The following is a 47,871-nucleotide window of genomic DNA, read 5'->3' as shown; positions in this document are numbered from 1 at the left end:
CCAGGATCGTGTCGCTGATCCGATCGGCGATCTTGTCGGGGTGGCCCTCGGTGACGGACTCCGAGGTGAACAGACGACGGGACATGACACTCCAGGGGCAGGGGCCGTGGAAGCTGGTGGCCGGGGCGGATCAGGCTGCTGCGGCGGTGCGGGCGTGGCGGCTCGCCGGGCGGGCGAGGCCCAGCCGGGCGCGCAGGGTGGGCGCCGGTGCGGCGCGCAGTTCGGTGGCGGCGTCCGCGGCGGGGGCGGCGCCCAGTTCCCGGGGCAGGCGCAGGGACGGGTCGTCGGGGGCGGCGACGTCGGCGACGAGACCGTCGGCCGCGGTGCCGGCGAGCAGGGCGTGGGCGTCGGCGCCGGGTGGCAGCGCGCACAGCACCTTGGTGAGCGGGGCGCTGTGCCTCAGGTCCCGTACGGCGTCGGGGCCGTGGCCGGTGCCGAGCAGCACGAGGTCGGCGTGGCGGGCCAGCGCCGGGTCGGTGACGGCGACGACCGGGTGGCCCTGGGGCGGGCGGGCGACGTTCAGCGGGCCGGCGACGTCGAAGTGGCGGCCCTTGTGGTCGAGGCGGTGGATGCCGTCGAGCCGCCAGTACAGGCCGTCGGCGCGGTCGTGCACGAAGGCGTCGTCGTCGAAGCTGTCCCACAGGCCGCGGGCCACGTCGATCAGTTCCGCGGTGCGGCCGTCGGCGTCGGCGGGGCCGGCCAGCCAGCCGGTGCGGCCGTGGGCGAGGTGGTCGAGGGAGGCGGTGATGCGGGCCACGTGGTAGGGGGCCTGGTCGGCGGGGAGCGGGGTGACGATCAGGCCGATCCGGTCGGTGGCGGCGGCGACGGCCGCGGCCAGGGTCGTCGCCTCGAACCGGGCCCGGGTGCCGTCGGCGGCGGCACCGTCGTCGAGGACGACGGCGTGGAACCCGGCGGTCTCGGCGGCCCGTACGAGGCGCAGCACGTCCGCGAGGGAGGGCGGGGCGGTGGGGCCGTGGGCGGGGATCCGGCCGATGAGGAGCGGGGCGGTCATGCGGCGGCACCTGCCTCGGTGGTGGTCGTGGACGGTTCGATGCCGAGGTTCTCGCGCAGCGTGCCGCCCTCGTAGGAGGTGCGGTACAGGCCCCGGCGCTGGAGTTCGGGGATCACGTGGTCGACGAAGTCGTCGGCGGAGCCCGGCAGATACGGGAAGTCGATGTTGAAGCCGTCCGCGCCGCGCCCGGTGAACCAGCTCTCCATGTGGTCGGCGAGCTGCTCCGGGGTGCCGGCGACGATGTCGCCCATGAGGCGCAGTGCCAGCTGCCGGATGCTGAGGTTCTCGCGGCGGGCGAGGCCGACGAGGCGTTCGGTCGTCGACTGGGACTGGTTGGTGTACGGGATGTCGGGGACGGGTCCGTCGATCGGGTACGCGCTCAGGTCGACGTCGCCGAGGAAGTCCTGGAGGGTGCGCAGGGCCACGTGGTCGTGGGTGAGGTCCTGGAGTTCCGCCAGGCGTTGTTGCGCCTCGGCCTCGGTGGCGGCGACGATCGGTGCGAGGGTCGGCCAGACCAGGACCTTCTCGGGGTCGCGGCCGTGTCCGGCGACGCGCTTCTTGAGGTCGGCGTAGAAGTCCTGGGCGTCGGAGAGGGTGTTGTGCCGGGTGAAGATCACCTCGGCGTGGCGGGCGGCGAACTCGCGGCCCACCGGGGAGGAGCCGGCCTGGATGATCACCGGGCGGCCCTGCGGCGGGCGCTGAAGGCCCAGCGCGCCGGGCACGTCGAAGTGCTCGCCGCGGTGGCCGATGGGCCGCTCACCGGAGTCCCACAGCCGCTTGACGACGTCGATGAACTCCTCGGCGCGGGCGTAGCGCAGGCCGTGTTCCAGGTGCTCGGGGAAGCCGAAGTTGACGGATTCCCAGGGGGCGGCGGAGGTGACGACGTTCCAGCCGGCCCGGCCGCCGCTGAGGTGGTCCAGGGAGGCGAACCGGCGGGCGACGTGGGCGGGTTCGTTGTAGGTGGTGGTGGCGGTCGCGCACAGGCCGATGTGCTCGGTGGCGGCGGCGTACGCGGCGAGCAGGGTCAGCGGTTCGAAGTGCTCGGTGCGCGAGGTGCGGCACAGCGAGTCCAGGCGGGTGCCCCACACGGCGACGATGTCGGCGATGAACACCGCGTCGAACAGGCCGCGTTCCAGGGTCTGGGCGTTGCGGCGGTGGAAGGCGAGGTCGAGCTGGGCGTCCGCCTGGGTGCCCGGGTGGCGCCAGGCGGCCACGTGGCCGCCGGGCCCGTCGATGATGCCGGCCAGGGTGATGCGCCGGCGCGGGGTGGTCATGGTGGGTGCTCTCCTCGGGTCAGTTCGTGAGCGCGGACGCCAGGATCCGGGCGAGGCTGCGGACGTTGTCGCCGGTCAGCATGGTCACGTGGTTGCCGGGGACGACCCGGATGGCGAGGTCGTCGACGTGGTCCTCCCAGCCGAGGCCGGGGCGGTGGTGGAAGCGGTCGCTCTCGTCGTAGGAGGCGCCCTTGCCGAAGCCGGTGTCGCCGGCCCGCAGCACCACGACCGGGCCCGGGTAGGGGCGGGGGCGGTAGCGCTGTACGGCCTCGACGCTGATCCGCATCAGCTCCACCGGGTCGCCGCCGCCGTCGCCGCGCATCCAGTCGGCGATCTGCGCGAGTTCGGCGAGGTAGGCGGCGGCACCGTCGGGCTCGGCGGTGGGGTCGGCGGCGGCATCGGCGTCGCCGGTGGTCCCGCGGACGGCGGGGGTTTCCCGGTCCGCGGGCACCTCGGTGTTCTCGGCGGTCTGGGCGGTCTCGGTGTTCTCGGCGGTCTCGGTGTTCTCGGAGGCGTGGGGCGCGTCGGCGGCGGACGGCGCCTGCGGCGCCCGGCCCTCGGCGACCTCCCTGAGCTGCCGGGCGAAGGAGCCCTCCGCCTCGGCGTCGGTCAGCTCGCCGTCGGGGGCGCCCGCGTCGACCATCACCACCAGCGGCGGCCGGCCGCCGTCGGCGGTGATCAGCCGGGCCATCTCGTAGGCGAGGACGCCTCCGCCGGAGAACCCGCCGAGCACGATGCGCTCCCCCTGCTCCAGGGCGGGGCGCAGCGCCTGCACGTACCGCTCGGCGAGGTCCTCGGTGGACAGGTACGACGGCTCCGGGTCGTCGGTGCGGGGGTCGCGGATGCCGACCAGGGCGTGCGGCCCGGTGTACTCGCGGGCGAGCTGGGCGTAGCAGGCGACCTGGCCGCCGGGCGGGTGGACGAGGTAGAGGGTGCCGGCGCCGGGCCGGTCGGCGGGCCGCAGCGGGACGAGGACGGAGGCGGTGCCGTCCGGGGTGTCCTCGGGGGCCGGTGCGGCCAGCAGGGCGGCCAGTTGCCCGGCGCGGGGGTGGGCGAGCAGGTCGTCCAGGCGCAGGGTCCGGCCGGTGCGGGCGGCCAGCTCCCGCAGCAGGCGCACGGCGAGCAGGGAGTGGCCGCCCGCGTCGAAGAAGTGGGTGCCGGGGGCGACGTCGTCGGTGGCGAACACCGCCCGCCAGGCCTGTTTGACCAGATCGGCCTCGGGGCCCTCGGGCCAGGCCGCGTCAGCGTCGCCGGTGCCGTCCGGTTCGGGCGCCTCGGCCATCCGCACCGGCGGTTCGTCGTCGAGCGCGGCGAGCACGTCGGTCACGGTCGCCGGGCCGCCCGCCAGGTCGGGCAGTTCGCGCAGCAGCCGGGCGCACTGGCCGACCAGCCGTGCCGCGTCCTCGTCGGCGATGCGGGCGCGGTCGTGGACGGCGGCCAGGACCAGGCTGCCGTCGACGTCCCGGTAGGCGAGCAGGGTGACCGGGAACGCGGTCTGCGAACCGGCCGCGTCGGGCAGTTCGACGCTGATGCCCTGCGCGGCGAGCGCGGTGCTCAGGTCGTCGGAGCCGCGCGGGTAGTTCTCGAAGACGATGAGGCTCTCGACGAGCTTCTCGTCGGCGCGGCGTCCGCTCCACTGGTGGATCTGCCCGGTGGACACCCACTCGTAGGCGGCCATGTCCAGGGCCTGGTCGCGCAGTTCGGTCAGCAGCCGGGTCACGGCCGCCTCCGGGTCGACCCGGATGGTCATGGGCAGCGAGTTCATCAGCAGGCCGGGCAGCCGCTCGACGGACTCCAGGGGGATCCCGCGGCCGGAGACGGTGACGCCGAAGCCGACCGGGGCGGGCCCGGAGGTGACACCGGCCCGGTACAGCAGCAGCGCCCACACCGCCTGGAGCGCGGTGGACTCGGTGGCCGCGCGGGACGCCGCCCAGGACCGCAGCCGGTCGGCCTGTGCGGCGGCGATGCGGACCTCCGCCCGGCCGGAACCGGTCAGGCCGGTCGCCGGGCCGGGGATCGCGGGCCGCACCAGCGGGGTGGCGTCGGGGACCGCCGAGGACCAGAACTCGCGGGCGGGCGCGGTGTCCTGGGCGGCCAGCCAGCGCGCGTAGTCGCGGATGTCGGGGCGCCGTTCGCCGCCGGGCAGCAGACCGCCGGAGAGGTAGGCGCGGTAGAACTCCTGGAGCAGGACGGACACGCTCCAGCCGTCCAGCAGCACGTGGTGGAAGGTGAGCAGGACCCGCGCGGACGCCGGGCCGCCGTCCCCGGGCTCCGGTTCGTCGAGGACGTTGACCCGCAGCAGGCCGGGGCTGCGCAGGTCGAAGCCGCGCAGCCGGTCCCGTTCCCGCAGGTCGTCGAAGTCCACCGAGCCGGCCGGGTGCCGCACCACCTCGGCGGGGACGTGGTCGTGCAGCACCAGGCAGGGTTCGGCGTCCCAGTCGAAGGCGGCGCGCAGCACGGTCTCCCGGTCGAACACCGACTGCCAGGCCGCGGTGAACCGGTCGGTGTCCAGGGGGCCGTGCCAGCGCCAGAACAGCTGCTCGACGTAGCGGCCGGTGCCGCGGTGGGCGAGCGCGTCCAGGAGCAGGCCGTGCTGCTGCGGGGTGACCGGCACGGTGACCGGCCGGCCGTCCGCCACCGCGGGGCGTGCCGGCGCGGGCAGGGCGGCCGGGCGGGGGCGGGGCGCGGGGGCGCCGGTGCCCGGGGCGGGGATCTCGGCGGGCGCGACGGCGGCCGGGTCGGCGCCCGCGAGGGTGGCCAGCACCCACGCCATCTGGGCGGCGAGCGCGTCCACCCCGGCCTCGTCGACGCCGTCGGCGGGGCTCGGCACCCAGGTCAGGCCCATGCGCAGCCGGCCGCCGTGGACGATGCCGTAGACCTCGATGCCGTAGACCCGCTCGCAGCGGGCGGAGTGCTCGCGCGGGATCGGGCGCTGGGACATGGTGAACCCGCCGGACGGGCTCAACTGGTCGGCCTGCCCGTAGTAGTTGAAGCAGACCAGGGCGGGCGGCAGTTCGCGCAGCAGCTCGCGCAGGGCGGCGTCCGGAGAGAACTCCCGGCAGGCGCCGAAGCCGACTCCGCCGTCGGGTACGGCGGTCAGGTCGGCGCCGACGGCGGCGAGGTAGTCCTCGGGCGGCAGCGCCCGGTCGGCGCCGAGCACCAGGGGGTGGATGGAGGTGAACCAGCCGACGGTGCGGAACAGGTCGTCGCGGCCGTGCCGGCCGTGGGTCTCCACGTCGAAGGTGACCGTGCGGGTGCCCCGCCAGCGGGCCAGGGCCTGCGCGAACGCGCCGGTCATGACCTGGTGCACCTCCAGGCCGAGGCGGGCGGGGAGCGGGCCGATGAGCCGGGCGGTCGCCTCGGGGTCGAGGGAGAACTCGACGCGGCGGATGTGCTCCTCGTTCGGTGCGGGCGTGGTCAGCAGCAGGGTGTGCGCGGAGGCGCGGGCGGCGGCGACGCCGCGCCAGTGGTCGGCCTCGCCGTCGCGGGCCGCGACGGCGGGCAGCGAGGCCACCCAGTCCTCGTAGCGGCAGGCCTCGGCGGGCAGCGCCGGCAGGACGCCGCCGGCCAGGGCGGTCAGGGCGTGCTCCAGGTCCTCCAGCAGGATGCGCCAGGAGACGCCGTCGACGACCAGGTGGTGGACGGCGATCAGCAGGTGCGCGGGCGCGGCCGGCGAGCGCCGGTCGTGCACCAGCACGGCCCGTACGTGGACGCCCTCGAGCGGGTCGAGGCTGCGCTCGGTGTCCTCCAGGGCGCGGTCGAGGTCGGCCTCGTCGGCGATGTCCCGCTCCCACAGGACTTCCTGCGGCGGGTACGCGGCGAAGGGCTCGGCGGCGACCATCAGACGGCCGGTGGCATCGGGAGCGCCGGGGGCGTCGGAGGCGTCGGGGTCGGGGGCGAACCGCGCGGACAGCGCCGGGTGCGCGGCGACCACGGCCTGGAGGGCCAGGCGCAGGGTCGTGGGGTCGACGGCGCGGCTCAGTTCCAACAGCACCGACTGGTTCCACTGGTGCAGGTCGGTCCTGATGTGCCGGAAGAACCAGGCCTGGACCGGGGCGAGCGGGGTGGCCCGCCCGGCGGGCACGGGGGGCGGCGCCGGCCGTTCGGCCCCGGAGCCGGCCTGCCCGGCCTGTTCCGCGCCGCCGCCGAGGTGGGCGGCGAGGTCGGCGAGGACGGGGTGGCGGTAGATGTCGCGCAGGGCCAGGGCGAACCCCTCGCGGCGCAGCCGCGACACCATCTGCATGGCGAGGATGGAGTCGCCGCCCGCCTCGAAGAACTGCGCGTCGTCGGCGGCCTCGCCGAGGAGATCGGCCCACACCGTCCGCACGGCCTGAAGGGTCCCGGCGGAGGGCGCGGCGGGGGCGGAGGGCGCGGCGGGGGCCGGCTCGGCAGCCGGCGCGGAGGCGGACTCCACGGCACGCTCCCCTGCGGGCTCGGCGGCGGGCTCGGGGACGGACGCGGGTGCGGACACAGGGACGGGCGGGGACGGCTGTCCGACCGAGTGCCCGGCCGCCTGACCGGCCGCTTGTCCAGTCGGCTGACCGGTCGGCTGTACGGTCGGCCGTGCGGGTGTGTCCGGTACGGCCGCCGGGGCGGGCGGGGCCGGCTCGGCGGAGGTCAGCGCCGCCAGGGCGCGGCGGTCGGTCTTGCCGTTGGGCAGCAGCGGGATGTGCGGCACCGGGTGGAAGTGCGCCGGGATCATGTGGGAGGGCAGCCGGGAGCCCAGGGCCGCGCGCAGGCCGGCGGCCGGGGTGTCCGTCACCACGTGGGCGACGATCTGGAGGCTGCCGCGGGCGTGCCGGGCCACCTGGACGGCGGCGTCCCGCACGCCGGGCAGCGCCACGAGCGCGGCGCGCACCTCGCCGAGTTCGACCCGGTTGCCGTTGATCTTCACCTGGTCGTCGAGGCGGCCCAGGTGGGTGAGCGTGCCGCCGGGCAGCAGCCGGACCAGGTCGCCGGTGCGGTAGACGGTGTCGGTGCGGTCGCCGAGCCGGAGCGTGCGGTAGCGCTCGGCGGTGCGCTCGGGGTCGCCGACGTAGCCGTCGGAGACCGTGCCGCCGCCGATCCACAGCTCGCCGGGGGCACCCGGGGGCAGCGGCCGCAGGTCGTCGTCGAGGACGTAACAGCGGATGTTGTCGAAGGGCACGCCGATCGGCACCTCGGCCCGCCGGGTCCAGTACGCCTCGTCGCCGCGGCTCCAGGAGAACACCGTCGAGTACGACGTCTCGGTCGGCCCGTAGGCGTTGTGCAGCCGTGCCGGGTGGGCGGCCTCGAAGGCGGCGCGCAGCTCGTTGGGCAGCGACTCGCCGGTCGACACCACCGTCCGCAGGGTGCGGTTGGTGCCGAACGCCTCGGCCTCCAGCAGCAGCCGCAGCTGGGACGGCACGGCGTGCAGCAGGGTCACCCCGTGCCGGTCCAGGGTCTCGGCGAGCAGGTCGGGGTCGCGCTCGGCGTCCGGCGGGGCGACGACCAGGCGGGCGCCGGCCACCAGGGCGACGAGCATCTCGTGGGCGCTGACGTCGAAGGTGAAGGGCGCCTTGAGCAGCACGGCGTCCTCGGGGCCGAGGCCGAAGTGCCGGATGGCGGCCAGGACGTCGGTGACCAGGGCGCGGTGGCTGAGCTGCACGCCCTTGGGCAGGCCGGTGGAGCCGGAGGTGTACAGCACGTGCAGGGCGTCGGCGCCGCCGGGGCCGGGCTGCGCGGACCGGCCGCCGGGCACCGCCAGGCCGGCGAGGTGAACCTGCCGGGGGCCGGGCGGGCAGGCCTCGGCCGTCGTGGGGTCGACCACGGCGAGCCGCATGCCGCTGCTGTCGGCGATGTGCCGGCGGCGCGCCTCCGGGTGGGCGGCGTCCAGCGGCACGTAGGCGGCGCCGGTGCGCAGCACGGCGAGCATCGCGGCGACCGCGTCGGCGCTGCGCGGCAGCAGGATGCCGACCCGGTCCCCGGCCCGTACGCCCGCCCGTTCCAGTCCGGCGGCGAAGGCGTCGATACGGGTGTCCAGTTCGCGGTAGCTCCAGCGCACGTCGCCGAACTCCACGGCGGTGGCGTCGCCGCGGTCGGCGGCGCGCTCGCGCAGCAGGGTGTCGATGTCCGTGTCGGGGACGGGGTGGTCGGTGGCGTTGAGGAAGTCCAGGGTGGCGCGGGCGCGCGGCCCGAGGCCGTCCAGCTCGCCGACGGGCCGCTCCGGATCGGCGACCAGCTGGGCGGCGAGGGTGGCGACGTGCTCGGTGAACGCCTCGGCCGTGGCCGCCTCGACCCGGGCCGCGTCGTACTTGAGCCGGCCGTGCAGCCGGCCCTCGCCCTCGTAGAGCTCGAGGGTGAGCAGGCCGAGGCCGGGGGTGTGCACGTCCTGGCGCCAGTGGGCGCGCAGTGCGCCCTCGCGCAGCACGACGCCGTCGGTGGCTGCGGCGGTGGCGTCGGCCCAGCTGTGCAGCACGAACGTGCAGTTGAACACCGACGGGTCGGTGCCGTCGGGGGCGAGCCGCGCGATCCGCGGGAACGGCAGCGCGGCGTGGTCGACGGCGCGGGCCAGTTCCCGCTGGACGGCGGTGACGTAGCCCGCCGAGGTGAGGCCGGCGGCGTGGTCCGGGGCGCGGACGAGGAGGGTGCGCACGAAGTAGCCGACGGTGCGGTCGAAGCGGGGGTCGGTGCGGGCGCCGAGCGGGACGCCGACGGTGGGCGCGTCCTGACGGCCGTAGGTGGCCAGGGCCTTGAGGTAGGCGGCCAGCAGCACGGCGGCGGCGCCGGCGCGGTGGGTGCGGGAGAAGTCGCGGACGCGGTCCCACAGGCCGGCGTCGAGCTCCAGCGGGACGGCCGCCTCGCGGGGCGGGACGCCGGGGCCGTCGCCGCCGGGGACGTCGAGCGGGAAGTCGACGGTGAGGTCGGCTCCGGCGAGCCGCTCCCGCCAGTACGTCTCGGCGGCCTCGGCGGCGGTGGCGGCCTCGGCGGCGCGGTCGGCGACGTAGGCGTCGAAGGCGGCCTGCGGGGCGGGGCCGGGTACGTCGCCGTGGTCGTAGGCGGCGAGGAGGTCGGCGAGGAGGATGCCGGTGGACTCGCCGTCGACGACGAGGTGGTGGACGACGAGCAGGAGGGTGTGGTGGTCGGGGCCGTGCGCGACCAGCACGGCGCGCAGGACGCCGTCGCGCTCCAGGTCGAGTTCCCGGCGGGCCTCGGCGGCCACGGCCTCGGCGGGCCAGGTGCCGTCGGGGCCGGTGCTCGCGGTGCGCCGCTCCAGCCGCGGGCTGCGGCCGGGGTCCACCTCGAGGGCGGGCAGTCCGTCGCCGTGGGCGTCGTCGACGACCCGTGCGGACAGCAGGGGGTGGCGGGCGACGAGCCGGACGAGGGCCGTTTCCAGGGCGGGCGTGTCGAGCGGGCCGGTGAGGTCGACGGCGAGCGGCACGTTGTAGGGCGAGGCTCCGGGGTCGGCGCGGTGCTGGAGGAGCAGGCCCAGCTGGTCCTCGGTCAGCGGCAGCAGCCGCGCCTGGTCCGCCCCGCGGCCGGCGGTCGCGGAGGGCTGCTCGCCTGGCGGGTGGAGCTTGGTCATCGGGTGTCTCCTGGGTCGGATCCGAGGCCTCGGCCCGGGTGTGCGCATCCGGGGGGAGCGTGCCGGGCTGCTCTTGCGCGGTGCTGACGGGGGGCTGACGTGGGGTTTTGTGGGGCCGGGTGAGCGGGCCGGCGTTTGCGAGGGGCCCGGCGTAGCGGCTGGCGGGGGGCGTTGCGCAGCCCGGCGGAGCGGGGTGCCTCCCCCAGAGGGGGCGCCCCCAGCGCCCACCCTCCCCCACTCTCGGCTTCGCTCGAGCGGGGGACCCCCATCGCCCTGGGGGTACCTCCCAGGCCGTTCAGGCACTGGGGGAGGCACGACTGCCCGCAGGCTGCGGGCATCGGCTGCCCGCGAGTGGGCGCGGTTGCGCGCTACGGGGTGTGGGCTGTGATGAAGGACTTGAGGCGGTCCAGGCCCGTGGTGATGTCCTGTTCCGTCAGGACGCTGTAGGACAGGCGGAGTTGGTTCTGGCCGCCGGTGCCCGCGTAGAAGTGGGACATCGGGGTCCACAGCACGCCGAAGCGTTCGGCCGAGTCCTCCAGGGCCGCCTCGTCCGCGGTGAACGGCACGGTGACCACCGCGAACAGCCCGCCCTCGGGGGCGTTCCAGCTCACCGGGCCGCCGCGCGGGAAGCGCGCCGCCAGTCCGTCGAGCACCGAGCGCAGATTGCGGCGGTAGACGGCGGCCTCGCGGGCGCAGGCGCGCTCCATGCTGCACCCGTTCTCCAGCAGCAGTCCGCCGATCGCGGCCTGGGCGACGCTGGAGGTGTTGAGGGTGACCATGCTCTTGACCTTGGCGAGCTGGTCGGTGAGCGTGCCGCCCTCGGCGACCGGCTGCCCGGCGACGACGTAGCCGATCCGCGCGCCGGGGTAGGCGGTCTTGGCGAACGACCCGATGTACACCACGCGCCCGGAGCGGTCCAGGGACTTCAGGGTCGGCGGCCGGCCGGAGCCGTCGTGGAACATCGAGTACGGGTTGTCCTCGACGACGAGCAGATCGTGCGCGTCGGCGACGCGCAGCAGCTCCCGGCGGGTCGCCTCGGGCATCCGGGCGCCGCCGGGGTTGGAGAAGTCGGGCACGACGTACAGGGCGCGCGGGCGCAGCCCGGCGGCGCGGGCCTGCTCGGCGGCGCGGCCCACGGCGTCCGGGTCGAGCCCTTCGGGCCCCTCGGGGACCGGCTCCACCCGGGTCTCGGTGAGCCGGGCGGCGCCGGTGAAGCCGACGTAGGTGGGTGCGGCGGCCAGGACGACGTCGCGTTCGTCGCGGCGCAGGGCGCGCAGCACCAGGACCATGGCCTCCTGGCAGCCGGAGGTGACGAGGATGTCGTCCTCGTCGGCGGTGATGCCCTCGTCGACGGCGAGGTGACGGGCGATCAGGTCGCCCAGGACGCCCTTGGTCGCCCCGTACTGGAACAGGGTGCGCCGTACGCCCGTCTCGTCCATGCCGCGTGCGGTCCGCAGGTGCCGGGCGAACAGGCGCAGGTGGCGGTGGAGGGCCTCGGCGTCGAAGTACCCCTCGTAGGGGCGGCCCGCGGCGAAGGAGACGGCGTCCGGGTAGGCGCCGGTGATCTCGTTGAGCAGGGTCATCGAGGTCAGCGCGGGGTCGCTGAGGCTGGCGTGCAGGCCGGCCGTGGAGAGGGTGGGAGCGGCCGGGCCCGGGGCGTCCAGCAGGCCCGCGGCCGGGGTCATGCCGCGGTGCCCTTCATGGCGTCGACCAGGCTCTTGGGACGCATGTCCGTCCAGTGCTCGGTGATGTGGGCGAGGGCGCTGTCCCGGTCGGTGGCCGGCAGGGCCACGGTCCACCCGGCCGGCACCTCGGCGAAGGACGGCCACAGCGAGTGCTGGCCCTCGTCGTTGACCAGGACGAGATAGGTGCCCTCGGGGTCCTCGAAGGGGTTGCTCATGTCGGTCTCCCGGTGTTCGGCGGCGGGACGGGATGGTCCCGGTCCACTGTCGCCGCCGGTGCTGCCGGGAGGCTGACGTGCCGCTGACGGCCGTCGGCGGCCAGGTCGGTGACGAGGTCCAGCAGCACGGCCGCCGGGTCGTCCAGGAGGTGGAAGTGGCCGCCGGGGAAGGTCTGTTCGCGTACCGGTCCCTCGGTGGCGGCGGCCCAGGCGGACGCCTCCCCGGCGGTGAGTTCGGGGTCGGCCTCCGCGCGGTGCACGGTCACCGGGACGGCCAGGCGGGGGCCCGGCCGCTGCCGGTACCTCTCGCCGAGGGCGTAGTCGGCGCGGGCGGTGCGCAGGGCCAGGTCGAGGAGGTCGGGGTGGGCGAGGACCTCCTCGGGCAGGCCGCCCAGGCGGCGCAGTTCGGCGAGGACGCCGGCGTCGTCGGCGCGGTGGACGGTGCCGGGGCGGACGCGGTGCGGGGGCGGCATTCCGGAGACGACGAGGCGGACGGGGGGACGGCCGGCCGCCTGGAGCCTGAGCGCCACCTCGTAGGCGACGAGCGCGCCGAGGCTGTGCCCGTACAGGGCGGCCGGGCGGTCCAGCAGCGGCAGCGTGTCCGCGGCGGCGTCGTCGGCCAGGGCGTGCAGGTCGGTGTGGAGGGGTTCGGCGATGCGGTCGGCGTGCCCGGGGTACTGGGCGGCGTGCACCTCGATGCTGCCGGGCAGCAGGGCCGGCCAGTCGCGGTAGGCGGTCGCGGAGCCGCCGCCGTAGGGGAAGCACAGCAGTCGGACGCCGGCGCCGGGGCGGGGCGTGAAGCAGCGGTACCAGGCGCCGGTCATGCGGCGGCCGTCCGGCGGGCCGGCCACTCCAGCCGGTCGACGGCGTCCAGGATCCGGGCGACGCCGGGCAGGTAGTGCGCCTCGACGAGCGGGGGCGGGTAGGGCACGTCGTAGCCGGTGACCCTGAGGACGGGGGCCTCCAGGTGGTAGAAGCAGCGCTCGGTGACCGTCGCGGCGATCTCGGCGCCGGGTCCGGCGAAGCCGTGGGCCTCGTGGACGACGACGGCGCGGCCGGTGCGGCGGACGCTGGCGCAGACCGTCTCCTCGTCGAAGGGGGCCAGCGTGCGCAGGTCGACGACCTCCAGGCTGAGTCCGTCGGCGGCGGCGGCCTCGGCCGCCTGGAGGGCGACGGGCACCGCCGGGCCGTGCGCGATCAGCGTGGCGTCGGTGCCGTGGCGGCGGACGGCTGCCCAGCCGAGGGGGCCGGTGTCCACGGGCAGCCCGATGGGCTCCTTCTGCCAGTACAGGCGCTTGGGCTCGAGGAAGATCACCGGGTCGTCGGACTCGATGCTGCGGCGCAGCATGGAGTAGGCGTCGGCGGCGGTGGCCGGGGCGACGACGGTCAGGCCGGGGGTGGCCATGTAGTAGATCTCGGAGGAGTCGCTGTGGTGCTCCACTCCCCCGATGCCGCCGCCGTAGGGGATGCGCACGGTCAGCGGCAGCGGCAGCGCGCCGCGGGTGCGGGCCCGGAACTTGGCGACGTGGCTGACCAGTTGCTCGAACGCCGGGTAGGCGAAGGCGTCGAACTGCATCTCGATCACGGGGCGGCGGCCGTACATCGCCATGCCGATGGCGGTGCCGACGATCGCGGACTCGGCGAGCGGGGTGTCGAAGCAGCGGTCGTCGCCGAACTCGCGGGCCAGGCCGTCGGTGATGCGGAAGACCCCGCCGAGGGCGGCGACGTCCTCGCCGAAGACGACGACGTCGTCGTCGGCGCGCATGGCGTCGCGCAGCGCCGCGTTGAGGGCCCTGGCCATGGTGACGGTGGTGTCGCGGGTGGTGGCGGGTGCGGCGGGCGCGGTCATGACTGCCTCTCTCGTTCCCCGGCCTGCTCCCCGTCGCGCCGCTGCCCGGCCGGTTCGCCGGCCAGTTCGCCGGCCAGGGCGGCGGCCTGGGTGCGCAGCCGGTGCGGCGGGTGCCGGTAGACGTGCCGGAACATCTCCGCCGGGTCGCACCGCGGGGGGGTCTCGAAGTCGCGGCGGAGCGTGCGGCTCAGTTCGTCGGCCTCGCCCCCGATGGCGGCGACGGCGGCCTCGTCGAGGGTGCCGTCGGCGAGCAGCCGGCGTTCCAGGCGGGCGACGGGGTCCTTGCGGGCCCAGGCGGCGACCTCGGCGCGGTCGCGGTAGCGGCTGTCGTCGTCGGCGTTGGTGTGGGCCTCCATGCGGTAGGTGACGGCCTCGACGAGGGTGGGGCCGCCGCCGGAGCGGGCCCGTTCGGCGGCCTCGGCGACGGCCCGGTACACGGCCGGGGCGTCGTTGCCGTCGACGCGCACCCCGGCCGCGCCGTAGCCGGCCGCCTTGTCGGCGAGGGCGCGGGCGGCGGTCTGCTTGGCCAGCGGCACGCTGATGGCGTACTGGTTGTTCTGCACGAGGAACACCACCGGCGCCCGGCGTACGGCCGCGTAGTTGACGGCCTCGTGGAAGTCGCCCTCGCTGGTGGCGCCGTCGCCGACGAAGGCGAGGGCGACGAGGTCGTCGCCGGCCGTGCGGGCGGCGTCGGCGAGTCCGGCGGCGTGCAGGCACTGGGTGGCCAGCGGGGTGCACTGCGGGGCGGTGCGGTGGGCGCGCGGGTCGTAGCCGCAGTGCCGGTCGCCGCGGAACAGGGTGAGCACCTCGACCGGGGCGATGCCGCGGGTGAGCAGGGCGACGCTCTCGCGGTAGGTGGGGAAGACCCAGTCGGTGGGGCGCAGGGCGAGGACGGGCGCGGTCTGGCAGGCCTCCTGGCCGCGGGAGGACGGGTAGACGGCGAGCCGCCCCTGCCGGGTGAAGGTGGTGGCGGTGGTGTCGAAGGCCCGGCCGGTGACCATGGCCCGGTACAGGGCGAGTGCCGTCTCGCGCGGGACGGTGTCCGGCGCCGGGGCGGGCGCGGGGGCGTCGAGGACCGCGGTCATGCGGCACTCTCCCGCCGGCGGTGGATCCAGGTGCGCTCCAGGGTGTCGATCAGGGCGGGGCTGTGCAGCAGCCGGGCCTGCTCGTAGGCGTAGCGCGCCAGGTAGCGCCGGAAGAGGTCGGCGGGTTCCTCGGCGAGGGCCAGCATGCGCCGGTTGGCGCCGACGGCCGGGTGGTCGAGGTGCTGGGCGGCGCGCCGCACGGCGTCGTCCATGGCGTCGGCGGGTGCCGTCTCGTCGACGACGAGGGCGGCCTCGGGGTCGGTGGCGCGCAGTTTGCGGCCCCACAGGATCAGCCGGCGGGAGAACCGGGAGCCGGTCAGGTGCAGCAGGCGCAGGTTGGCCACGCCCGGCACCAGGCCCTCTTCCATGGCGGGCAGGCTGAACCAGGCGTCGTCGGCGGCGACGACGCGGTCCAGGACGGGCAGGATCTGCATGCCGCCGCCGATGGCGAAGGAGTCGACGGCGCCGACCCAGGGCTTGTCGGCGTCCGGCCACCAGCCGTCGCCGTGGGTGTCGTCCAGGCACAGGCCGCGGACGAACTTGGCGAGGTAGCCGGCCTCGCGGCGCAGCATGAAGCCGAGCAGGGAGATGTCGCCGTGGTAGAGGTGCGTGAGGTTGATGCCGGCGCTGAACACGCGGCGGCCGGCGTGGGCGGGGTGGGTCTGGGGGGCGCCGCGCAGGACGCCGACGTGGCTGGCGGGGTCGAGCAGGACCAGGTCGGTGCCGGTCTCCAGGGCCTCGACGGCGGCGTCGTCCTCGGCGTTGAGGAACTCGTCGTTGCACAGTTCGAGGGTGGCGATGCCGTCGCATCGGGTGACGGTGGCGACGCCCAGGTCGGCGCGGCCGGTGAGCCGGAAGTCGGTGAGCGCGGTCAGCGCCCGGTCGGTGGGCCGGAGCATGGAGCGCAGCAGGTGGTCGCCGGAGCGCGGCACGTTCAGCACGGCGTGCAGGAACAGGCCGACGGCGACCTCCCAGCCCTCCTTGTTGCGCTGGAGGTGGCGGGACTCCTCGGCGAGCTGCTCGCGGGTGGGCACCAGGCCGGGGAAGGCGCGGGCGGCGTGCTCGGTCAGCTCCTCGACGCGCAGGGAGCGGGTGAGGCCGTCGGTGAGGTCGGCGTAGACCCGTTCGGCGTGGGCGGCGAGGAAGCGGCGGCGCAGGTCGTGGAGTTCCTCGTGTGTGGTGGCGGCGTGCCGCTGGGCGGCGCGGCTGCGGTCGGCGCGCGGCCCGAGGTCGGCGATGCGGCGGACGCCCGCCTCCAGGTGGGCGGTGACCGCCGCCCGGTCGGCGGCGAAGTCGCCGGTGATCGCGGGTGGTTCGGCGGCGGGGCGGGGCGCGACCGCGGGCGCGGCCGGCGCCGTGCCGTCGGCCGGTGCGTGACCGGCGAGGGTGGATGTGCGCACGGTGGGTCTCCGATCGGTCAGGTACGGGTCTTGCGCGCGTCGCGGTCCGCGAGGGTGCGGGCGATGACGCCGAGGACGTCCGGCCGGGCCAGGCCGGCGTGGTCGGTGTCCAGCGGGTGCTCCTCGATGCGTCCCGTGAGGTAGGGGCGCCAGGAGGCGGGGGTGAGCGCCGGGTGGGTGCGGTTGCGGGTGGCGGCGAAGAACACCAGGTCGCCGTCGAAGCGGTGCGGGGTGAAGTCCTCGATGAGCCGGGTGTTGTTGAGGAACACCTCGGTCATCCGGCCGATCGCGGCGTCGTCCAGGTGGGCGAGCGCGCTGCCGCTGCTGCGCAGGGCGTCGAGGACGGCGGCCCGCTCCAGCGGCCCGTCGCCGAAGGCGGCGGCGCGGTCGACGCCGGCCGCGTTGAGCAGGATGGCGAGGACCTGTTCCTCGCCGACCTCGTGTGCGGTGCCGTCGTAGGCGTCGGGGTAGCCGTCGAGCACGGTCAGCAGGCTCACCTCGGCGCCCTCTTCCTGGAGCCGGGTGGCGACGGCGTGCGCGACGAGCCCGCCGAAGGACCAGCCGAGCAGCTGGTAGGGGCCCTCGGGCGCGGTCTTGCGGATCTGCTCGGCGTAGTCGCGGGCCATGGCGTGGATGTCGCCGGGCAGCGGCTCGTCGTGGCTGAGGCCGCGGGCCTGGAGGGCGTACAGGGGCTGGTCGCGGTCGGTGTGCCGGAGCAGCGCCGAGTAGATCCAGCCGAAGCCGCCGGCCGGGTGGACGCAGAACAGCGGGGGCCGGGACCCGCCGGTGCGCAGCGGCAGCACCACGCCGAACGGGTCGTGGCCGTCGTCGCCGGCGGTGCCGTCGATGCGGGCGAGCAGGGCGGCGACGGTGGGCGCCTCGAAGAGGGTGCGCACGCCGACGTCGGCGCCGAGCACGGCCTTGACGCGGCCGGCGAGGCGGGTGGCGAGCATGGAGTGCCCGCCGAGTTCGAAGAAGTTGTCGTCGATGCCGACGCGTTCGGCGCCGAGTACCTCGGCGAACAGGCCGCACAGCAGTTCCTCGCGGGGGCCGCGGGGCAGCCGTCCGCCGCCGGTGCCCCAGTCGGGTTCGGGCAGGGCGTCCCGGTCGAGCTTGCCGTTGGGGGTGACGGGCAGGGAGTCCAGCGTGACGAACGCGGCGGGCACCATGTAGTCGGGCAGGGACCGCTCCAGTTCGGCGCGCAGCCGGGCCGGTTCCACGCCGCCGGGCCCGGCGTCGGGCGCGGGGACCAGGTAGGCGACGAGGACCTTGTCGCCGGCCCGGCCGGGGCGGGCGGTGACGACGGCGCGGGTGATGTCGGGGTGGGCGGCGAGGGCGGTCTCGATCTCGCCGGGCTCCACGCGGAAGCCGCGGATCTTGACCTGCTGGTCGGCGCGGCCGAGGAACTCCAGGACGCCGCCGGAGGTGCGGCGCGCGATGTCGCCGGTGCGGTACATGCGGCCGCCGGTGTCGCCGAACAGCTCGGCGAACGGGTCGGCGGTGAACCGCTCGGCGGTGCGCGCGGGCTGCGCCAGGTAGCCGCGGGCCAGGCCTGCGCCGGCGATGTACAGCTCGCCGGGGACGCCGGGCGGGACGGGCCGCAGCCGGTCGTCGAGGACGTAGGCGCGGGTCTCGTCCAGCGGGCGGCCGATGGGCACGGACGCCGGGACCCGGCCTGGGTCGGTGAACCGGTGCCAGGTGCAGCCGAGGGTGATCTCGGTGGGTCCGTACAGCACCTTGACGACGGTGCCGGGGCAGGCGGCGAGGACGCGGCGCACGGCGGTGGGCGGGACGACGTCGCCGCCGGTCCACACGTCCCGTACGCCCGCGAAGACGCCGGGGTCGTCGTCGGCGACGACGCCGAACAGGCCGGCGGTCAGCAGCAGGGAGGTGACGCCCTGTTCGGCGAGGACGCGGCGCAGCACGGCGGCGTCGAGGTCGCCGGGCGGGGCGACGACGATGCGGCCGCCGGCGAGCAGCGGGCTCCACAGTTCGTAGGTGGAGATGTCGAAGGCGTACGGGGAGTGCATCAGCACCCGGGAGGCGGGGCCGGTCTCCCAGCAGCGGTCGACGGCGAGCGCGATGGCGTCGCGGTGGGTGATGCCGATGCCCTTGGGGGTGCCGGTGGAGCCGGAGGTGAACATGATGTAGGCGAGCGCGTCCGGCGCGACGGTGACCGGCGGGGCCGTGTCGTCGCCGGCCGGGGCGCCGTCGGTGACGGTGTCGGCGGCGAGGGTGTCGACGCCGAGGCGGGACGCGGCGGCGGCGTACCGGGCGTCGGTGAGCAGCAGCCCGGCCCCGGTGTCGGCGATGACGTGCCGCATCCGCTCCTCGGGATGGCGGGTGTGCAGCGGCACGTACACGCCGCCCGTCTTGAGGACGGCGAGGGTGGCGGCCACCAGGTGCGCGGAGCGTTCCATGAGGACGGCGACCGGCGTCTCCGCGGTGACGCCGCGGGCGAGGAGCCGGTGGGCGAGCCGGTTGGCGCGGGCGTCGAGTTCGGCGTACGTCCAGGTGGTGCCGCCGGGTTCGGTGACGGCGACGGCGTCGGGGGTGCGGGCGGCCTGTTCGGCGAAGCGCTGCGGCAGCGACGCGCCGGCGGCGGCGCGGCCCGGTGCCCAGGCGGTGTCGTTCCACCCGGTCAGCACGAGGTGGCGTTCGCCGCTCGCGAGGATCGGCACGTCGGCGACCGGCTGGTCGGGGTCGGCGGCGACGGCCCGCAGGAACGCCACGAGGCGGTCGGTGAGCGCCTCGGCGGTGGCCCGCTCGAACAGGTCGGTGCTGTATTCCAGGACGGCGTCGATGCCGCGGGCCTCGCCGCCGGGGCCGTGCCGTTCGGCCAGGTTGAAGGTGAGGTCGAACTTGGCGGCGCCCAGGTCGACGACCTCGGGCCGGACGGTGAGCCCGGGCAGCGCGAGGTCGGCCTCGGGGGTGTTCTGGAGGGCGAGGAGGACCTGGAACAGCGGGTGCCGGGACAGGGACCGGCCGGGGCTGAGGTCCTCGACGAGCTTGTCGAAGGGCACGTCCTGGTGGGCGTAGGCGGCCAGGTCCGCTTCCCGGACCCGGTCCAGCAGCTCCCGGAAGGTGGGGTTGCCGGAGGTGTCGGTGCGCAGGACGAGGGTGTTGACGAAGAAGCCGACGAGGTCGTCCAGGGCGTCGTCGGTGCGGCCGGCGACGGGGCTGCCGACGGGGATGTCGGTGCCCGCGCCGTGCCGGGTCAGCACGGCCGCGAGGGCGGCGTGCAGCACCATGAACAGGCTGGCGCCGCCGGAGCGGGCCAGGTCGAGGAGCGCGGTGTGCAGGCCGGCGTCGAGCGTGCGGAAGACGGCCTCGCCGCGGTGGCCGGGGGTGGCCGGACGGGGGTGGTCGGCGGGCAGCTGGAGTTCCTCGGGCAGCTGGGCCAGGGCCTCGCGCCAGTACGCGAACTGCCGGGCCGCGGTGCCGGCCGGGTCGTCGGTGTCGCCGAGCAGCTCGCGCTGCCACAGCGTGTAGTCGGCGTAGGCGACGGGCAGCGGCGCGAACTCGGGGGCGCGGCCGGCGCGGCGGGCGGCGTAGGCGGTGGCGAGGTCGCGGGTGAGCGGGGCGAGGGACCAGCCGTCGCCGGCGATGTGGTGCAGCAGCAACAGCAGGACGTGCTCGCGCTCGCCCAGCTCGAACAGCACCGCCTTCAGGGGCGCGTCGCAGGTGAGGTCGAAGCTGTGCCGGGCCGCCTCGGCCAGCGCGGCCGGGAGGTCGTCCTCGGTGGCCGGGCGCACCTGGAGCGCGGGCCGGGCCGCCTCGGGGGCGAGCACCAGCTGGTAGGGGCTGCCGTCCTCGCCCTCGGGGAAGACGGTCCGCAACGTCTCATGACGCTCCGTCAGGTCGGCGAGGGCGGCGGTGAGCGCGGCGGTGTCCAGGGTGCCGGTCAGGCGCAGGCCGACGGGCATGTTGTAGCCGGGGTCGCCGCCGGTGAGCCGGCCGAGGAACCACAGCCGGCGCTGGGCGTACGACAGCGGCAGCCGGGCGGGCCGTTCGGCGGCCGGCACCAGGGCGGGCCGGCGTCCGCCGCCGGCCGCGGCGGCGAGGGCGGCAAGACCGGCCGGGGTGGGGCGCTCGAACAGGTCCCGCAGGGACAGTTCGGCGCCGAGGACGCTGCGGACGCGGCTGATCAGCCGGGTGGCGAGCAGCGAGTGCCCGCCGAGCGCGAAGAAGTCGTCGTCGGCGTGGACCGGGCCGTCGACGCCGAGGATCTCGGCGAACAGGCCGCACAGGATCTCCTCGCCCGCCGAGCGGGGGGCGCGCCCGGTGCCGGACGCGGGGGCGGGGTCGGGCAGCGCGGACCGGTCCAGCTTGCCGTTGGGGGTCAGCGGCAGCGCGTCGAGGACCACGTACGCGGACGGCACCATGAAGTCCGGCAGGGTGCGGCCGAGTGCGGTGCGCACGGCGTCGGTGTCCAGGTCGCCGCGGGCGACGAGGTAGGCCACGAGCCGGTCCTCGCGGGCGAGGACGGCGGCGCGGGCGACGCCGGGCAGCGCGGCGAGCGCGGCCTCGACCTCGCCGGGCTCGACGCGGAAGCCGCGCACCTTGACCTGGTGGTCGGCGCGCCCGGCGAACTCCAGCTCGCCGTCGGCCCGCCACCGCCCCAGGTCGCCGGTGCGGTACATGCGGGCCCCGGCCGGTCCGTGGGGGTCGGCGACGAACCGCTCGGCCGTCAGCTCCGGCCGGTTCAGGTAGCCGCGCGCCACACCGGCGCCCGCCAGGTACAGCTCGCCGGTGACGCCGGGCGGCACCGGGCGCAGCGCGCCGTCCAGGACGTAGACCCGGTCGTGGTCGACGGGCCGCCCGACGGGGGCGGAGGCCGGCCAGTCGGCGGGGTCGGCGGGCAGGGTGTGGGTGGTGACGGCGTGGGTCTCGGCGGGGCCGTAGACGTTGTGCAGGCGCCGGCCGGGGACGGCGTAGGCGAAGTCGCGCACCCGGGGGCCGGGCACGAGGGCCTCGCCGCCCTGGAGGACGTCGGTCAGGTGGGGCAGGGTGCGGCCCTGCTCGGCGGCGGCCTCGGCGAGCGCCTCGATGACGAGGTTCGGGGCGAACAGCTCGCCGACGCGCTGCTCGTCGAGCCAGGCGGCCAGCAGCTCGGCGCTGTGCCGGGTCTCCTCGTCGGGCACCACGAGGGTCTTGCCCGTGACGAGCGGGGAGAGGATCTCCTGCACGGAGAAGTCGAAGCCGATCGCCGTGAACTGGGCGGTGCGCACCCCGGTGCCGCCGGGGAAGCGGCGGGCGTGCCAGGTGAGCAGGTTGACCAGGCCCGCACCGGGCATGACGACGGCCTTGGGGCGGCCGGTGGACCCGGACGTGTAGATCACGTACGCCGGGTGCTCCGGCAGCAGCGGCGCGCTCCGGTCGGCGTCGGTGAGGTCGTCCGCCGCGAACCCGGACAGGTCCGCCTCCTCCAGCTCCCGTGGCGTGAGGACGAGCGCCGGGGAGGCGTCCTCCAGCATCAGCGCGATCCGCTCCTCCGGATACGCCACGTCCACCGGCAGATAGGCGGCGCCCGTCTTCAGCACCGCGAGCAGGGCCACGTACAGCTCCACGCCGCGCGGCAGCCGCAGCGCCACGATCCGCTCCGGGCCCGCGCCCCGCCCCACCAGGTACCGGGCGAGCCGGTTGGCGCGGGCGTTCAGCTCGGCGTACGTCAGCGACTCGCCGCCCACGACCAGCGCCTCCGCGTCCGGCGTGCGGGCGGCCTGCGCCTCGAACAGCTCGGGGACGAGGGTGCCGGGCGCGGGGCGGGGCGCGTCGGTGGTGTTCCAGTCGGTCAGGACGCGGCGGCGCTCGGCGGGGGCGAGGAGTTCCAGGCGGCCGATGGCGGTGTCGGGGGCGTCGGCGACGGCCCGCAGCAGCCGCAGCAGCCGGTCGGTGAGCGCCTCGGCGGTGGCCCGTTCGAACAGGTCGGTGCTGAACTCCAGGGCGGCGCGGATGCCGCCGGGCGCGCCGTCGCCGGAGCGCAGTTCGACCATGCTCAGGTGCAGGTCGAACTTGGCGATGCCGACGCCGACGGGCAGGGCCTCGGCGGTCAGTCCTGGCAGGTCGAGGCGGGCCTCGCCGCTGTTCTGGAACGCCAGCATCACCTGGAACAGGGGGTGGCGGGCGAGGGACCGCTCCGGGCGCAGGCGCTCGACGAGCTTCTCGAAGGGCACGTCCTGGTGGGCGTAGGCGGCCAGGTCCGCTTCCCGGACCCGCTCCAGCAGCTCCCGGAACGTGGGGTCGCCGGAGGTGTCCGTGCGCAGCACCAGCGTGTTCACGAAGAACCCGACCAGGTCGTCCAGCGCCTCGTCGGTGCGGCCGGCGACGGGGCTGCCGACGGGGATGTCGGTGCCCGCGCCGTGCCGGGTCAGCAGGGCGGCGAAGGCAGCCTGGACCACCATGAACAGGCTGGCCCGCTCGGTGCCGGCGAGCGCGTTGAGCCGGCGGTGCAGGTCGGCGTCGACGGTGAAGGGCACGGTGTCGCCGCGGTGCGAGGCGACGGCGGGCCGCGGGTGGTCGGTGGGCAGCGTCAGTTCCTCGGGGATGCCGTCCAGCGCCCGCGTCCAGTGCTCGATCTGCCGGGAGATCCGGCTGTCGGGGTCCTGCTCGTCGCCGAGCAGCTCGCGCTGCCACAGCGTGTAGTCGGTGTACTGGACGGGCAGCGGCGCGAAGTCGGGGGCGCGGCCGGCGCGACGGGCGGCGTAGGCGTCGCCGAGGTCGCGGGCGAGCGGCGGCCAGGACCAGCCGTCGCCGGCGATGTGGTGCATGAGCAGCAGCAGCACGTGCTCGCGCTCGCCGAGCCGGAACAGGGTGGCGCGCAGCGGCAGTTCGCCGGCCAGGTCGAAGCCGCGGCGGGCGGCCTCGGCGAGGTCCGCGTCGAGGCGTGCGGGTGTGGTGGGCACGGTGTCGAAGGCGGGCGGCACGGGGTCCAGGACCTGCTGGCGGGGGACGCCGCCGCGCTCCGGGTAGACGGTGCGCAGCGCCTCGTGGCGGGCGACGACGTCGGCGAGCGCGGCCCGCAGCGCCTCGGTGTCGAGGCCGCCGGTCAGGCGCAGGCTCATCGGGATGTTGTAGGTGGCGCCGGGCCCTTCCATGCGGTGCAGGAACCACAGCCGGTACTGGGCGAACGACAGCGGCACCTCCGCGGGGCGGGGCCGTGCGGTGAGCGCGGGCCGGGCCTCGCCGGCGCCGTCGACGCGGGCGGCGAGTTCGGCGACGGTGGGCGCCTGGAACAGGTCGCGCACGGCGAGTTCGGCGCCGAGCACGGTGCGGATGCGGCTGAGCAGCCGGGTGGCCAGCAGCGAGTGCCCGCCCAGGTCGAAGAAGCTGCGGTCGACGCCGACGCCGGGCAGTCCGAGGACCTCGGCGAAGAGGGCGGCGAGGATCTCCTCGCGCCGGGTGCGCGGTGCCTGGCCGGCCGCGGCGGCGCCCAGGTCGGGTGCGGGCAGCGCGTCCCGGTCGAGTTTGCCGTTGGCGGTCAGCGGCAGGGCGTCCAGGACGACGTACGCGGCGGGCGCCATGTGGGCGGGCAGCCGGTCGGCCACCAGGGCGCGCAGTTCGTCGACGACGCGTGCGTCGCGCTCGCCGCGGGAGGGGTCGTTGGCCAGGGGCCGCCCGTCGGCCGGGCGCGGCCGGTGGGCGGCGCCGGGGCCGGCGTACGCCTCGAAGGTGTCGTCCTGCTCGCCCCAGGTGCAGCGGGCACCCCACCGGTGCACGTCGTGCGGGTCGAGGGCGTCGTGGGGGGAGGGGGCGTCGAGGAGGGCGGCGGCGCCCGTGACGTCGCCGCGTTCCAGGGCGGCGAGCGCGCGGTGCTCGCGGACCAGGCGGGCGTTGGGGATGCCGGTGACGCGTACGGCGCCGTCCCCGGCGAGGGCGCGGCGCAGTTCGCCGGCGGTGCGGACGTCGGTGCCCCAGCGCAGCAGCCGCTCGGCGGGCCGCGGGCCGTCGGCGGCACGGCGCAGCAGGACGTCGTAGCGGTGCCGGCTCATCTCGTTGTGGTGGGCGCCCGCACGCAGGGTGACCTCGGCGGATTCCAGGTGCGGGTCGTCGGCGACGAGGGCGGTGAAGCAGTCGGGGTCGAGGAGGAGTTCCTTCTCGGTGGCGATCGACTGGTCGACGGCGCGGCGTACGGCGGCGGGGTCGGCGTAGGCGCCGGCGCGGCGCAGTTCGACGGCGGTGCGGAAGGCCCGCAGGGTGCGCAGGTTGCGGATGTCGCCGAGGAAGATAGTGCCGCCCGGGGCGAGGAGCGCGGACGCGCGGCGCAGCACGGCGGCCAGGTAGCCGGCGTCGGGGAAGTACTGCACGACGGAGTTGAGGACGATCGTGTCGAAGTGCCCCGTGGGCAGCCCGTCGGTGACGTGCGCGGGGCGGGTGAGCAGGGTGCACCGGTCGGCGAGTTCGGGGCGGGCGTCGAGGTGCCGGCGGAGCTGCTCGACGACCGGTGCGGACAGGTCGGTTCCCCAGTACTCGGCGACGTGCGGGGCGACCTGGGAGAGGATCAGGCCGGTGCCGCAGCCGATCTCCAGGACGCGGCGCGGGCGCAGGGCGAGGATCCGTTCGACGGACGCGGCCCGCCACTCGGTCATCTCCTCGAGCGGGATGGCGTCGGCGGTGTAGCTGCTGTTCCAGCCGGAGAAGTCGGCGCCGAAGGCGTGGCCGGGCTCGGCCTCGTACAGGGAGTCGTAGGTCTCCCGCCACCGCTCGACCTGCCCGCCGTCGTCGGCGGCGGCGCTGCCGGGGTCCGGGTCGCCGGTTGCGGTGGCGGGGTCGCGGACGACGTAGGCGACGAGGTGCTTGTCGCCGGGCTCGGCCTCGCGGACGACGACCGCGCCGGCCGCGACGTCCGGGTGGGTGGTGAGCACCGCCTCGATCTCGCCGGGTTCGATGCGGAAGCCGCGGATCTTGACCTGCTGGTCGGCGCGGCCGGCGAACTCCAGCTCGCCGTCGGCCCGCCACCGGCCGAGGTCGCCGGTGCGGTACATGCGGGTGCCGCGCTCGCCGAACAGCGGCGCGAACGGGTCGGCGACGAACCGCTCGGCGGTCAGCCCGGGTCGGCCCAGGTAGCCGCGGGCGACGCCGGGCCCGGCGATGTGGATCTCGCCGGTGACGCCGGGCGGCACGGGCCGCAGCCGCTCGTCGAGGACGTACACGCGGGCCGCGCCGACGGGGCGGCCGATGGGCGGGGAGACGGCGCCGGCGACGGGGGCGCTCATGGTGGCGCACACGGTGGTCTCGGTCAGGCCGTAGGCGTTGACCATGCGGCGGCCGGGCCCGAACCGGGCGGCCTGGTCGGGGGCGGTGGCGTCACCGGCGACGATCAGGTCGGTGCCGGGCGGCAGGGCCCCGTCGGGCAGGGCGGGCAGCGCGCCGGGCGGCAGTGCGAGCAGGGTGACGCCCTGGTCGCGGACCAGGTCGGCCAGACCGGGGCCGGGCAGCAGCTCGTCGGCGCCGGCGAGGACCAGCCCGGCGCCGGTGAGCAGGGCGGCCGTCAGCTCCCACAGGGCGGCGTCGAAGCTGATCGAGGCGAACTGGAGGACCCGGCTGTGCGGGCCGAGGCCGAACCGGGCCGCCTGCGGCGGGATCGTCGCGGTGGCGGAGGCGTGCGCGACGACGACGCCCTTGGGGGTGCCGGTGGAGCCGGAGGTGTAGATGACGTACGCCGGGTGGTCCGGCAGCAGCGGGGCCGCCCGGTCGGTGTCGTCTAGGTCGGTGCCGGGGTGGCCGGCGGCGGCCGCGAGGTCGGCGGCGAGCGCGTCGGGGGTGAGCACCAGCGACGGCCGGGCGTCGGCCCGCAGGAACGCGATCCGCTCGTCCGGGTAGCCGGGGTCGACGGGCAGGTGGGCGGCGCCGGCCTTCCACACGGCGAGCACGGCGGTGACGAGGTCGGTGGAGCGCGGCAGCTGGAGCGCCACGACGTGCTCCGGTCCTGCGCCGCGCTCGACCAGCCGGCGTGCCAGCCGGTTGGCGCGGGCGTTCAGTTCCGCGTACGTCAGCGACTCGGCGCCCATGACGAGCGCGACGGCGTCGGGGGTGCGGGCGGCCTGCGCCTCGAACAGGGCGGGCAGCGTGGCCGGCCGGACCGGTTCCGTCCCGGCGGAGTTGACGTCGACGAGCAGCCGGTGGCGTTCGGCGGGACCGAGCAGGTCGACCGAGCCGATGGTGCGCTCGGGGTCCTCGGCGACGGCGCGCAGGAAGCGCTCCAGCCGTTCGCCGAGCGCCTCCACGGTGGTGCGCTCGAACAGTTCGGTGCTGTACTCCCAGTCGCCGCGGATCCCGGCTCGGGCGCCGTCGGCGGTGTGTTCCTCGACGACGGCGAGACCGAGGTCGAACTTGGCGAAGCCGACCCGCACCGGCTCCGTGGCGACGTCCAGTCCGGGCAGGGCCAGGTCGGCGGCGGGCATGGACTGCAGGGCGAGGACGACCTGGAAGAGCGGGTTGCGGGCGAGGGTGCGTTCGGGGTTGACCTCCTCGACGAGCTTCTCGAACGGCAGGTCCTGGTGGGTGTAGGCGGCCAGGTCGAACGCCCGGACCCGGCGGACGAGTTCGCCGAACGTGGGGTCGCCGGAGGTGTCGGTGCGCAGCACCAGCGTGTTCACGAAGAAGCCGACGAGGTCGTCCAGGGCGTCGTCGGTGCGGCCGGCGACGGGGCTGCCGACGGGGATGTCGGTGCCGGCGCCGTGCCGGGTGAGCAGGGCGGCGAAGGCGGCCTGGAGCACCATGAACAGGCTGCTGTCGCAGGCGGTGGCGAGCGCGGCGAGCCGCTCGTGCAGGCCGGCGTCGAGCCGGAACGGCACGGTGGCGCCGCGGTGGGCGGAGACCGCGGGCCGGGCGTGGTCGGTGGGCAGGTCGAGCTGGGCGGGGGCCCCGGCCAGGGCCTGGCGCCAGTGGGCGAGCTGGGTGCCGTGCGCGCTCGCCGGGTCGTCGGCGTCGCCGAGCAGCTCGCGCTGCCACAGGGTGTAGTCGGCGTAGGCGACGGGCAGCGGCGGGAAGGCGGGGGCGCGGCCGGCGCGGCGGGCGGCGTAGGCGGTGGCGAGGTCGCGGGTGAGCGGGGCGAGGGACCAGCCGTCGCCGGCGATGTGGTGCAGCAGCAACAGCAGTACGTGCTCGCGCTCGCCCAGTTCGAACAGCACGGCGCGCAGCGGCAGGTCGCGGGTGAGGTCGTAGGGCCGCGCCGCGGCTTCGGCCAGCAGGTCGGCGAGCCGGCCCTCGTCGGCGGCGGCGATCTCCAGGCCGGGCACGGCCTCGCCGGGCGGCAGGACCCGCTGGTACGGCTCGCCGGCGTGGGCGGGGTAGACGGTGCGCAGCGTCTCGTGCCGGGCGGTCAGGTCGGCGAGGGCGGCGCGCAGCGCGGCGCGGTCGACGGCGCCGCGCAGCCGCAGGGCGAGCGGGATGTTGTACGTGTTGTTGGGGCCGTCGAGGCGGCCGAGGAACCACAGCCGGCGCTGGGCGTGGGACAGCGGCAGCCGCTCCGGGCGCCGCTCGGGGGCGACGGGCAGCAGGGCGGGGCGGGCGCCGGCGGCGCCGTCGAGGCGTTCGGCGAGCCGGGCGACCGTGGGCGCCTCGAACAGCTCGCGCAGCGGCACCTCGGCGCCGAGGACGCTGCGGACGCGGCTGATCAGCCGGGTGGCGAGCAGCGAGTGCCCGCCGAGCGCGAAGAAGTCGTCGTCGATGTGGACCGGGCCGGTCAGGCCGAGCACCTCGGCGAACAGGCCGCACAGGATCTCCTCGCGCGGCGAGCGCGGACCGCGCCGGACGGCGGCGGTGGTCCGCGGCGCGGGCAGCGCGGCCCGGTCGAGCTTGCCGTTGGGGGTCAGCGGCAGCGCGTCCAGGACGACGATCGCGGCGGGCACCATGAAGTCGGGCAGCGTCCGGGCCAGCGCGGTCCGCAGCGCGGCGGGGTCGGGCGCGTCCTGGGCCGGGGCCACGTAGCCGACGAGGCGTGTGTCGCCGGGGCGGTCCTCGCGGGCGAGGACGGCGGCGCGGGCGACGCCGGGCAGCGCGGCGAGCGCGGCCTCGACCTCGCCGGGTTCGATGCGGAAGCCGCGGATCTTGACCTGGTGGTCGGCGCGCCCGGCGAACTCCAGTTCGCCGTCGGGGCGCCACCGGGCCAGGTCGCCGGTGCGGTACATGCGGGCCCCGGCCGGTCCGTGGGGGTCGGCGACGAACCGCTCGGCGGTCAGCTCCGGACGGTTCAGGTAGCCGTGGGCCACGGCGGCGCCCGCCAGGTACAGCTCGCCGGTGACACCGGGCGGCACCGGGCGCAGCGCGCCGTCCAGGACGTGGACGCGGGTGCCGGCGACGGGCCGGCCGATCGGCGCCGGGTCGCTCCAGCCGGCCGGGTCGGCGGGCAGGGCGGTGCCGGTGACGACGTGGGTCTCGGCGGGTCCGTAGTGGTTGTGCAGGCGACGGCCGGGCACGGCGGCGACGAAGGCGCGCACGGCGGGGCCCAGGCGGAGGGCCTCGCCGGCCTGCACCACGTGGAGCAGCTCCGGCAGGGTGCGGCCCTGCTCGGCGGCGGCCTCGGCGACCGCGTCGATGACGAGGCTCGGCGCGTACAGCTCGGTCACGCGCTGCTCGTCGAGCCAGGCCGTCAGCAGCTCGGCGCTGCGGCGCACGTCCTCTCCCGGCACGGCGAGGGTCTTGCCGTGCAGCAGCGCGGAGAGGATCTCCTGGCCGGCGACGTCGAAGCCGATGCTGGTGAACTGGGCGACCACCGTGCCGGCGGCGCCGGGTATCTCCCGCTGGTGCCAGGTGAGCAGGTTGACCAGGGCGGAGTGCGGCATGACGACGGCCTTGGGGCGGCCGGTGGAGCCGGAGGTGTAGATCACGTACGCCGGGTGCTCCGGCAGCAGCGGCGCCGGCCGGTCCGCGTCGGTGAGGTCGTCCGCCGCGCACCCGGACAGGTCCGCCTCCAGCTCCTCGGGCGTGAGGACGAATGCCGGATTCGCGTCCTCCAGCATCAGCGCGATCCGCTCCTCCGGATACGCCACGTCCACGGGGAGGTAGGCGGCGCCCGTCTTCAGCACGGCGAGCAGGGCCACGTACAGCTCGACGGAGCGCGGCAGCCGCAGCGCCACGGTCCGGCCCGGGCCCGCCCCCCGCCCGGCCAGGTGGCGGGCGAGCCGGTTGGCGCGGGCGTTCAGCTCCGTGTACGTCAGCGACTCGCCGCCCACGACCAGCGCCTCCGCGTCCGGCGTGCGGGCGGCCTGCGCCTCGAACAGCTCGGGCAGAGTGCGGTCGCCGGGCGCGGCGGAGGCGGGTCCGCGGGCCAGGTCGAGGGCGTGGGCGTGCTCGTCGGCCGGCAGCAGGGCGGCGCGGCCGACGGGCAGGTCGGCGCCGTGTTCCGCGATGTCGGCGAGCAGGGCGTCCAGGCGGCGCAGCAGCCGCTCGGCGCCGGCGGTGTCCAGCACGTCGCCGCGGTGGTCGAGGCGGAAGCGGAGCCGCTCGCCGGGGATGGCGAGCAGGCTCAGCGGGTAGTGGGTGGAGTCGCCGACCTCGAAGGAGGCCAGGCGCAGACCGCGGGCCTCGGCGCGCAGCACCTCCGGGTCGAGCGGGTAGTTCTCGAACACGACGACGGTGTCGAAGAGTTCCCCGGTGCCGGCCGCCGCCTGGATCTCGGTCAGCGACAGGTGCCGGTGCTCGATGAGCGCGGCCTGCTCCCGCTGGACGCGGGCCAGCAGAGAGCCGAGGGTCTCCCAGGGGCTGATCCGGACCCGGACCGGCAGGGTGTTGATGAACATGCCGATGGTGGACTCGATGCCGGGTATCTCCGGCGGGCGGTGCGAGACGGTGGCCCCGAACACCACGTCGTCGCGGCCCAGTTCGCGGCCGAGCAGCAGCGCCCACACGCCCTGCACGAGGGTGTTGGGGGTCAGGCCGAGGGAGCGGGCGAGGGCGGTCAGCCGCCCGGTGACGGCCTCGTCCACCTCGTGCCAGAGCTGGCCGGGCAGCGCGGCGGCGCCGTCCGCGCCCCGGCCGCGTCCGGCGCCCGCGACGAGGCTCGGCTCCTCCAGCCCGGCCAGCGCGGTGCGCCAGGCGGCGCGGGCCGCGTCCCCGTCACGGCCGGCGAGCCAGGCCAGATAGGCCCGGTACGGGGTGACGGGCGCCAGCGCGGAGTCGTCGCCGTGGTGCTCGTACAGCGTGAACAGCTCGCGCACCAGCAGCGGCATCGACCAGCCGTCGAACAGCAGGTGGTGGGTGGTCAGCACCAGCTTGTGCCGGTCGGGGCCGAGGGCGAGCAGGGCGAACCGGAACAGCGGCGGGGCGCCCGGGTCGAACCGCTCGGCGCGGTCCTCGGCGACGAAGTCCGCCGCCCGGCGCCGCTGCTCGTCCTCGGCGAGGCCGGTGAGGTCGAGGCGGCGCCAGGGCAGCGGGACCTCGCGCGGCACGAACTGCACCGGCCGGTCCACGTTCTGCTGCCAGAAGCCGGCGCGCAGGTTCGGGTGGCGGTGCAGCAGGGCGCGGGCCGCCGCCCGCAGTCCGTCCTCGTCCAGCGGGCCGCGCAGCTCGAAGACCATCTGGACGGTGTAGACGTCCGGGCCGTCGGCCTGCGCTCCGTAGGCGACCTGGAAGAGCAGCCCTTCCTGGAGCGGGGTCAGGGGCAGGACGTCGGCGAGTCCGGACTGCGTCATCGGGCTACCTTCCAGGCGGCTTCGAGCTGGTCGATCTGGTCCTGGCTGAGCTGGACCAGGGACAGGTCGGACGGGGTGATCCCGCCCGCGTCGGGGCGTTCGGCGTGGGCGGCGAGGGCGGTCAGGGCCCGGAACCAGCTCTCGCCGAGGTCGCGTACGGCGTCCTCGTCCAGGAGCCGGCCGGCCCAGGTCCACACGGCCGTGAGGCGGGGGCCGCCGCTCTCGTCGCGGGTGAGGGCGTTGAGTTCGACGGCGTGGGCGAGCGGCAGCCGCTCGTCGGTGCCGTCGCCGATCAGGTCCGCGTCGGGGGCGGCGGTCCACAGGCCGCCGTCGGGGGCGGGGAACCGGCCCAGGTAGTTGAAGCCCAGGTCGGGTGTGCCGTGCGGGGCGAGGGCGGTCAGGCCGCGGGCGGCGCGGGCGTCGAGGTGGCGCAGCAGCCCGTGGCCGATGCCGCCGTCGGGGATCTCCCGCAGCTGTTCCTTGACCCGTTTGACGGCCGCTCCGGCGGCGGGGCCGCCGGCGAGCGCGTCGTCCCGGTCGAGCGGGCCGGGCGTGAGCAGCACGGGGTGGATGGAGGTGAACCAGCCGACGGTGCGGGAGAGTTCGGCGCCGCTGTCGCCCGGCTCGCGGCCGTGTCCCTCGACGTCGACCAGGACGGCGTCGGCGTCACCGAGTCCGCGGCGGCGGCGCCAGTCGGCGACGGCGAGCGCGAAGGCGGTGAGCAGGACGTCGTCGACCCGGCCGTGGAACGCGGCGGGTGCCGTGGTGAGCACGGCGGCGGTGGTGGCGGGGTCGAGGTCCAGGCTGAGGCTGCGGGCGGTGGCCGCGGTGTCCCGGGCGGGGTCCAGCCGCCCGGCGGTGACCGGCGGGGCGCCCTGCGCCAGCATCCGCGTCCACAGGGCGAGTTCGCCGAGGCGCCGTTCGGTGCGCGCCTGCTCGGCCAGGTGCAGCGCCCAGGCCCGGAACGGGGTGCCGACCGGCGGCAGCGGGGCGTGCGGGTCCTCCCAGGCGGCCTTCAGGTCCGGCAGCAGGATGCGCCAGGAGACGCCGTCCACGACCAGGTGGTGCAGGGTCAGCAGCAGCAAGCCGGGCCGGCCGGCGCCGGCGTCCAGCCAGACGGCCTGGCCGGTGCGGCCGGCGAACGGGTCGAGCCGGTCCCGTGCGGCGGCGGCCTCCCGTGCGGCGAGCGCGGTCAGCGCCGTCGCGTCCAGTCCGGCGGCGTCCACGCGGCGCACCCAGTCGGCGGCGCGGACGGTGCCCGGCGGATCGATCCGCATGGCCCAGCCGGCGTCCCCGCCGGCCGCGGCGCCCTCCCCCGTGCCGGGCGCGCGGGTGAAGACCGCGCGCAGGACGTCGTGGTGGTCGACGAGCCTTTGGAGGGCGGCCGTCAGGCGGTCCTCGCCGAGGCGCGGCGGGACCGGCACGGCCATGGTCTGGCTGAACGCCTCGACGGGGCCGCCGCGTTCGCGCAGCCAGTGCATGACGGGGGTGAGCGGCACCTCGCCGGCGGGTTCGACGGCCGGGCCGCCCCGCTCGCCGGGTTCCCGCTCGGTGCTGCCCTCGGCGACCTGGGCGAGGGCGGCGACCGACTTGTGCTCGAAGACCTGCGCGGCGGTCAGCACCAGCCCGGCGCGCCGGGCCCGGCCGACCAGCTGGATGACCATGATGCTGTCGCCGCCCCGGTCGAAGAAGCTGTCGTCGACGGAGACCCGCTCCACGCCCAGCACCTCGGCGAACAGCACCGCGAGCAGTTCCTCGCGCGGGGTGCGCGGAGCGCGGTGCGCGCCCGCGGCGGCGCCGAAGTCCGGCACGGGCAGGGCCCGGCGGTCGAGCTTGCCGTTCGGGGTGAGCGGCAGCGCGGCCAGGCCGACGAAGGCCGCGGGCACCATGTAGTCGGGCAGCGCCGCCGCGACATGGGCGCGCAAGGAGGCGGTGTCGGGGTCGGCGCCGGGCGCGGCGACCACGTAGGCGACGAGCCGCTTGTCGCCGGGGCGGTCCTCGCGGACCAGGACGGTGCACTGGGCGACCTGCGGGTGGGAGCCCAGCACGGACTCGATCTCCCCCAGCTCGATCCGGAAGCCGCGCACCTTGACCTGGTGGTCGACGCGCCCGAGGAACTCCAGCACCCCGTCACCGCGCCGGCGCACCAGGTCGCCGGTGCGGTACATGCGGGCACCCTCGGGTCCGAACGGATCGGCGACGAACCGTTCCGCCGTCGCGTCGGGCCGCTTCAGATAGCCGCGGGCCAGCCCGGTGCCGCCGATGTACAGCTCGCCGGCGACGCCCGGCGGCACGGGCCGCAGCCGGTCGTCCAGCACGTGGCAGGTGGTGTTGTCCAGCGGGGTGCCGATGGGGACGGTGGTCTCCTGCTCCCACGGCGCCCGCATGAAGTGGTGGGTGGCGAAGGTGGTGGTCTCGGTCGGTCCGTAGCCGTCGACGACCATGGTGCCGGGTGAGGCGGCGAGGACCCGGGCGACCGCGGCCGGGGAGACGACGTCGCCGCCGGTCCACACCTCCCGTACGCCGGTGAAGCACTCCGGGGACTCCTCGGCGAGCAGGTTGAACAGGCCGGAGGTGAGCCACATGCCGGTGACCCGGCCGTCCACGACCGCGCGGGCCAGCGCCCGGGTGTCCAGGTCGCCGGGCGGGGCGACGACGACGGCGCCGCCGGACACCAGCGGCACCCACAGCTCGTACTGGGAGGTGTCGAAGGAGTACGGGGAGTGCAGCAGGACGCGTTCCTGGTTGCCGGTGCGCCAGCACCGGTCGGCGGCCAGCGCGGTCACGTCGCCGTGGGTGATCGCCACGCCCTTGGGCCGGCCGGTGGAGCCGGAGGTGTACATCACGTACGCCAGCTGGTGCGGGTGGGCGGGCACCGGCGGCAGCGGCGCGAGCGCGGCGCCGTCGGCGTCGGCTCCGTCGGCGACGTCGTCCACGACGACGACCTCGGCGTCCGGCGCCCAGGAGGCGCAGGCGTGCTCGGCGTCGGTGGCGCGGTCGGTGAGCACGACGCGGGCGCCGACGTCACCGGTGATCAGGGCCATCCGGGAGGCCGGGTAGCGGGTGTTGAGCGGCACGTAGAAGCCGCCGGCGCGCACCACCGCGAGCAGCGAGACGACGAGGTCGGCGGAGCGCTCCTGGAGGACCGCGACGGCGCTCTCGGGGCCGACGCCGGCGTCGGCGAGCCGCCGGGCGAGCCGCCCGGAGCGCGCGTCCAGCTGGGCGTAGGTCAGCTCGCCGCCGTCGGTGCCGACCACGGCGACGGCGTCGGGGGTGCGCCGGGCCTGGGCCGCGAACTGCTCGGCGAGCCCGGTGGCCGGCACCGGCCGGGCGGTGTCGTTCCAGGCGGCCAGGCGGGCGCGTTCGGCGTCGTCCAGCAGGTCGTGCGCGCTGATCGGCAGCGCGGGGGCGGCGACGGCCGCCCGGAGCAGGGTGAGCAGGCGGCGCACCAGGGACTCGGCGGTGGACCGGTCGTACAGGGCGAGGTCGTACTCCAGGTCGCCGTCGATGCCGCCGAAGCCGCCCCGTCCGTCGCGGTGCTCGACCAGGTTGAACGTCAGGTCGAACTTGGCGACGCCGAAGTCGACGGGCTCGCGCCGCACGTCGAGGCCCTTGAGCACGGGGCGGGCCTCGAAGTCCTGGTAGGACAGCACGACCTGGAACAGCGGGTGGCGGGCGGCCGACCGCTCCGGCTGGAGCCGCTCCACGACCCGGTCGAAGGGCACGTCCTGGTGGGCGTACGCCTCGAGCGCGGTGGCCCGCACCCGGGCGAGCAGGTCGGTGAAGGCGGGGTCGCCGGAGGTGTCGGCGCGCACCACGACCGGGTTGACGAAGAAGCCGACGACGTCGTCCAGGGCACTGTCGGGGCGGGAGGCGGTGGGGCAGCCGATGGGGATGTCGGTGCCGGCGCCGAGCCGGGTGAGCAGGGCGGCCAGCGCGGTCTGGAGCACCATGTGGCAGGTGGCGCCGCGGGCGCGGGCGAACGCGTCGAGCCGGGCGTGCAGCTCGGGGCCGATCTGAAGCGGCACGGAGCCGCCGCGGTGCTCGGCGACCGGCGGCCGGGGCCGGTCGGCGGGCAGCTGGAGCTGGTCGGGCAGGCCGGCCAGGGCGCGCTCCCAGTGGGCGAGCTGGCGCCCGGCCAGGCTCGCCGGGTCGTCCTCGTCGCCGAGGAGTTCGCGCTGCCAGCGCGCGAAGTCGGCGTAGGTGACGGGCAGCGGAGCGAAGGCGGGCTCCTCGCCGGCTACCCGGGCGGCGTACGCGGTGGACAGGTCCGCGAGCAGCGGGCGCAGCGACCAGCCGTCGCAGGCCACGTGGTGCAGCATCAGCAGCAGGACGTTGTCCCCGTCGGGCAGCGTGAACAGGTGGGCGAGGACCGGCAGTTGCCAGTCGAGGTCGAAGGGGGTGCGCGCGGCCTCGGTGAGCGCGGCGGGCAGCGCGTCGCTCCGCACCCGGGTCTCCACCAGCCAGGGCCGGGCCTGTTCGGGCGGCAGCACCCTGGGGGCGACGCCGTGCTCGCCGCGCGGGTAGACGGTGCGCAGGCTCTCGTGCCGGACCACGACGTCGTACAGGGCGTCGCGCAGCGCCATGCGGTTGACCGGGCCGGTCAGGCGCAGGGCGAGCGGCATGTTGTAGGTGGGGGCGGCGTCCTCGACCTCGCGCAGCACCCACATGCGGTGCTGGGCGTACGACATGGGGGCGTCGCCGTCGGCGGGGCGGGCCACGAGCGGGGGCCGCTCGGGCGTGGCGGCGGCGCGGAGGCGGGCGGCCAGGCCCGCCGGGGTGGGCGCCTCGAACAGGTCCTGGACGGTGATCTCGGCGCCGAGGGCGTCGCGGACGGCGGCGATGAGGCGCCCGGCGAGCAGGGAGTGCCCGCCGAGGGCGAAGAAGTCGCTGTCGCCGCCGACGCCGGTGACGCCGAGGACGGAGGCGAAGGCGTCGCGCACGGCGGCCTCCGCCGGGCCGGCGGGCGGGGTGTGCTCGGCGGTGGGGGCGCCGGGGGCGTCGGGGGCGGGCAGCGCGGCCCGGTCGAGCTTGCCGTTGGCGGTCAGCGGCAGCGTGTCCAGCACGGTGATCGAGGCGGGCACGCAGTGCGCGGGCAGGGTGCGGGTGAGCGTCGCGCGCCAGTCGGCGGGGTCGGGGGCGGTGCCGGCCACGGGCACGGCGTACGCGGCGAGCCGCCGGTCGCCCGGCCGGTCCTCGCGGACGGCGACGGCGGCCTGGGCGACGCCGGGGTGGGCGGCCAGCGCGCTCTCGATCTCGCCGAGTTCGATCCGGAAGCCGCGGATCTTGACCTGGTGGTCGCCGCGCCCGAGGTAGGCGAAGGTGCCGTCGTCGAGCAGGCGGACCAGGTCGCCGGTGCGGTACATGCGGGCGCCGGGCGGACCGTAGGGGTCGGCGACGAACCGGTCGGCGGTCAGGTCGGGGCGGCCGAGGTAGCCGCGGGCCAGGCCGTCGCCGGTGACGTACAGCTCGCCGGTGAAGCCGGGCGGCACCGGGCGCAGCGCGCCGTCCAGGACGCGGGCGCCGAGGTGGGGCAGGGGGCCGCCGACCAGGGAGCGGGTGCCGGGGGCGGTGTCGGCCGGGCCGAGACCGGTGTGGGTGACGTGCACCGTGGTCTCGGTGATGCCGTACATGTTGACCAGCGAGACGCTCTCGCCGCGCCGGGCGTACCAGCCGGCGAGCCGGGCGGGCTCCAGTGCCTCGCCGCCGAACACGACGTGCTTCAGGGCGAGCGGGGGGCTGCCGGCGTCCCGGTCGGCGGCGTCCAGCTGGAAGAACGCGCTCGGGGTCTGGCTGAGCACGGTGACCCGCTCGCGGCCGAGCAGGGAGAGGAGGTCGCCGGGCGAGCGGCTGACGGTGTAGGGCACGACGACGAGCCGGCCGCCGTGCAGCAGCGCCCCGAAGATCTCCCAGACGGAGAAGTCGAAGGCGTAGCTGTGGAAGAGGGTCCACACGTCGTCGGGGCCGAACCCGAACAGGGGCCGGGTGGCGGCGAACAGCCGCACCACGTTGGCGTGCGGGACGACCACGCCCTTGGGGCGGCCGGTGGAGCCGGAGGTGTAGATGACGTAGGCCGGGTGCGCCGGGTCCACGGCGACGCCCGGGTCGGTGGCCGGGTGGTCGCCGTCGTCGGCGCGCAGCGCCTCCTCGTCGACGACGGCCACGGGGCGGGCGTCCTCGATCATCCAGGCGAGCCGGTCGGCGGGGTAGTCGGGGTCCAGCGGCAGGTAGGCGGCGCCCGTCTTGAGGACCGCGAGGAGGGCGACGACCAGGTCGAGGGAGCGCGGCAGGGCGAGGGCGACGATCCGCTCGGGGCCGGCGCCGCGGGCGAGGAGCCGGTGCGCGAGGCGGTTGGCGCGGGCGTCGAGTTCGGCGTACGTCAGCCGCTCGGTGCCGTGGGTGACGGCGACGGCGCCGGGGGTGGCGGCGGCCCGCTCGGCGATCAGGCCGTGCAGGGTCGCGGCCGGGGCGCCGGCGGCGGCCGGACGGGCGGGCGGCGCGTCGGCGGCGTGCACCCGGGCCAGCGGGGTGCCGGGGCCGCCGGTGGCGAGGTGTTCCAGGAAGCGGGTGAAGCGCCGCAGGTGGCCGTCGGTGGCCGTCTCGTCGTAGAGCGCCGGGTTGGCCTCCAGGTTCAGGCGCAGTCCGGTGCCCTCCTCGTACACGGAGAACTTCAGGTCGTCGACGGGTCCGGTGGACACCGGGTGCACGGTGGCCCGCAGCGGGCCGAAGTCGACGCGGTGGTCGTGCCCGGCGACGTTGACAACGGGTCCGGCGGCGTCCTCGCCGACGAGCCCGAGTTCACGGCGGACCTCCTCGTAGGGGAAGCGCTGGTGCCGCAGGACCGGGACCAGCGCGTCGCGGCCCGCGGCCACCAGGTCGGCGAGCGAGGCGTCCGGCCGGGGCGCGAGGTGCAGCGGCAGGACGCCGGCGACACAGCCGGGGGCGCGGCGGGCGGCGGCGGTGCGGCGGGCGGTCACCGGCATCCGCAGCGTGACCTCCCGCTGCCCGGTCAGCCACTGGGCGTAGGCGCCGACGACGGCCGGGAAGGCGGCCTGCCAGCCGGTGCCCGCGGCGGCGGCCAGTGCGGTCAGTCCCTCGCGCACGGCGGCGGGCAGCAGGGCGGTACGGCGTACGGGGGCGGGGCCGGCCGGGGCGGTGCGGCCGGCGAGGGCGACCGGGGCGGGGCGCGGCGCGGCGAGCCAGTGCGCGCGGTCGGCGGCGTGGGCGTCGGAGCCGCGCCAGGCGCGCTCGGCGTCGAGCAGGGCGCGGACGCCGGGGAGTTCCTCGAGCGGCTCGCCGCGGTAGGCGCGGGCGACCTGCCCGGTGACGAGGCGGAAGGCGTACCCGTCCAGGAGCAGGTGGTGGACGTGCTGGAACCAGCGGTGGCGGTCCGGGCCGAGCGTGATGAGCGCCTGGGTGAACAGCGGCCGGTCCGCGGTGACGTCGAGCGGGGTGGCGAGGACGTCGTCCATCCAGGCGTCGGCGGCGGCGCCGGGGTCCTCGGCGGCGCTGACGTCGACGCGGTGCAGCGTGAACCCGGCGTCCGGGGCCACGTGCTGGAAGACGGTGCCGTCGGGGTCCGTGCCGAAGCGCAGGCGCAGCGCGTCGGTGCCCTCGACCACGGCCCGCAGGGCCGCCTCGAACCGGTCCTGGTCGAGGTCGCCGGCGAGTTCCACGTACTCGCCCGTGTTGAACACGGGGCTGCGCGGGTCCCTCGCCTGCGCGAACCAGATGCCGAGCTGCGCCGCCGTCAGCGGCAGACGCACGTCGTCGGGAACGGGAACGGGCACACTTCCCCCAAGGTCCGGGCCATCCGCGACTCAGGCGGCGCGATACCGGCCCAGCCTCGCGGCCCGGGTTGACAGCCCGCTGACCGACACCTGATGCGCCGGGGCTCGTCCGGAGCGTTCATGCAGCGCCTCAGCGCAAGCCGGACTCGAACGCGTAGATGGCCACGTGCACCCGGTTGCGCAGCCGCAGCTTCTGGAGCAGGTTCTGCACGTGCGTCTTGACGGTGTGCTCGGACAACGTCAGCGAACGCGCTATCTCGGTGTTGGACAGCCCGCGCGAGACGAGGTCGAGGATCTGGCACTCGCGGTCGGTGAGCCGGTCGGGCGGCACCGTGGAGACGGACGAGGTACCGGCACCGGTGCGGGAGGCGTGCCCGGCCGGCGCGGCTGCCGGGGCCAGCGGACCGCGGCTCAGCGAGTAGCCGGCGGCGGCCAGCGACACGGCCGCGGCGAGCTGGTCGGCGCTGGTCGTCACGGGCAGGTGCCCGCGCAGGGCGGGAGCCGGACGCGCCGGCGGTTCGGCGCCCCCGACGGTGAGGACGGCACCGTCGGGTCCGACCGCCCGCAGCAGCGCGTCGGTCTCCTCCTCGTCACGCAGCCCGTGCGCGAGCAGCACGTCGGGCTCGTGCGCCCGGACGGCGGCGAGAGCCCTGGGTCCGGGCTCGTCCTCGCCGACCACGGTGATGTCGCCGCGCCCCTCGAGCAGGGACCTGATCCCGGCCCGCGCGAGGGCGTCGGGGCCGACGAGGAACAACCGCACCCCGCGCCCGGCGGTGGCCGCACCCGGCAGCGCCCGCAGCACGGAGGTCCGCGCGAACCCGGTGGTCGGTTCCGTCATCAGACGCCCCCTCACGTACTCGTGGACGCTCACGAAGGTAACCGGGCCGCCCCCGCCCGGCGCGCCGCGTCCAGCGGGCCTCGAGGCGGGGGCGAGCGGAACGTGAGGCCGCACGACTTACGCCGATGGACACTGACGCTGGTGTCTCATGATGTCGTAGCCCCGTAGAGAGTGGGCAAGTCGACCAGGAGAATGTCATCACGCCGGTCGGCCAGCTCGGCCAGGTCCGGGTAGAAGCCGTGCAGTGAGTACAGAGCCAGCGTGGTGCCGGTGGTGTCGTAGCCCTGAGCGGCCAGCAGGGAGCGGATGTGGTCCAGACGTTGCAGGTCGCCGGTACCACGGCGGGCGGCGGTCGCCTTGGCCTCGCCGATGAGGGCGATTCTCGCGCGCGGGGACTGGGGGCGTTCGCCGGCGGCCAAGGCGATGACGTCGACCTCGTGCTTGGTACGTGCCTGCGGGTCGGCGATCTCGGTGGTGCCGACCGGGCCCGGCAACCCGCCGGGCAGTAGTGCGTGAGCGTAGCGGCGGGTGAACGTACGGGCCAGGTCCTCGAAGTGCGGGCCGAGGATCTTGGAGTTGAACGTCGGGGCGGCCTGCTGCCACACCTGCTCGGCAAAGCCCTGCTCCACCGCAGCCGCCTGCGGCAAGGTGATCAGCTGATTGAAACGGATCACCGGGTCGGCAAGCGTGATGACCGGATGCCGGGCGCGCAACAGGTCCTGCTCACGCCGGATGTACCCGGTCGACTCCAGCACTCCCAGCGGATGAGCGACAGCGTTGCGTGGACGCTCCAGCGCAGCACCGATCTTGCTCGCAGTGGTCGCGCCCTGGGCGATGGCGGTGAGGATGTCGTAGTACAGCGTGTGGTGCGTGATCCGTGGGTCCTCTCGCAGCAGATACTCGGTCTCCGTGCGCGAGTACACCGCCCGTCCCGGATCGAGTAGCGTCCGGGCAAGCCAGTCGTCGAAGCCGTCCTCCGGATGGGGACGGCCTGCTACGGGCCGATACCCGGGAGCACCGCCGAGGACCGCGTGCACCTTCAGCGCGGTCAGCGGATCGGTGATCTGCCAGAAGGCCCGGCTGTCTCGGTAGTCGAAAGGCCCCAGCCGCAGATCGACCACGGCCCGGCCCCGCAGCGGCTTCGTCCCCGACATCAACTCATGCATGACACTCATCGCGGACCCGCACAGGACCAGCCGCGGCCCCGGCCCGGCACCCGGCCGGGCACCGCGCTGACGCTCGTCGTAAAGCTGCTGGAGCAGGCCGGGAATCTCGGGCGAGTGCTGCAACAGGTACGGCAGCTCATCGATCACGAGAAGCGGATGCGGCGAACGGGCCGTCACATCAAGGGCGTTGGACAGTACGTCACGCCAGTCCGTCAGACGCAGACTCCCGGCCCGCAGACCCGCGTGAGCGGCGACCGCGTCGCTGAACCGCTGAATCGCAGGCAGCCGCCCCTCCTCCCGGACCGCCGTGACATACAGGCCACCCACCTGCTCGGACAGCGCCTGCAGAAGGTACGACTTCCCATGCCGCCGCCGCCCCGACACGATGCCCAGCCGCATCGCCGGATCCGGATCAACCAGGAACTCCGCAAGCAGACCCCACTCCCGGTCCCGGTCGACCACGTCGCCCGGCTTGGTCGGCATCTCCTTCACCATGAGGCCTCCTACACATCCACTACGACCGATTCTGTCTAAGTCTACTTCGACGAATCTCGTCGCACTCAGGCTTGCGTGCTGCCTCGGGGCCGGCGAGGTCCCAGGGGGTCCACGAGGAGACCACGATCGAGCAAACCCCCGAAATCAAGGGGCTCCCCTGCTCCCAGTGCCGCCACCGGTGCGGCGTTCCCAGGGGCGGCGGAGGCTTTCGGCGAGGGGGCGGGCAAGGCGGAACCGGAGGTTGCCCCTCCCTCCCTGCACAGGCTGAAGATCACGCCAGAACTCGAGTCACCCTTTCCCTGAGCGCGAGGCCATCAGGGACAGGAAGCCCGGGTCCAGCATCGTGCGCGCCGACGTGTCGTGGGCCGGGTCCAGACCCGCGTCGTGCCGGGCCACGCTCAGCAGGTAGCGGCCCTGCACCGGGTGCGTGGCGAAGGACCACTCGCCGCGCGAGGCGGGCGAGCCGTCGGGGGCCTGGAGCCGTCCGGTGCGCAGGGAGAAGCCGAACTCGGTGAAGCCGAGCCGCATGCCCTGCCCGAGCGCCTTGGTGTACGCCTCCTTCAACGTCCACAGGCGAAGCGTTTCAGCAGTCTGGCGTCCCTCCGGCAGCGGAGCCAGCTCGGCGGCCTCCGCCGGGGTGCACATCTGCGTCCTGAGCAGGTCGAACCGCATGCGCCGGTCGGCGGGTTCGGCGTCGATGCCGATCCGGCCGAGGCGGCTGAGGCCCACGGCGAGCAGGTCCCCGGTGTGGGTGAGGCTGACGTCGACCTGGTCGAAGCCGCGCAGATAGGGCCGGCCGCCCAGGCGGTAGGCGAGGTCCAGCGCCTCGGGCGGGACGCGCAGCGCCGCCGCAGCCGTGTACTTGATCAGCAGCCGGGAGGCGAGGAAGCGGTAGCGGACCGTGGGGTCGGGGGTGCGCCGGTAGCGCGTCCAGTCCCGGCCCAGCAGCCGGCGCAGCCGGGGCCGGGTCAGGGCCGCCGGCAGCCACTCGCCCCACGTGGTGTGGACGACGGCGTGTCCCCGCCGCGCCAGATCGTCGTGCACCCGCTGCCACGGCCCGGTGGCGCGCGGCACATGGACCGGGACGGCGACGCCCGTTCCGTCCGTGAGATCCAGGTCCATTGCCCTCTCCCTTCTGCTGTCCGGCGAGCCGTGCTGTCCGGCGGGCCGTGCTATCCGGCGAGCTGTGCGGCGTACAGGTCGAGGCTGCGGCCCTCGCGGAAGCGGGTGAGCAGCTCGCCGAGCACCGTCGCGGTGACGCCGTCGGGCAGTTCGGGGACGGGGACGCCCAGCCGGCGCCCGATCCGGCTCAGGGCGAGCACCGCCCAGGCCGGGTCGTCCAGGAAGGAGCCGGTGCCGTCCTGGCCCAGCCACACGCCGAGGCAGGCCGCCGCCGCGAGGACGAGGCCGTGGCGCTCGGCGAGCATGCAGGCGCGCGGGTCGACGAGCGCCGAGCGGCCCGCCTCGGGCAGCGCGGCGCACTGCGCGCGCAGGGCGCGGACCTCGGTGACGAACGCCTCCGCGAGATCGGCGAGCGCCGCCCAGGCGGGCCCGGCCGAGCGCAGGGCACCGACCCGCTCGGCGCTGCCCACCAGGGACGCGACCAGCACGTCGTCGCCGCCCAGGACGCTGAGCCTGCGGTAGTCGAAGGCCGGCAGGGGGGCCTCGGGCAGGAACAGCCGGCCGGGAGGCTCGTCGGTGCGCAGCCACGACTGCCGGGCGAGGGTGCGCAGTTGGGGGACGAGCACGGCGAGGCAGGCCGCCGTGCCCGCGTGCCCGAGACCGGCCACCGGCAGGTCGCGGACGAGTTTCTCGTAGCCCCCGTACCGCGGTCCCCGGTCGTAGCCGTGGGCGCCGAGCACGGTGGACAGCTCCTCCAGGTCCTCGCGCAGCAGGTCCGGCACGGTCAGTTTGGCCGCGGCGGCGATCAGATGGGCGTCGTCGGGCAGCAGGCTCAGCGCGCGCAGCCCGGTGACCGCCATGCTGTCGCAGGCCAGCAGGTCCGCGAACACCCCGGCCAGCGCGGTGTGCCAGCGGCGCGCCGGGAGGCCGCCGTCCCGGCCGGTGGTCGCCGCGCGCACCGCGAACCGCAGCACGCTGTCGACGCCGGCCACCACGGTGCCCGGGATGAGGCAGCGGTTGACCTGGTAGGTGCGCAGGGCGAGCGCCACGCCGTCGCCGGTCTCCCCGACCAGCGCGTCGGCGGGCGCCGGGCAGCCGTCGAAGGCCAGGCCCGAGAAGCGGCTGCCGCGCATCCCGGTGGTGGCCGCGCGCGGCAGCCGGCGCAGCCGGCCGGCGGGCAGTTCGCCGGCGTCGAGCAGCAGCACGGAGTGGCTGCGCGGGCCGGCGGCGGTGGCGGTGCGGGCGTACATGACGAAGGTGTCCGCCCGGTCGGCGTTGATCACCACGTCCTTGCGTCCGTCCACCACGAAGCCCCCGCCGGGGGCGGAGCGGGCGCTGAACTCGTCGCGCAGGATGGCGTTGGCGTGGGCCAGTTCGTGGTGGAGGATCGTCACCCGGCCGGCACCCCCGGCCAGCAGCCGCCCGGCGACCTGGGCCCGCTGCCGTTCGTCGCCGGCCGCCCACACGGCGGAGGCGCCGAACAGCGCGGTGATCCCGAACCCGAAGCCGAGGGCCACGTCCCGCCGGAACAGCGGGCGCAGCACCCGCGCCAGCACGTCGGGGCGGGCGAGCCGGCCGCCGAGGTCGCGGGGGACGAACTCGGCGGCCAGCCCGGCCCGGGCGAGCAGGGCCTCGGTGGCCGCCGGGGCCTCGCGGCGGTCGTCGGCGGCCAGCAGGGCGGCGTTGCCGTGCGGGTTGCGGGCGTCGTCGGGGTCGCCGAGCAGCCGCTCGTAGTAGGCGGCCCGGTCGGCGCCGCCCGGCGGCGCGTCCCCCGCCGGGGCGGGGGTGCCGCGGGCGGGCGCGGGGAGCGTGCCCGTGGTCACAGGACCGTGACCGCGTTCTCCGCGTGGCTCTTGGCGAGGTTCATGGTGGCCGTGCTGTTGCGGCCCAGCGCCTCGCGCACGTAGCGGCGCGCGGCGGCCACCGTGGCGCCCTCGCCGAGCACCCGCTCGATGTTCTCCTCGCGCAGGACGACGCTGTGCCGGGAGACGACGGTCGCGCCGGTCTCGTCCTGCTCGACGGTCCACTCGCCGGTGTGCGCCGACATCAGCAGCGGCGTCGCCGTCTGCTTGTAGACGATGCGTCCGGCGTCCGGGAAGCAGACCCGCACGGACTCGGTGGTGTGCGAGGAGCCGTCGGCGGTCAGCGTGTCCATGGACATGATCTGCACGCCCGGTTCGTCCTCGACGACGTCGAGGCGGGAGACGTGCGGCACCAGTTCGGGCCAGTCGGCGACCCGGTAGAGGAAGTCGTAGACCAGCTCGGCCGGGCCGTCGACGCGGACGGTGTCCTCGAAGGTGAGGACCAGCTCGTCCAGCTTCGCCCAGCGTTCGGCCAGCGCCTTGAGGTTGGCCAGCTCGGCCCGGCTGTTGGTGTCGGTGGCCCGCTCCACCCAGGCGACGGCCTCGGCGTCGTCGCCGGCGACGGTGAAGTCGTGCAGCAGGGTCAGCTTGGACCGGTCGGCGCCGAGCGGCTCGATGATCCAGGTGCCGCCCATGGACTGCACGGGCTGGGCGGGAAGCTCCTGGCGGAACTCCACGCGGCGGGCCACGGGGTCCAGGGACCGGCGGGAGGTCCAGGACTTGATCTCGCCGTTGGCGGTGGCCCACATGCGCAGCCGCTCGCGGGCGCCGTCGAACTCCAGCTGCTCGACGTGCACGTTGGGCGGGAAGTACAGCGGCCACTGGACGGCATCGGAGATCAGGCCGTAGACCACGCCCGCGGGCGCGGCCACGGTCACGTCGTGCGTCGTGCGGTGCACTCGCTCAGCGGACATCTCTACATCCTCGTTTCCGATGTCGGTGGTTTCCGGTGGGTCGTGGCGAGGGGAACGCCGACCGATGCTCCGACCGTGTCGCGCTCCGCTCGACGTGTGGACGAGTCCCGCTCGAGGACCGCCGCAGGACCGGTCGCCGTGCGCATGTGCAGGGCGCGCAGCGCCTGGTCGAGGGCGGCCGGGCTCAGCAGGTCGCCGCGCGCGGCGAGATAGCCGTCGGGCCGGATCAGCGCCCAGCCGCCCGCGCCGAGCCGGAGGGCGGAGCGCAGGGCGCCGCCGGGGTCGTCGAGGGGGGCGGGGCCGGGGCCGGGGCCGACGGTGCGCACCGACAGCCAGGCGCCGTGCCGGGCGGCGGCGTCGGCGGCGGTGCGCACGCAGCCGGCGTCGGGGCCGTGGCCGCCGGGGACGAACAGCAGGGTGCAGCGCACGTCGCGCAGTTCGGCGGCGAGCGCGGGCGCGGCGGCGGCCGCCATGGCGGCGCGTTCGCCGGGGGCGGGAACGCCCGGCCGGCGGGGCACCATGACGGGGGCGTCGACGGGCGCGGCCATCGGTACCGGCTCGGGGCCGCCGCCGGTGGTCAGGGAGCTGCGCGCGTAGTGCAGCCGGAGCCCGGAGATGCCGCCGAGGACCTTGCGCTGGATGGCGCGGCGCAGCGGCGGCACGTTGCGTACGACGCCGAAGACGACGGGCAGCGCGACGGCGGCCAGCGCGTTCTTCAGCTGCACCAGGAACGTCGCGGTCCGGGTGGAGCCCAGCAGGGCCCGGCCGACGGGGACGCGTTCCTCGCCGTAGGTGTCGAGGAGGGCGGGCGCGGCGTGGCCGCGGTGCACCAGGGCGAGTTTCCAGGCGAGGTTGTACGCCTCCTGGATGCCGGTGTTCATGCCCTGCCCGGAGGCGGGGCTGTGCACGTGGGCGGCGTCGCCGGCGACGAACACCCGGCCCTCGCGCATCCGGGGCACCATGCGCTGCTGGAAGGTGAACACCGACGTCCACTCGGGTTCGCCGACCCGGACCGGACGGCCGAGGCCGGCCGACAGCCGGGCGGAGAGCCGCTCGCGGGCGCCGTCCGCGCCGTCGGCTCCCGGCGCGGTGTCCAGCAGCCGCCAGTGGCCCTTACGGGCGTAGGGCACCATCATCAGGGCCTGGCCGCCGGTGTGGACCCAGTAGATGCTGTCCTGCGGCAGGTCGGTGTCGACCGGGGCGTCGGCGAGCATCCAGGTGTCGCGGCTGTCGCCCAGGAGGGGCAGGCCGAGCCGTTTGCGGACGGTGCTGTGGCCGCCGTCGCAGCCGACCAGCCAGGCGGCGGCGAACTCCTCCTCGCGGCCGTCGCCGTGGCGGAGGGTGGCCTGTACGCCGGTCGCGTCCTGCTCGAAGCCGGTCAGGGCCACGCCCCATTCGACGTCCACGCCGAGCCGGGCGACGGCCGCGCGCAGCACGGCCTCGGTGCGGGTCTGCTCGACGACGAGGGTGTACGGGTAGCGGGTGGGCATCGTGGCGTAGTCCGCCTCGAGGCGGACCAGCCGGCTTCCGCCGGCGTACATGGTGAAGGCCCGGTTCTCGCGGCCCTCGCGCAGCAGCGGGCCGGCCGTGCCCATCTGGTCGAGGGTCTCCAGGGTGCGCGGGTGGACGGCGACCGCGCGGCTGGTGCGGGCGGGTGCGGCGGCGGCGTCGACCAGGCGGACGCGCAGGCCGCGGCGGGCCAGTTCGTGGGCGGCGGTCAGGCCGACGGGTCCGGCGCCGACGACGAGGACGTCGGCGGGCGGCTCAGCGGACACCGGAGGCCTCCGGGACGCGGGCGTCCTCCTCCTCGTACAGCGCGGGCTCGGCGGTGACGAGCGGCTTGAGGTCGGCGACCAGGCGCTGGAAGCCCTCGCTGGTGACGGCGGCCCGGTGCGCGGCGGCGCTCTCCCACTCGGCGATCTCCAGGTGGACGGCCGCGTCGCCGGCGTGGCGCAGGCTGCGGTGGCTGACGTAGCCGGGCTGGGCCGCCATGTACGCGGTGAGGCGGGCGCGTACGGCGAGGAACGCGTCCCGGTCGCCGTGCACGGTCAGCTTGTTGACGAAGGTCACCATGGTTGTCTCCTCGGTGTGTCGGGTCCGGTCAGGCGGCGTTCTCCGCGGCGGCGCGCTGGTGCAGCCGCCGCCGGACCTCGCGCCGGGCGGGCTTGCCGGTGGGTGTGCGGGGAACGGCGTCGACGGCTTCCAGGCGCCGGATCCGTTCGAAGGGGGCGAGGCGTTCGTTGGCGCGTTCGGCGACGGAGTCCAGGACGTCGAGGACGGCGTGCGCGGGCCCGCCGGGCGGGGCGGCCGGTGCGCGCAGCACGATGCCCGCCCACACGACGCCGCCGTGCACGGCGTCGGGCCAGTCGGCGACGACGCACTCGGCGACCCGCGGGTCCTCGGCGAGGACCCGTTCGACCGCGGCGGGCGAGACGAGTTCGTTGTCGTGCTTGAAGACGTCGTCGAGGCGGTCGACGAGGTACAGGACGCCGTCGGTGTCGAGCCGGCCCACGTCGCCGGTGGAGAACCAGCCCTCGGCGTCGATCCGGCGGGGTTCGTCGTCGTGCAGGTAGCCGGCCATGACCTGGGGGCCGCGCACCTGCACCTCGCCGGTGGTGCCGGCGGGGACCGGCGCCCGGCTGTCCAGGTCGACGATCCGGCTCTCGGTGCCGGGCAGGGCCCGGCCGACGGCGCCGTGGCCGACCGGGTCGCCGGGGCGCTGGTTGTGGGCGAGCGGGGACAGCTCGGTCATGCCGTAGCCCTGGATCACGGGCACGCCGAGGGCGTCGCGCAGCCGGTGGGCGGCGCTCGGCGCGAGCGCGCTGCCGCCGGACATCACGACGGTGAGCGGCCCGCCGCGCAGGGGCCCGGCGGCGGCGTCGAGGCGGGGGTCGGCGGCGAGGCGGTGCAGCCGGGCGGGCAGCCCGTAGTAGTGGGTGGCGCCGGCGCGGGCGGCCGACTCCAGCGAGGCCGCCGGGTCGGGGTCCT

The 47,871-nt window shown here is 76.0% G+C and carries 19 protein-coding genes and 1 pseudogene (1 of these 20 cut by a window edge); all 20 read right to left on the bottom strand.

The window, feature by feature from the left end; all coding sequences use genetic code 11:
- The coding region (locus tag ACZ45Q_RS30985; RefSeq protein ID WP_468267429.1) for an S-adenosylmethionine synthetase N-terminal domain-containing protein at window positions 1–85 on the bottom strand (85 nt) is incomplete at its 3' end.
- Window positions 86–130: 45 nt separating this feature from the next.
- Window positions 131–1,012, bottom strand: coding sequence for an LLM class flavin-dependent oxidoreductase (locus tag ACZ45Q_RS30980; RefSeq protein WP_468267427.1), 882 nt, complete (start codon window positions 1,010–1,012; stop codon window positions 131–133).
- Complete coding sequence (locus ACZ45Q_RS30975) at window positions 1,009–2,286, bottom strand: LLM class flavin-dependent oxidoreductase (RefSeq protein WP_468267425.1); 1,278 nt, start codon at window positions 2,284–2,286, stop codon at window positions 1,009–1,011. The genes ACZ45Q_RS30980 and ACZ45Q_RS30975 overlap by 4 nt, the downstream gene beginning before the upstream one ends.
- Before the next feature lie 19 nt (window positions 2,287–2,305).
- Window positions 2,306–9,829 carry an amino acid adenylation domain-containing protein gene (locus tag ACZ45Q_RS30970; protein ID WP_468267423.1) on the bottom strand — a complete coding sequence of 2,508 codons (7,524 nt, stop codon included), beginning with the start codon at window positions 9,827–9,829 and terminating at the stop codon, window positions 2,306–2,308.
- Window positions 9,830–10,197: 368 nt separating this feature from the next.
- Window positions 10,198–11,514 carry an aminotransferase-like domain-containing protein gene (locus ACZ45Q_RS30965; protein WP_468267421.1) on the bottom strand — a complete coding sequence of 439 codons (1,317 nt, stop codon included), beginning with the start codon at window positions 11,512–11,514 and terminating at the stop codon, window positions 10,198–10,200.
- Window positions 11,511–11,729, bottom strand: coding sequence for an MbtH family protein (locus tag ACZ45Q_RS30960; protein WP_468267419.1), 219 nt, complete (start codon window positions 11,727–11,729; stop codon window positions 11,511–11,513). Before ACZ45Q_RS30960 ends, ACZ45Q_RS30965 begins: the two co-directional genes overlap by 4 nt.
- Window positions 11,726–12,553: a thioesterase II family protein gene (locus tag ACZ45Q_RS30955; RefSeq protein ID WP_468267417.1), complete on the bottom strand. Its 828-nt coding sequence runs from the start codon at window positions 12,551–12,553 to the stop codon at window positions 11,726–11,728. Before ACZ45Q_RS30955 ends, ACZ45Q_RS30960 begins: the two co-directional genes overlap by 4 nt.
- Window positions 12,550–13,578, bottom strand: coding sequence for an alpha-ketoacid dehydrogenase subunit beta (locus ACZ45Q_RS30950; protein ID WP_468267415.1), 1,029 nt, complete (start codon window positions 13,576–13,578; stop codon window positions 12,550–12,552). The genes ACZ45Q_RS30955 and ACZ45Q_RS30950 overlap by 4 nt, the downstream gene beginning before the upstream one ends.
- Window positions 13,575–14,663, bottom strand: coding sequence for a thiamine pyrophosphate-dependent enzyme (locus tag ACZ45Q_RS30945; RefSeq protein ID WP_468267413.1), 1,089 nt, complete (start codon window positions 14,661–14,663; stop codon window positions 13,575–13,577). The genes ACZ45Q_RS30950 and ACZ45Q_RS30945 overlap by 4 nt, the downstream gene beginning before the upstream one ends.
- The gene (locus ACZ45Q_RS30940; RefSeq protein ID WP_468267411.1) at window positions 14,660–16,063 is read right to left on the bottom strand and encodes an enoyl-CoA hydratase/isomerase family protein; all 1,404 of its coding nucleotides are present in this window, start codon (window positions 16,061–16,063) and stop codon (window positions 14,660–14,662) included. The genes ACZ45Q_RS30945 and ACZ45Q_RS30940 overlap by 4 nt, the downstream gene beginning before the upstream one ends.
- 68 nt (window positions 16,064–16,131) lie before the next feature.
- Window positions 16,132–30,696, bottom strand: a pseudogene (locus tag ACZ45Q_RS30935) (amino acid adenylation domain-containing protein); the annotation flags it as partial.
- Window positions 30,693–38,486: an amino acid adenylation domain-containing protein gene (locus ACZ45Q_RS30930; RefSeq protein WP_468267409.1), complete on the bottom strand. Its 7,794-nt coding sequence runs from the start codon at window positions 38,484–38,486 to the stop codon at window positions 30,693–30,695. The pseudogene ACZ45Q_RS30935 and the gene ACZ45Q_RS30930, both read right to left, overlap by 4 nt.
- Window positions 38,487–38,616: 130 nt before the next feature.
- A complete protein-coding gene (locus ACZ45Q_RS30925; protein ID WP_468267407.1) occupies window positions 38,617–39,324 on the bottom strand; it encodes a response regulator transcription factor in 708 nt (235 codons plus the stop codon).
- Between the two features lie 146 nt (window positions 39,325–39,470).
- Window positions 39,471–40,985 (bottom strand): AAA family ATPase, encoded by a 1,515-nt coding sequence (locus tag ACZ45Q_RS30920; RefSeq protein WP_468267405.1) that lies wholly within the window; start codon window positions 40,983–40,985, stop codon window positions 39,471–39,473.
- A 288-nt stretch (window positions 40,986–41,273) separates the two neighbouring features.
- On the bottom strand, window positions 41,274–42,107 hold the full coding sequence (locus ACZ45Q_RS30915) for a 4'-phosphopantetheinyl transferase family protein (RefSeq protein ID WP_468267403.1): 834 nt from the start codon (window positions 42,105–42,107) through the stop codon (window positions 41,274–41,276).
- 50 nt (window positions 42,108–42,157) lie between these two features.
- Window positions 42,158–43,930, bottom strand: coding sequence for an acyl-CoA dehydrogenase (locus ACZ45Q_RS30910; RefSeq protein ID WP_468267401.1), 1,773 nt, complete (start codon window positions 43,928–43,930; stop codon window positions 42,158–42,160).
- Complete coding sequence (locus ACZ45Q_RS30905) at window positions 43,927–44,883, bottom strand: aromatase/cyclase (RefSeq protein WP_468267399.1); 957 nt, start codon at window positions 44,881–44,883, stop codon at window positions 43,927–43,929. The genes ACZ45Q_RS30910 and ACZ45Q_RS30905 overlap by 4 nt, the downstream gene beginning before the upstream one ends.
- Before the next feature lie 2 nt (window positions 44,884–44,885).
- Complete coding sequence (locus tag ACZ45Q_RS30900; RefSeq protein ID WP_468267397.1) at window positions 44,886–46,658, bottom strand: FAD-dependent oxidoreductase; 1,773 nt, start codon at window positions 46,656–46,658, stop codon at window positions 44,886–44,888.
- Window positions 46,648–46,956, bottom strand: a complete 309-nt coding sequence (locus ACZ45Q_RS30895) for an antibiotic biosynthesis monooxygenase family protein (protein WP_468267395.1) — start codon at window positions 46,954–46,956, stop codon at window positions 46,648–46,650. Before ACZ45Q_RS30895 ends, ACZ45Q_RS30900 begins: the two co-directional genes overlap by 11 nt.
- A gap of 28 nt (window positions 46,957–46,984) precedes the next feature.
- Window positions 46,985–47,871, bottom strand: partial view of a class I adenylate-forming enzyme family protein gene (locus ACZ45Q_RS30890; protein ID WP_468267393.1) — the 3' portion only. It continues 820 nt past the right edge of the window; the window shows 887 of its 1,707 coding nt (coding positions 821–1,707); the start codon falls outside the window, past its right edge; the stop codon is at window positions 46,985–46,987.

The sequence above is a fragment of the Streptomyces sp. NPDC031049 genome (genome assembly GCF_055571015.1).
The sequence above is the reverse complement of the archived record's forward strand: the minus strand, read 5'-3'. Positions and strand labels throughout refer to the sequence as shown.

What these genes read in the sequence shown, in the direction of transcription:
- ACZ45Q_RS30980 (WP_468267427.1), bottom strand. Translation starts at nt 1,012, where the DNA reads ATGACCGCCCCGCTCCTCATCGGCCGGATCCCCGCCCACGGCCCCACC.
- ACZ45Q_RS30975 (WP_468267425.1), bottom strand. Translation starts at nt 2,286, where the DNA reads ATGACCACCCCGCGCCGGCGCATCACCCTGGCCGGCATCATCGACGGG.
- ACZ45Q_RS30970 (WP_468267423.1), bottom strand. Translation starts at nt 9,829, where the DNA reads ATGACCAAGCTCCACCCGCCAGGCGAGCAGCCCTCCGCGACCGCCGGC.
- ACZ45Q_RS30965 (WP_468267421.1), bottom strand. Translation starts at nt 11,514, where the DNA reads ATGACCCCGGCCGCGGGCCTGCTGGACGCCCCGGGCCCGGCCGCTCCC.
- ACZ45Q_RS30960 (WP_468267419.1), bottom strand. Translation starts at nt 11,729, where the DNA reads ATGAGCAACCCCTTCGAGGACCCCGAGGGCACCTATCTCGTCCTGGTC.
- ACZ45Q_RS30955 (WP_468267417.1), bottom strand. Translation starts at nt 12,553, where the DNA reads ATGACCGGCGCCTGGTACCGCTGCTTCACGCCCCGCCCCGGCGCCGGC.
- ACZ45Q_RS30950 (WP_468267415.1), bottom strand. Translation starts at nt 13,578, where the DNA reads ATGACCGCGCCCGCCGCACCCGCCACCACCCGCGACACCACCGTCACC.
- ACZ45Q_RS30945 (WP_468267413.1), bottom strand. Translation starts at nt 14,663, where the DNA reads ATGACCGCGGTCCTCGACGCCCCCGCGCCCGCCCCGGCGCCGGACACC.
- ACZ45Q_RS30925 (WP_468267407.1), bottom strand. Translation starts at nt 39,324, where the DNA reads ATGACGGAACCGACCACCGGGTTCGCGCGGACCTCCGTGCTGCGGGCG.
- ACZ45Q_RS30920 (WP_468267405.1), bottom strand. Translation starts at nt 40,985, where the DNA reads ATGGTGAAGGAGATGCCGACCAAGCCGGGCGACGTGGTCGACCGGGAC.
- ACZ45Q_RS30915 (WP_468267403.1), bottom strand. Translation starts at nt 42,107, where the DNA reads ATGGACCTGGATCTCACGGACGGAACGGGCGTCGCCGTCCCGGTCCAT.
- ACZ45Q_RS30905 (WP_468267399.1), bottom strand. Translation starts at nt 44,883, where the DNA reads ATGTCCGCTGAGCGAGTGCACCGCACGACGCACGACGTGACCGTGGCC.
- ACZ45Q_RS30895 (WP_468267395.1), bottom strand. Translation starts at nt 46,956, where the DNA reads ATGGTGACCTTCGTCAACAAGCTGACCGTGCACGGCGACCGGGACGCG.